This is a genomic window from Arthrobacter sp. B0316-1-20, from assembly GCF_059091865.1.
The window spans coordinates 54,763-112,433 of sequence record NZ_JBNHHC010000001.1 but is presented as its reverse complement, the minus strand read 5'-3'; the positions used below and the strand labels follow the sequence as shown (position 1 = coordinate 112,433).

Here is a 57,671-nt window from a genome sequence, read left to right as displayed (position 1 = left end):
GCTTACAAGGAACCCGGCAAGGTCGAAGTGATCGACATCGACTATCCAAGTTTCACCCTCAAGGATGGCCCGGGGGTCCACCCAGACAACGTGGGCCGGCAGGTATCGCACGGAGTCATCCTGCGCACCGTTGCCACCAACATCTGCGGCTCCGACCAGCACATGGTCCGGGGCCGTACTACTGCCCCGAAAAACCTGGTCCTGGGCCATGAAATCACCGGCGAGGTCGTCGACGTCGGCTCCGACGTGGAATTCATCAAGGTCGGCGACATCGTCTCCGTCCCCTTCAACATCGCGTGCGGACGCTGCCGGAACTGCAAGGAGCGGAAGACCGGCATCTGCCTGAACGTGAATCCCGAGCGCCCGGGCAGCGCCTACGGCTACGTGGACATGGGCGGCTGGGTGGGCGGCCAGGCCGAGTACGTGCTGGTCCCCTACGCCGACTGGAACCTGCTGAAGTTCCCGGACAAGGACCAGGCGCTCGAGAAGATCATGGACCTGACCATGCTCTCCGATATCTTCCCCACCGGCTTCCACGGCGCCGTCACCGCCGGCGTGGGGGTTGGCTCCACCGTGTACATTGCCGGCGCCGGCCCCGTGGGGCTGGCCGCTGCGGCCAGTGCCCAGTTGCTCGGCGCCGCCGTCGTGATTGTCGGGGACATGAACGAGGGCCGCCTCGCCCAGGCGCGCAGCTTCGGCTGCGAGACCGTGGACGTCTCCCAGGGCCATCCCAGGGACCAGATCGAACAGCTTTTGGGCGTCCCCGAGGTGGATTGCGGCGTGGACGCGGTGGGTTTCGAGGCCCGCGGGCACGGCAAGGACGCCCAAGAGGCGCCAGCCACCGTGCTGAACTCGCTGATGGAGGTTACTGCGGCCGGCGGGGCCCTGGGCATCCCGGGGCTGTACGTCACCGGCGACCCGGGCGGAATCGACGAGGCCGCGCAGAAGGGCTCGCTCTCGCTCTCGCTGGGCACGGGCTGGGCCAAGTCGCTCTCCTTCACCACGGGGCAGTGCCCGGTGATGAAGTACCACCGCGGCCTGATGATGGCCATCCTGCACGACAGGGTGCAGATAGCGAAGGCCGTGAACGCCACGGCCATCCCCTTGGAGGACGCGCCGAAGGGCTATGCGGAGTTCGACGCCGGTGCCGCCACAAAGTACGTGCTCAACCCCAACGGTTACATCAGCTAGGCCCCGCGACGGGGCCTTGAACCTAGGAGCAAACATGGACACCGTCACCTTGGAAGACGCCCGCCGGGTCATTGCCGCCGCCGAGGCCAAAGCCGCCGACATCGGCCAGCCGATGAACATCGCCGTCGCCGATGCGGGCGGGAACCTGGTCTCGCACGTGCGGATGGACGGGGCGTGGCTGGGCAGCATCGACATCTCGATCAACAAGGCCTTCACCTCGCGGGCGTTCGACATCCAGACCAAGGACCTGGGCGACAACTCGCAGCCGGGCAATCAGTTCTACGGCATCCATGCCAGCAACCACGGCCGCATCATGATCTTCGCCGGCGGCATCCCGCTCTCCCGCGACGGCCAGGTGGTCGGTTCGATCGGCGTCAGCGGCGGCTCCGGAGAGCAGGACCAGTCGGTGGCGGAGGCTGGAGCGGCGGCACTCTAGTTTTGGCTCCGGAGCCGGTCAACACCTGATTATCGGCACCGGGCCGCGGACCCGGGTCCGGGTCAGCGCCTGATCGTCGGGACCGGGCCGCCGGCCGGGATTCGGCGTCTGCTCGCCGGGTTTGGCCTGCTGCGCCAGCCGGCCTGACCGGTACGCGGCTACATCCGGATGCCTGCCCCCTGCTTGTTGCGTTCATCACGGCAGGCCTTCACCGCGTCCGCAGTCTGCGCCGCCACGATTCACTGCGCACTTCCCCGAGAGCAGCACTGCGAAGGCTTGGTGCGCGCCGGGCCGCCAATGCTAACTGGAGGCTGCCCGGCGGAGGCGTTACTCCCGGGCGGGGGTCCGATAACGGCCGGGGAACGGCGTGTAACCTCCGAACACTCCCGGCGCGGGGCCCGGATAACGGCCCGGGAACGGCGTGTAACCTCCGAACACTCCCCGGCGTGTAACTTCCGCTCACTCCCCGGCGCGGGGGCTCCACTAACGGCCCGGGAACGGCGTGCAACCTCCGATCACTCCCCGGCGCGGGGCTCCGCTAACGGCCAAGCAGCGCCGCGAATCCCAGGCGGATGCACACTCCGCCCAATTAAAGGAATCACCTTAAACGGAGGAACTTCTGGTGACAAGGAACACGGATAACGAATTTGTAACGCCGCGTGTCGCTCCGGTAATTTTGAATTTGTTCCTATCTATCTAGGTAGGCATCCGGTCCGCCCGTCTAACCCTGCCAGCGGACCGCAAGAATCGAGCTTTTCATCGAAGGCAGGGGCGGAGGAACCACTTACGGTGCTTGGGGGCACCTCGGGGTGAAGTCCTCACCGGCACAGTCGCACTCTGAAATCCGACTGCCGGCAGGACCGAGTGAACTCTCGCTCGAATCCGACAGCTAACTTCGCAGGCGCAAGAGAGGAAACCCTGTGAACAACCCTGTGCGCGGTCGTCGCCGTTCCGACACCCCCACGAATGCCCTGTCCAAGATCTCGCGTTCCGCCCTGGCGAAGATCACCCGTTCCAGCGAGGGCTCCCCTGCCCGCCGCGAAGGGGAAGCATCCCCGGCGGCCTACTCCCTCGCCCGCAAGACCGGCCTGGCTGCCGTTGCCGCCGGCATCTTGGCCGCGGCAGTGGTCCCGGTGGCCCAAGCCGGCGGCACTACCGACGTTGGTTCCGACCGCGCCTCCGAGCAAAGCCCCGTGCAGATTCAGGCGGCCCAGGAGGCCGAAATCCGCTTTGACCGGGCCAAGGTAGCCAGCAAGGCTACGCCGGAGGAAGCCCAGGTTGCCGCCGAGGCCGCCGAAAAGAAGAAGGCCGACGAAAAGGCGGCGGCCGCCAAGAAGGCCGAGGCCGAGAAGAAGGCGAAGGCCGAAGCTGCGGCCAAGAAGGCTGCAGCGGAGAAGAAGGCAAAGGCCACGGCCGCAGCCAAGAAGGCCGCCGCAGCCAAGGCGAAGACCGTCGGCTTTGCCACCGGCAAGCTGGCCGCTCCGATCCCGAACATGAACCAGACCTCCGGCTTCGGCTACCGCCAGAACCCGATCACCGGTGCTGCAGGCGAGCTGCACACCGGCATTGACTACGCCATGGCGTGCGGCACCCCTGTCCACGCGGCCGACGGCGGCAAGGTCGTCGAGGCCGGCTGGCAGGTCGGCGGCGGCGGCAACCGCATCGTGGTTCAGCACGGCAGCGGCCTGAAGACAACCTACAACCACCTGCAGTCGATCGGCGTTTCGCTGGGCCAGAAGGTGGCCAAGGGCCAGTCCATCGGCCAGCTGGGCACCACCGGCAACTCCACCGGCTGCCACCTGCACTTCGAGGTTGTCAAGGACGGTCAACTGGTGGATCCGGCCGGCTGGCTCTAACCCACCCTTGACGACGGCGGAGCTTCCGCCACCGACGACGGCGATGCCCACACGGCATCGCCGTCGTCGTTAAGGGCCGGTCAGGCGAAGGGCCTCGACGCCCGGTCCAGGGCGGCAACTTCGTCGGCGGTCAACTCCACGTCCGTGGCGGCCATCAGCTCCGGCAGCTGTTCGGGCGTCCGGGCGCTGGCCAGCGGAGCGGTAATGCCGGGCTTGGTCAGCAGCCAGGCGAGCGCGGTTGTCGTGAGGGAGATGCCGCGCGACTGGGCGACGGTCTCCAACGCGTCGACGACCGCGAAGCCCTCCATCGTGAGGTAATCACGGAGCATGCCGCCGCGCGGGCTGCTGTCGGCGTCATCCGTCGAGTGGTACTTGCCGGACAGGAAACCGGCGGCCAGCGAGTAGTACGGGAACACCGAGAGGTTGTGTTCGCGGGCCAACGGAGCATAGCCCTGTTCGTAGTCTTTGCGGGCCACCAGGTTGTAGTGCGGCTGCAGCGCGACCGGCAGCGCAAAACCGTTCTGCTGGGCGATGTTCATCCACTCGGCGATCCGCTCGGGAGACAGGTTGGACAAACCGATCTGGCGGACCTTGCCCTCCCTCACCAGGGCGTCGAACGCGGCGGCCGCCTCAATCAACGGGGTGCCCTCGTCGTCGTAATGGGCGTAGTACAGGTCGATGTATTCGGTGCCCAGCCGCTGCAGTGAAGCCTCGGCGGCAGCAGCCACGTTCACCGCCGACAGTCCCTGGAGTTCCGGATGACCGCCCACCTTCGTAGCGATGACGACCGATTCGCGGTTTTTCCGTTCGGCCATCCAGCGGCCGATGATCTCCTCGGATTCGCCCCCGCGGTTACCCGGAACCCACGCGGAGTAGCTGTCCGCGGTGTCAATGAAGTTGCCGCCGGCCTCGGTGAAGGCATCCAGCACCTGCTGTGAACCGGACTCGTCCGAGGTCCAGCCGAAGGTGTTGCCGCCCAGAGCGAGCGGGAAGATCTTGATGTCCGAAGTGCCGATCAAGCGCATCGAAGGTCCTTTCAAAGGTAAGGCGCGGCCTTCGCATGCCGCTTACGTTTAACCTAGCAGCGGCGGACGCGTTCCCCGGACGCGGTAACGGCGCCGCCGGGCGGCCGGCGGCCCGCCGGGCAGTACCGTGCTCCCCTAGACTTTAGCTATGGCCGACTCGCTGACCCCGCAGCAGCGCAGCGCCAACATGGCCAAAATCCGCGGCAAGAACACCAAACCCGAGCTGTTGGTCCGGAAACTGCTGCATGCCAAGGGATACCGCTACCGCCTGCATGGCAGCGCAGGCGGCGGGAAGCTGCCGGGCAAACCGGATCTGGTTTTCGCCGGACGGCGGAAAGTGATCTTCGTCAACGGCTGCTTTTGGCATGCCCATGACTGCAGGGTCGGCCGGCATGCGCCGAAGTCCAACGCCGGCTTCTGGGAAGCCAAACGGACGCGTACGGCTGCCCGCGACGAAGCCCAACGGTCGGCGCTGCAGGCGGCCGGCTGGCAGGTCCTCACCGTATGGGAGTGCGAGTTCAAGAGAACCGGCGATCTGGCCGCGCTCGAGGACAAGCTGGTCGCTTTCCTCGCCTGAGCCGGATTACAGGCCCAACAGCCCCTCCGCCCGCGGGGAAAATCCCGGGGTTGAGGGGCTGTTGGCCAGGGGAACGCGGCAATGGGTGGACCCCCTTCGGGGTTGGGTCAGAGGTGCGTGGGGGCGAACATCTTCAGCAGTGTCTCGACGACGACGACGTTCGGTCCCTCGGCGGCAAAGCTCTCCCGGAGTGCGGGGCCGACATCCTCCGGCGCTACCCGGCGTGCCGGCACACCAAAGGCCTGTGCCAGCGCCACGAAGTCCGGCCGCGCCAGTTCCGTTGCCGTCGCCCGTCCGAACGCGCCTTCCATGTATTCGCGCAGGATCCCGTAGCCGCCGTCGTCCACAATCAGCCAGGTGACCGGAAGGTCATGCTGTCGGACGGTGGCCAGCTCGCTGATCGAATACATGGCCGAGCCGTCGCCGGAGACGGCCAGCACGCGCGCGGGCTTTCCCTGGCTGGCCAGGCCGACGCTGCCGCCGATGGCGCCGGGAAAACCGTAGCCCAGGCCGCCGGCGCCCTGCGCCGAGTGGAATTCACCGTCGCGCGAGTCCCAGCAGCTCCAGGCCCAGTACGCGGAGATGGTCATGTCCCAGAAGGTTTGCATGTCGTCCGGCACGGCCTCGCGGATGTCCGCCATGAAGGTCCGCTCCTTGGCCAGGTCCTGGCTGTCCAGGCGGGCCTGAACCTTGGCCAGGGTGTCTTTGACCAGCTGCTCGGGCGTTTGGCCGTGCCAGTCGGGTCCGTTATCCGGATCGTCGGACAGCGCAGCGTCCAGCGCCTGCAGTGCCTGGCCGGCGTCGGCGCGAATGCCCAGGGCCGGGCCGTTGGACTCCAGGACGCGGGGCTCGGCGTCGATCTGAATGATCCGGCCCCGCGGTTCCATGGTGAAATAGTTGCTCGTCACTTCACCGAGCGACGAGCCCACGACCAACAGGACGTCAGCATCTTCGAGGAGGTCGGTGACGTACCGGTCCTCGACCCAGGACTGCAGCGAGAGCTCGTGGTTCCACGGGAACGCGCCGTTGCCGCCCGGCGAACAGACCACCGGGGCACGCAGCTTTTCCGCGATGGAGCGCAGCCACGGTTCTGCCTTGCCCCGGCGGGCGCCGCCGCCGGCGATGATGGCCGGCCGCTTGGCCTCGGAGAGCCAGTGCACGGCTTCCTTGACCAGCTCGGTCCGCGGCGGGTTGTCGAATGCCTCGGCCAGCGCGTCCTCCACCGGCGGCACCATGATCGGGTCCAGCAGCACGTTCTGCGGCACCTCTACCCAGACCGGTCCCTGCGGCGACGAGATCGCCTCGGTCCACGCGTCCTGAATGGCCGACGGGATGCCGGACGCGTGCTGGATCAACCGCTGGCTCTTGGTGACGTTGGCCGCCGATGCCTTCTGGTCGTCGAGCTGGTGCAGCATGCCCTTGCGGCGCGCGCCCAGGCCTTCCAGTGGAATCTGGCTGGCAATGACCACCATCGGCACGCCGGTGGCATAGGCCTCCTGCAGCCCGGCCAACGAGGTCAGGGCGCCGGGGCCGGTGGAGAGGAACAGCACGCCGACCTCCCCGGTGGCACGCGAGAACCCGTCCGCCGCGAAGGCGGAGTTGTTCTCCACCCGGGATGAGACGAAGCGCAACGGCGAACGGGACAACGCGTCGAACAATCCCAAGGCATGCTGCCCCGGGATCCCGAACACGGTCGTCGCGCCCAACGCACTGAGGGTTTCGACGACGAGGTCCCCGCCGTTGCGAACGGTCGGTTCGGCCGGGGCCGTGGAGTCGGCTTTCCCTGCTGCTGTCATTCGAAGGACTCCTGATCCGATCCCTTGGCGCTGCCGACGGTGGCGCCCGCGCGCTTCAGCGCCTGGGCACTGTAGCCGTTGCCGGACCCGCCTGCCGCGGTATCGGCTATCAGCGAGACAAGTTCGTACGCCACGTGGCTGCCGGCAACCCCTGTCATCTCCGCGTGATCATAGGCGGGGGCCACTTCCACCACGTCGGCGCCGACGAGGTTCATGCCGCGGAACCCGCGGATGATTTCCAGCAACTCGCGGCTGGTGATGCCGCCGGCCTCCGGGGTGCCGGTGCCGGGTGCGTGGGCCGGATCCAGCACGTCGATGTCGACCGAAATGTAGAGCGGGGTGTCGCCGATCCGGTCGCGCAGCTTGGCCACCACGTCGCGGACGCCCTCGTAGTAGACGTCCGAGCTGGTGACGATGCCGAAACCGAAACGATGGTCGTCGTCGAGGTCCTTCTTGCCGTAGAGGGGGCCGCGGGTGCCCACGTGGCAAATGGCCTCGGTGTCCAGGATGCCTTCCTCCACAGCCCGGCGGAACGGAGTGCCATGCGTGTACTCGGCACCGAAGTAGGTGTCCCAGGTATCGAGGTGCGCGTCGAAATGCAGCATGGCGACCGGACCGCCGGCCCGCTCGGCCGCCGCGCGGAGCAGCGGCAGGGCGATGGTGTGGTCACCGCCGAGGGTGACCAGCTTGGTGCCGGCGGCGGTCAGGTCGAGGGCGTTCTGCTGAATGGTCTCGATGGCTTCGTTGATGTTGAACGGGTTCACGGCCATGTCGCCGGCGTCGGCCACCTGAACCTCTTCGAACGGGCTCAGGTCCCACGCGGGATTGTACGGCCGCAGCAGCCGCGAAGCCTCGCGGACGTGGTTGGCGCCGAAGCGGGCGCCGGGGCGGTAGGACACGCCGGAATCGAAGGGTACGCCGACGACGGCGATGTCCGCCTGCTGCACCTGGTCCAGGCGGGGCAGCCGGGCGAAGGTGGCGGCTCCGGCGTACCGCGGGATGCGGGACGAATCGATCGGGCCAAGATGGCCGTTGGCTTCCACACGTAGCTCTTCCATGGTTCTCCTCTGAGGGGTGCGGGCGGCGGGCTGGGGGTCGGTCATTCGGAGCCGCGGATGGCTGCGTGCCGTACTGGAACGACCGACTGACGGTTGCCTCATGTGCAACATCTGTTGCCTGTGATGTTATTTGTGGTGGGGGTAACAGTCAAGACCGCGGTCCGGGCGGCAAGGCGGCAGGGCGGCCAACGCGGAACGGCGCGGCGGCTATCGCGGCACGGACGCCACGGCTACACGGCACTGGCGGCTACCGCGGCACGGACGGCAGCGCAACACGGGCACTAGCGCGCGGCCGCCGGGACCAGCGTCCAGGTGACGATGGCCTCTTCGTCGGTCTCGTTTATCCACGTGTGCGGCTCCCGCCCGGAGAAGGAGATGGTGTCACCGGCGTCGAGTTCGTAGCGCTCGGAGGTAAAGACCAGCGTGATTCTGCCGGCGATCACGTGCAGGACATCCACGTCGCAGTCCACGGAGTAGAGATCGGCCTCCCCGCGGCCCCGCGGTTCGATCACGGCACGGATGATTTGCAACCGGCGCTCGTGCCGGGCGGTCAGCAGCTCCTCCTTGATGCCTTCGCCGCCCAGATTGATCCGCGGCCCCTCCCCCGCGCGCGAGACGTGCGTTTCCGGCATGGAGAAGAGGTCACCGATGGAGATGGACAGCACCTGGCACAGGGTGACCAGCGATGCCACCGACGGCGAGGTCAGGTCACGCTCCACCCGGCTGAGGAATCCCTTGGTCAGCCCCGTCGAATCCGCAACCTGTTCGATGGTCATGCGCTGACCCTGCCGTGCGGCGCGGATCCGCGAACCTATGGCCACCGGGTCATTGCTGGGCTCGACTGGCAGTGCCTTCACTAATCATCCTTCTCGGTGCAGAGTTGACGGAGGTGGCATGCAGGGGTGGCCGAACCACCCCTGCGGAACCAGCGGCAGCGTGGCCGAGTTGACCTGTGCCGCGTGCCACATTTAGCTTAACACTCAACACTTGTTGCCCCACAGGCAATCTTCGGCATGTGTTCCGCGCTATTCTCCCCTGGAGTCTCCCTTGGACAATCAAATCGTCAACGTCGTGATCGTGGTGGCCTATCTGGCCGCCATGCTGCTCTTCGGATGGTGGGGCAAAAGCCGCACCAAGAACACCAGCGACTATCTGGTGGCCGGCCGCCGTCTCGGCCCCGTCCTCTACACCGGCACGATGGCCGCCGTCGTTCTGGGCGGAGCCTCCACCGTCGGCGGGGTGGGCCTGGGCTACAAGTGGGGCATCTCCGGGATGTGGCTGGTCGTGGCGATCGGCTCGGGCGTGCTGTTGCTGAGCCTGCTCTTCGCCCCGACCCTGCAGAAGTTGAAGATCTACACCGTGGCACAGATGCTCACGCTGCGGTACGGCGTGCATGCCACCAAGGTGTCGGGCATCGTCATGCTGGCGTACACGCTCATGCTCTGCGCCACGTCCACCGGGGCGTACGCCACCATCATGGTGGTGCTCTTCGGCTGGGAGCGCTGGCTGTCCATCGCCGTCGGCGGCGCCATTGTGCTGATTTACTCCACGGTCGGCGGCATGTGGTCCATCACGCTGGCCGACATGGCACAGTTCATCATCAAGACCGTCGGCGTCTTCCTGCTGATGCTGCCGTTCACCTGGTCGGCCGCCGGCGGACTGGACGGCATCCGCTCGCGCGTCGATGCGGAGTTCTTCTCGCTGACCGGCATCGGCGTCCAGACCATCATCACCTACTTCGTGGTCTACACGCTGGGCCTGCTCATCGGTCAGGACATCTGGCAGCGCGTCTTCACCGCCCGCAACCCGGGGGTCGCCCGCTGGGGCGGCGCGACGGCCGGCATCTACTGCATCCTCTACGGAGCCGCCGGCGCCCTGATCGGCATGGCGGCCTCCGTGGCACTGCCGGCCATCGAAGTCGAGGACGACGTCTACGCGGACGTGGCCATGAACCTGCTGCCCATCGGCATCGGCGGCATTGTGCTGGCCGCGGCCGTGGCCGCGATGATGTCGACGGCGTCCGGCTGCCTGATCGCCGCGGCGACGGTGGCCCGCGCCGACGTGGTGCCGTTCGTAGCCTCCTGGTTCGGCAAGCACGTCCATTACGACCACGAGAACACCGAACACGATGTGGCCGGCAACCGGTGGTGGGTCTTCGGCCTGGGTGCCGTCTCCATCCTGCTGGCCATCGTGGTGCAGGACGTGGTCGCCGCGCTGACCATTGCGTACGACATCCTGGTGGGCGGCCTGCTGGTCGCGATCCTGGGCGGCCTGGTCTGGAAGCGCGGCACCGGCCTGGGCGCCGCGTGGTCCATGGCGGCTGGCACCATCGTCACGCTGACCACCATGATCGTGCTGGAGATCAACGCCGAGGAACAATATGCCGGCGTTTACGCCAACGAGCCGATCTACTACGGCCTGATCGCCTCCGCGCTGGTCTACGTGGGAGTGTCGCTGCTCACGAAGCCCACCGATGCCGCCGTGCGCCAGGCGTGGGACCGCCGGGTGGCGGGGCAGGCAACGGAGGAAGTCCCGGTCGAGGGCCCCGACGAGGTCGCCACGCGCTGACGCGGTGCGCTGCCACATACGTCTGCTGGCGTGGGCTCTGCCCCGAACGGCAGCTGAGGCTGGCGCCTTGCCCGAACGGCTGCTGACGCTGGTGCCTGGGTCCGGCCAGGAGACGGTGACGGCGGGGCGGTCCTCAAGGGACCGCCCCGACCGGCTACAATGGAGGTTGCGAAGGGGAGTAGCTCCACCGCCGCGCGGTTCACGCGCACTGGGCGTGGAGGCCTGTCGACACACTGGCCAGCGTTAGCGGCCCGGCAGTCCACCTGAGCGCAGGGCAGGTACCGCCTGTTCCGCTGCGCCCGGGCGAGCGAGACCTTCGGTCAGTTGATGGTTAACTGACCGGAGATCATCGAACCGTCTCCGGTCCGACTCAGGAGCAGCGTGACAACGAGCCCCGATCCAGCCGGCCCCGACCCTATGGACGCACACACCGATGGCAAGGCATCGCCGACGAAATCCGACATCCGGCTGTGGCGCCGCTATCTTGCCGACGAACGCGCCGAAGCCGCCATCTACCGCGATCTGGCAAGGCGCCGCGAGGGCGAGGAACGCGAGATCCTGCTGGCCCTGGCCGACGCCGAGGGCCGGCACGAAAAACACTGGCGCGATCTGCTGGGCAAGCATGCCGGACAAAGGCTGCGGCCCTCGTTGCGCCGGACCGTGCTGCGGTTCCTGGCCCGCAGCTTCGGCTCGGTGTTCGTGCTGGCCCTGGCGCAACGGGCCGAGAGCCGCTCCCCCTACGGCAGTGAGCCTGCGGCGACCGAGGCCATGGCCGCCGATGAACTGATTCACGAAGAGGTCATCCGCGGCCTGGCCACCCGCGGCCGAGCCCGGCTCTCCGGCAACTTCCGTGCGGCGGTCTTCGGCGCGAACGACGGACTGGTCTCGAACCTTGCCCTGATCATGGGCATCGGTGCCACCGGGGTCTCCAGTGGATTCATCCTGTTCAGCGGCTTCGCCGGCCTCCTCGCCGGCGCACTGTCCATGGGCGCCGGTGAGTACGTGTCCGTGCGCTCCCAGCGCGAGTTGCTCTCCGCCACCCGCCCCACCCAGATCACCCTGCAGGCAGCGCCGGACCTGGACCTGAACGCGAATGAACTCGTGCTCGTGTACCGCGCGCGGGGCATGACCCAAGAAGCAGCCGAACACCGTGCCGCCGAACGGATGGGCTACCTGGACTGCGACTGCGATCCGAGCCTCTCCCTGCAGCCGCCGGAAACGTACATTAACGACTATCAGGAGATCGGCACCGGCTGGAATGCCGCCCTGTCCAGTTTCCTGTTCTTCTCGAGCGGGGCGCTGATTCCGATCCTGCCCTACATCTTCGGCATGCAGGGTACCGCGGCCGTGGTAGTCGCGCTCGTGCTGGTCGGCGTGGCACTGCTTGTCACCGGCGGAATCGTGGGGCTGCTGTCCGGGGCCTCGCCGCTCAAGCGGGCCCTGCGGCAGCTGGCGATCGGCTTCGGTGCGGCGCTGGCCACCTACCTGCTGGGTTCCTTGTTCGGCACCACAGCGCTCTGACCCCGCCGGCCGCCCGTCCTGTTCACCCGCGGGCCACCGGACAGACCCCTACCGTTTGTCTCACGGCTTGGTTACCCTGAGGCAAGCGGGGCAACGATGCACCGCCGTCCGCCATGCCGAGGGGGACCATGAATTGGCCGCCGACCGAGGGCCCGGGCCATGCGCCGGGCGGGGCCCGGCCTGTGCCGGAAGCCGGGACGGGGCAGGGCCCCCAGCGGGTCGCCACCGACGCCGCCGAGCCCCGGAAGCCGCAGCCCGACCAGGGGCAGGTCTGGATCAACCCGACGGCGCGGCCGGCGCGCGCTCCCGTGCAGATGCCCACACTGACACGGGTCCCGCAGGCCCCGGCCGCCCGGAGAGAACCGGACCACCGGGGCCCGTCACCGTTCGGCAAATTCATCCTGCTGGCCGCCGCTGCGTCACTGGCGGCGTGGGCCTTCATCTGGATGGCCCAACCGGGGCCCGCCCCGGCTGTGCAACCCGGCGGGGCCGCCGCCCTGAATGGGGTACCGTTCGATGCCGGCTCCACTGTCAAGGGTCCGGGCCATGGCGGCTTTCCGCCGTCGGGAGTCGACGCCGCGGACGAACCGCTGGGAGTGCCCGCACCCCTCAATGAGGAGAGCAGTTCCTACCGATTCCTGCCCTCGCCGTCCAAGCAGGACTACCTCGCCTACGACCCGTGCCGCCCGATCCGGTATGTGGTCCGCACTGCCGACTCCCCCGCGGGCAACATCGAGCTGGTCCATGAGGCGGTGGACCACGTCTCGGAGGCCACCGGCCTGCAGTTCATTTACGAAGGAACCACGACCGAACGGCCCGCCGAGCGGCGCCGGTCCTACCAGCCAGAACGCTACGGCGAGCGCTGGGCGCCGGTGCTGATCGCCTGGTCGGACCCGGAGCAGAGCCCCTCCTTGGCCGGTCCGACCATCGGCTTGGGCGGCAGCGGCTGGGCATCGCGGGGCGGGGTTTCCGCTTACGTATCGGGTCAGATCGAACTGGACACCCCGCAGTTCCGCCAGCTGCTGGGTGCCCCCGATGGCAAAGGCGCCGCCCGGGCGATCATCATGCACGAGCTGGGCCACCTGATCGGCCTGGACCACGTTGAGGATCCCAGCCAGCTGATGTACGCGCAGGCCTCGCACGACATCCTCGCCTTTGCCGACGGCGACCTCACCGGCCTGGCGTTGCTGGGCCAGGGCGAGTGCGTGCCCGAGCTATAGAACCTCGAGGGCCTGTTCCACGGTGTCCACGAGGTGCACGGAGCCTTCCATGGACCGCCCGCGCGCCAGCGCCTGCAGCAACGGCCAGGCCGGCATTTCCTCGGTCCAGTACGTGCGCCCGACCAGCACCATCGGCGAGAGCGCTTCCGGGGTGGCGTAGTAGTTTTCGCAGGCGTCCTGGAAAATTTCCTGCACCGTGCCGCCGGCGCCGGGCAGGAACACGATTCCGCCGTCGCAGCGCTGCAGCAGCACGGCCTCGCGCAGGGCGTTGCCGAAGTACTTGGCGATGTGGGTGGCAAATAGGTTCGGCGGCTCGTGCCCGTAGTGCCAGGTGGGGATGCCCAGATTCGCGACGCCGGGTCCGGCTTCGGCGAGCACGTCGGCCGCCGCGCGGGCCCAGTCGGTGACGGACGGCCGGAAGCCGGGGACCCCGGCCAGCCGGTCCAGCGCGTCGGCAAACTCGTCGTCGCCGGACGCGGAGAGTCGCGCGCCCAGGTTGGCGGCCTCCATCGCGCCCGGGCCGCCGCCGGTCGCCACGGCATACCCCTCCCTGGCGAGCAGCCTGCCCAGCCGGGCGGCGCCGTCGTAAAGGGTGCTGCCCCGCTCGGCAGCGTGCCCGCCCATCACCCCCACCATCCTCCGGCCGGCGAACACGGTGGAGAACAGCGCCTCCATGGCGTCGCCGATGGCATGGTCGTGCAGGCTTGCCGCGAGGGTGGAGTCCAGGTCATGGCGGGTGGCGGACCGCGACGACCAGGCGTAGACCTGCGCGTCCAGCGTCCCTTCGTAGGGTCCGGTGTCCAGCCCGCTGTAGAGCTCGGCGGCGGTGTAAACCTGGCCGCGGTACGGGGCGAACGGGACGCCGGGCAGCGTGGGGAAGATCAGCGCGCCGTTGCGGTGCAGCCAGTCCTCCGTGGCGGCCTCGAACGTGCACCCAAGGAACACCGAGCCGGCCGGGTCCATGCTGAGCAGGGCCTCCGTGCGGCCGCTGAGATCCACCGATTGGAAGTGCCAGCCGTTCATCGACGGCGGCCCGCCGTCCGTCGCCGACCGCCGCTCGGGCCGCGGCCGGCGGTCTGGCCTCAGGCCGTCCGGTCCCCCGCCTGGCTGTGGTCCGCCGGAAGGCCTCGCATGGCTGGCGGGCCGGCGTCCGCCGTCGCCCGCTGCCCCGGCTCGAGGAGCCTGGGCGATGAGCCGGTCGAAGTGCTCGAGCGACTCAATCTCGACGACGCGCGGTTCCTTGTGCAGTGCCGCTGACGCTCCCATGCAGCCAGCATAACCGTCGACTCGAAGCTGCCCGCGGCGGTCGCGGCGCTACCTGTTGCTGGCTTCGGTTTGGCGCAGGTCCGTGTGCGCCGGCGGGTTGCCCTCGGTCGCGGAGGTGATCGCGAGATTCCCCTCCGAGGCCGCCTCGGCCAGGACGTCCGGCTCCAGCGAGGTGGCCAACGGCTTTTCCACCACGAACATGCACAGCACGGTGGCGGCAATGGCCATCGGCACCATGAACAGGAACAGCGGCATCAGGGCTTCGTTGTAGGACTCGACGATAACGTCGTGTACCGGTGCGGGCAGGCCGGCGACCATGTCCGGCGTCAGCGAGTTCCCGCCTCCGGTGGCCGCGACGGCGGCTGCCGGCAGGCGGTCATTGAGGAGGTCGACCAGGCGGTGGGCGAACAGGCTTCCCACGACGGCCGAGCCGAGCGTGGCGCCGATCTGGCGGAAGAAGTTGTTGGCCGCCGTCGCCGTGCCCACCTGCCGCAGCGGGAAGGAGTTCTGCACGATCAGCACCAGGATCTGCATGTTCAGGCCCAGGCCAAGGCCCAGCAGGCCCAGATAAACGCAGAGCACCCAGACGGGCGTGTCCGCGCGCACGAAGTACATCAGCAGCAGGGCCACGGCCATCACCGCCGAACCGGCCACCGGCATCCACTTGTAACGGCCGGTCCTTGAGACCAGGATTCCGGAGGTCATGGACGACGCGAGCAGCGCGGCCATCATGGGAATCATCAGCATCCCGGCCGCCGTCGCCGACACGCCGGCAGCCATCTGGAAGTAGGTGGGCATGTAGCCGAGGGCCCCGAACATGGCCACGGAGATCAGCAGGCCCGCGATGGTGGTCATGATGAAGTTGCGGTCACGGAACATGGACATGGGAATGATGGGTTCGGCGGTCTTGCGCTCCACCAGCACGAACCCGACGGCGGCCAGCACGGTGCCTGCAATGAGGGCGATGAGCACCGGGTCGGACCAGGCGAAGGTGCTGCCGCCCCAGCTGCTCACCAGGACCAGGCCGGTGGTCGCGGCCGCCATCAGCAGCATGCCCCAGAGGTCGAGCTTCGGCCGCACCTTGACGGGACGGGACTTCAGGAAGAACAGCGCGCCAATCAAGGCCAAGACGCCCACGGGAAGGTTGAACCAGAAGGCCCAGCGCCAGCCCGGTCCCTCGGTGAACCAGCCGCCCAGCAGCGGTCCGACCACGGAGGAGAACGCAAAGACTCCGCCCATGGCGCCCATGTACTTGCCGCGTTCGCGGGCGGGAACCACATCGGCAATGATGGCCTGCGACAGGATCATCAGTCCGCCGCCGCCCAGCCCCTGCACCACACGGGAAGCAATGAGCCAGCCCATGTCCGGCGCCAAGGCGCCGATGACCGAGCCGATCAGGAACATAATGATCGCCGCGACCAGCAGGTATTTGCGGCCGATCTGGTCGCCCAGCTTGCCGTAGATGGGCATCATGACCGTGGCGGCCAGGATGTAGGCGGTGATCACCCAGAGCATCAGGTTGGCGCCGTTGAGCTCGCCCACGATGGTGGGCAGTGCGGTGGCCAGGATGGTCTGGTTCAGGGCGGCCAGCAACATGGCCATCATCAGCGCAACGAAAACCAGCAGCAGGTTGCCATGGCTGTGGCCATGGTGCTCCGGCCGGGACGTCGCGGATGCCGGTGGGCGCTGTAGCGCCTGTCGGCTTTCGTTGTTCATTCGGATTCCTTCAGAACTGCGCGCAGCAAGGCCAGGCTGTGTTCCAGGGCCTCGGTCTGCGATTCCAGGGTGGGTTGGGACATGGTTTTTTGCATGGCAAAGCGGATTGCTGCGCCTGCCGTCATGACCAGCATGCGGGCGGCGTCTTCGGCGGTGTACTGCCCGCCGACGGGATGGGCGGCCAGGATTCGTTCAGCGTCCGCGAGCCGGTCGGAGCCGGCGAGCAGTTCGGTGACTGCGGTGGTGACCAATTGCTCCACCTTGACGATGTACTGGACGCGGCGGTGCAGCAGGTGCGGGTGCTTGCGCAGGATCAGGTGGCGGGTGGCATCGTCTCCGCCGTGGATGGAGCGGGTGACCGCCAGCATCAACTTGCCGACTTCGTCCAGCAGATTGGCGTGGACGTCGAATTCGGCCAGCATGGCATCGTCAAGCACCGGCTCGCGGAGGCCCAGCACCGCGTCTTCTTTGCACGTGAAGTAGTTGAAGAAGGTGCGCGGGGAAACTCCGGCGGAGACCGCCACCGCATCTACGGTGACGGCCTCGATTCCGTCTTCCAGAGCCGCTTCCGCCGCGGCGTCATGCAGGGCGGCCCAGCACTCGGCCCGCTTCCGCTCACGCAGGGAATTTAGTTGACTCACCGAACCAGTGTGCCAGCGCTCCCGCTCTTTGCACAAGTGCAAACATTCATTCCTGCAAGAATTTGAGCAACGTCACACCGGCAAACGAAGGAGAGGATCGGTGGCATCGGTGGCAGCTCAGCGGTAAGAAACCAACCAACCGCGCGCTCCTACCGCAGGACCACGGTGCGGTTGCCGTGCAGGATGACCCGGCCCTCGCAGTGCCACTTGACCGCGTTGGTCAGGGCCTTGCACTCGGTGTCGCGGCCGGCGGCGACCAGGTCCTCCGGCCCGAAGGTGTGGTCGACTTCCACCGTCTGCTGGGCGATGATCGGGCCTTCGTCGAGTTCGGCGTTGACGTAGTGCGCGGTGGCCCCCACGGTTTTCACTCCTTTTTCGTAGGCCTGGTGATAGGGCTTGGCCCCCTTGAAGCTGGGCAGGAAGGAGTGATGGATGTTGATGGTGCGCCCGGTCAGCTCGCGGCTCAGGTGGTCGCTGAGGACCTGCATGTAGCGGGCCAGCACTACCAGCTCCACGCTGTGGGCATCGATCAGTTGCAGCAGCTCGGCCTCGGCGGCGGGTTTCGTGTCCGGCGTGACCGGCACGTGGTAATACGGGACCTCATGCCATTCCACCAGCCCCTTGTGGTCCAGATGGTTGGACACGACGGCGACAATCTCCACCGGCAGCTCCCCCATCCGGGAGCGAAAGAGCAGGTCGTTCAGGCAGTGCCCGAACTTTGACACCATCACCAGCACCCGCCGCCTGCGGCCCTTGGGCTCCAGCTGCCACGCCATGCCGTACTGCTCGGCCAACGGCGCAAACGCCTCGCGCAGCCGCTCCGTGGAGTTGGTTCCGCCGTTCTCCCCGGCGAAGTCGGTGCGCATGAAGAAATGCCCGGCCCGCCGGTCGTCGAACTGCTTGAGCTCCTGGATGCTCTGGCGGTGCTCGACCAGGAAACCCGAGACCGCGTGGACGATCCCGAGCCGCTCCGGGCAGTCGAGGGTCAGGATGTGCTCGTGGTGGATCGGCATGGTTGCTCCCCCGTTTCGGTCTGGCTTTTCGCGCGGCGGTCTCGTCGGGACTGCCGTGCGACTTACGGTTCAGCGCTGGCTGTTCAGTGCTGGCTGTTCAGCGCTGGCTGTTCAGCATTCGACGACGTTGACGGCCAGGCCGCCGCGCGACGTCTCCTTGTACTTGGACATCATGTCCGCCCCGGTCTCCCGCATGGTCTTGATCGCCATGTCCAGGGACACCCGGTGGTCGCCGTCGCCGGCCAGTGCCAGCCGGGCGGCGTTGATCGCCTTGACGCTGGCAATGGCGTTGCGTTCGATGCACGGAATCTGCACCAGGCCGCCCACCGGATCACAGGTCAGGCCCAAATTGTGCTCGATTCCGACCTCGGCGGCGTTTTCCACCTGCTCCGGTGTCCCGCCTAGCACCGCGCACAGTGCACCGGCCGCCATCGAGCAGGCTGACCCGACCTCGCCCTGGCAGCCGACCTCGGCCCCGGAAATCGAGGCGTTGGTCTTGAACAGGATGCCGATGGCCGCCGCGGTGAGCAGAAAATCCACCACCGCGTCGTCGTCCGCGCCGGGCACGAACCTCGTGTAGTAGTGCAGCACGGCGGGCAGGATCCCGGCCGCCCCGTTGGTGGGGGCCGTGACGATCCGCCCGCCGGAGGCGTTTTCCTCGTTGACCGCCAGCGCATACAGGTTGACCCATTCCATCGCCCAGAGCGGGTCGGCGTTGGGCGTGCCGTCCGCTGCCCGTGCCTCCTCGGCGGCACGCAGCCTTCGCCGCAGCCCCGGGGCACGCCGGCGGACCAGCAGCGACCCGGGCAGGGTCTCCTCGGTGCGGGTACAGCCGTTTTCCACACACTCCTGCATCACCGCCCAGATGCGCAGGAGGTCCGCCCGCAGTTCGGCTTCGCTGCGCCAGGTGAGTTCGTTGGCCAGCATCACGCCGGCTATCGACGTTCCGGCCTCGCGGCAACGGGCGAGCAGTTCCGCGGCACTGGAGAACGGGTACGGGAGCCGTTCCCCCTCCCCGGCAGAGCTCGCCGCACCGGCGTCGCGCGCGGTGGCGCCGCCGTCGCGCTCCCCCGCCCCGGCGTCGCGCGCAGCCTCTTCCGCCGCACGTTCGGCCTCCTCGGCGGTGACGACGAACCCGCCGCCCACCGAGTAATAGGAGGACGCACGCAGCGGTGAGCCGCCGGCGTCGTACGCCGTGAAGGTCATCCCGTTCGGGTGCGCCGGCAGCGAGCGGCGGCGGTGCAGCACCACGTCGGAAGCAGGGTCGAACTCCACCGGGTGCGTGCCGGCGAGGCTCAGCTTCCGCGCGGCCGCCGCCTCCTGCACCTGCGCGTCCGCGGCATCCGGATCAACGGTTTCCGGGTCCTCGCCCTGCAGGCCCAGGATCACGGCCTTGTCCGACCCATGGCCGGCCCCGGTGGCACCGAGCGAGCCGAACAGCTCCGACTTCACCCGGGCCACCGACTCCAGCAGCCCATCGCCGGCCAGCGACGCGGCAAACTGCCGGGCGGCCCGCATGGGGCCCACCGTGTGAGACGACGACGGCCCGATACCGATCGAGAACAGGTCCAGCGCGCTCAGTGCCATCTCAGTCCACCTCGGGCGAGGCAAACTCCGTCATGGCGTCCAGCAGCCAGCGCGCGGTGTAGTCCGCGAACGAGGCCCGCGGCATGATCCGGTAGACCTGGCCGCCGTCCTGCTCCGCGGTCTGCCACAGCAGCACCGGCACCGGGCCCAGCTGGGTGGTGATCGCCGTGCCCGGACCGAACACCCGCGGGTGCAGGTCCGCGTGGCAGCCCTTCTCCAGCACCAGCCGGGCCGAGGGCCCGGACAGTTCCAGCGTGGTGCGGTTGGCGGACAGATCGACGACGGCGCCCGGCTCACCGCCGAGCGCGGCGGTCAGGTCCGCCGTGGCGTCCGTGCCTTCGGGCCGGACCAGCAGGAACTCGTCCGGCCCCAGCCACAGGATGGCGGTCGAGTCCGCGCCGCCGGAAACCTGGCCGTGGCCGGCCGGCAACGGCAGCCCTGCGGCGGCCTCCAGCGCCTTGGCGCCGGCCGATCCGGGCTCGGCCCGCAGTGCGACCATGTTCAGGAACGGGATTTCACGCAGGCTGACGCCGCGTTCGCCGGCCACGGCGCCCTGGCTGATTGCCTCGGTCAGGTGCGCCAGCGGGCTGCGGCGCAGTGCTGAGATGTTGGTCAAGACCTGTTCAGCCATCACGACGGCTCCCTTCGGGGTCGTAGAGTACGGGTTCTGCGATGACGACGTCCACCAGCTGCCCGTTGACGGGTGCCTGCAGCGTCTCGCCGATGCGGTTGCGGCCGTTTTTGATCAGGGCCAGGCCGAAGCTGCGGCCCAGCGCGGCGCTGTGGTAACTGGAGGTCACGTGCCCCTCCATCGGCACCGGGGCCTCGGCCGGAGCGATCCGGGTGCCCTGGTTGACCAGCTGCGCGCCCTCCGGCAGCCGGAACGACTTGTCCGTTGGCAGCACCCCGACCAGCTGCTTGCGGTCCTCGCGCAGGTTGTCGGCGCGGGTGTAGGAGCGCTTGCCCACGAAGTCCTTGGCCTTGGAGACCACCCAGTCCATCCCAGCGTCCTGCGGGGTGACCGTGCCGTCCGTGTCCTGGCCAACGATGATGAAGCCCTTCTCGGCGCGCAGCACGTGCATGGTCTCGGTGCCGTACGGGGTGATGGAGAACTCCGCGCCGGCCTCGGCCACGTCTTCCCAGACCTTCAGGCCGTACCAGGAGGACACGTTGATCTCGAACGCCAGCTCGCCGGAGAAAGAGATCCGGCAAATGCGGGCCGGGATGCCGGAGGCCAGCGTGGTCTCCCGGAACGCCATGAAGGGGAAGGCGTCGTTGTCCAGGTCCAGCTCGGGCGCCATCTTGGCGATGACCGCGCGTGACTTCGGGCCCACGACGGCGACGGTGGTGTACTGCTCGGTGACCGAGTTGCACACGACGTCCAGCTCCGGCCATTCGGTCTGCAGCCACTCCTCCAGCCAGTCCAGCACCTTGGCGGCGCCGCCGGTGGTGGTCGTCATGAAGTAGCGGTCCTCGTCCAGGCGCAGTGTCACGCCGTCGTCGAAGATCATCCCGTCCGGGGTGCACATCAGCCCGTAGCGGCCCAGGCCGGGCTTCAGTTTCTTGAACGCGTTGGTGTACATCCGGTTCAGGAATTCGCCGGCGTCCTTGCCGCGGATCTCGATCTTGCCCAGGGTGGTCGCGTCCATGAAGCCGACGGATTCGCGGACGGCGGCGCATTCGCGCAGCACCGCGGCGTCCATGTCCTCGCCCGGCTGCGGGAAGTACCAGGGGCGCTTCCACTGCCCGACGTCCTCGAAGAGCGCGCCGTGGGCGACGTGCCAGGGGTGGATCGAGGTCAGCCGCGCCGGGTCGAAAAGCTCCCCGCGCTGCCGGCCCGCCAGTGCGGCGAATGCCACCGGCGTATAGGGGGCGCGGTAGGCGGTGGTGCCGATGCTGCCGACGTCCGGGTTGTTCAGCGCCGCGGCGATGACGCCGATGGCGTTGACGCCGGAGGTCTTGCCCTGGTCGTTGGCGGTGCTGATCGACGTGTACCGCTTCACATGCTCCACGCTGCGCATTCCGGCCCCGGTCGAACGCAGCACGTCGGCGACCGTCTGGTCGCGTTGGAAGTCCACGAAGTGGTTCTTCCAGCCGGCGGCCTCGCCGTCGAGGGCGGGAACCAGCCACAGCGGCCGGATCGGGGAGACGGTTTCGGCCGCGGCCGCGGGGACCTGCGGGTCCACGCCGAAGCCGGCGCGGGTGGCCGCTTCAGCGCCGGCGGCGGCGCCTTCCCGCAGGCTGCCGGCCAGATCCAGGGTTCCGTTGCAGGCGCCGGCGGTCTGCTGGTCCTTGACCGCGTGGCCGGGCACGAAGGCCGCCAGCTCGTCGTTCCAGGACAGGCGGCGTTCGCGCTGGCTGTGCAGGTGCACCACCGGGCTCCAGCCGCCGGAGACGGCCAGCAGGTCCGTCTCGATGGTCTCCGGTTCCCCGGTCAGCTGCCCCTCGTCATCCAGACCGCTGACGACGACGGCGCTGATCGGTCCGCCGTCGTTCCGGCCTTCGGTGTCCACCACGGCACTGCCCGTGATCAGGCGGGTGCCGGCCGCGCGGACCGTCTCGGCCGCGTCGCCGCCGATCTCGGTGCGAGCCTCCACCACGGCGGCGACGGTGATGCCGGCCGCGGACAGGTCGGCGACCAGCTGGTACGCCGAGTCGTTGTTGGTGGCGACGACCACCTGGTTGCCGGCGGCCACCGCGTACCGGTTGAGGTAGCTGCGGACGGCGGAGGCCAGCATGATGCCGGGGCGGTCGTTGTTCGCGAAGACGATGGGACGTTCGTGCGCACCGGTGGCGAGCACCACCTGCTTGGCGCGGACGTGCCAGATGCGCTCGCGGGAGACGCCGGCTCCCAGCTCGCCGGCCAAATGGTCGGTGCGGCGCTGGACGGCGACGATGAAGTTGCTGTCGTAGCTGCCGAATGCCGTGGTGCGGGCCAGGTAGGTGAGCTCTTCGGCAGCTGACAACTCGGCGGCGGTCCGGTCCACCCACTCCTGCGCGGGCAGGCCGTCGATGGTCTCGCCGCGGCCCGACAGCAGGGAGCCGCCGGCCTCCAGCTGCTCGTCCATCAGGATCACGCGCGCACCGCTCCTGGCTGCCTCTCGCGCCGCGGCCAGGCCGGCCGGGCCGGCGCCGACCACCAGCACATCGGTATGCACGTACTTGCGGTCGTAGACGGCCTCGTCCGTGCGCGGATCCAGCTGGCCCAGGCCGCTCAGCAGCCTGGCGTCCATGCCGTCCGTCAGCTCCAGGGCCGTCGCCGGCAGCATGGACTCGTCAACGTGCCCGGCGTAGCGGGCACTGACCTTGACCAGTGCGTTGGGCTCTTCCACGCCGGCCGACATGATGCCGCGCGGCCGGCCGAGATAGAGCGAGTCGCCCACCGTGACCTTCCCGGCCGCGAGCAGCGCGGAGGCCAGCGTGTCCCCGGCGTAGCCGGTGTAGGTGTCGCCGTCGAGCGTGAAGTTCAGCGGCTTGTTTCGGTCGATCCGGGCAGCGGCGGGGGCGGCAAGCCGCTGGGACTGGTTGGCGATGTTGCCGGTGGCGGTCATTTCGCTCCTCCTTCGGCCGGCTGGGCCTTGGCACCCGCGAGGCTGCCGAGTTCGATCGGTGGTTTCTCGCCGGGCTTGTACACGGCTTTGAATTCGTAGCTGACGGTGTCGCGCACCGCGTTGAACCAGCGCCTGCAGCCGGTGCTGTGCACCCAGCGTTCGGCGAACAGGCCCTTGGGGTTGGCGCGGTAGAAGAGGAACTTCGCCCATTCCGCGTCGCTCAGCTGGTTCGGGTCCGCCGGGTAGGCGACGTGGGCCTGGCCGCCGTAGTGGTATTCGGTCTCGTCGCGCGGCCCGCACCAGGGGCATTCGATCAGAAGCATCTCGGTCTTCCTTCCTAGTGGGCCACGGCGGCGGCGCCGTGTTCGTCGATGAGGTGTCCGGTCTCGAACCGGTCCAGGGCAAACGGGGCGTTCAGCGGGTGCGGTTCGTCCGTGGCGATGGTGTGAGCGAAGGTGTAGCCGGCGCCGGGCGTTCCCTTGAACCCGCCGGTGCCCCAGCCGCAGTTCACGTAGAGCTGGTCGATCGGCGTCTTGGACACGATCGGCGAGGCGTCCATCGTGGTGTCGACGATGCCGCCCCAGGTCCGCAGCACGTGGGCGCGGGCGAAGATCGGGAAGAGCTCGACGGCGGCCGCCATCTGTTCCTCGATGACGTGGAAGGCGCCGCGCTGGCCGTAGCCGTTGTAGGTGTCGATGCCCGCGCCCATGACCAGTTCGCCCTTGTGTGCCTGGGAGACGTAGACGTGGACGTGGTTGGACATGACCACCGTGGGGTGGACCGGCTCGTGCAGCTCGGAGACCAGCGCCTGCAGCGGGTGCGACTGGATGGGCAGCTCGAAGCCGGCCAGTTCGGCGAGCACCGAGCTGTGTCCCGCGCCGGCCAGGCCGACCTTGCCGGCGTTGATCCGGCCGCGGCTGGTTTCGACGCCGACAACCCGGTCGCCGTCCTTGAGGAATCCGGTGACCTCGCAGTTTTGGATGATGTCCACGCCCATCTCGTCGCACTTGCGGGCGAAGGCCCAGGCCACGTGGTCGTGCTTGGCGATGCCGGCGCGGGGCTGGTAGGTCGCCCCCATCACCGGGTAGCGAATGTCGTCCCCGGTGTTGATGATGGGGCACAGTTCCCTGATCTGGTCCGGGGTGATCCACTCGGCGTCCACGCCGTTGAGCTGGTTGGCGTTCACCCGGCGGATGCTCTCGCGCACGTCCTGCAGGGTGTGGGCCAGGTTCATCACGCCGCGCTGGGAGAAGAGGAAATCGTATTCGAGTTCCTCCGGCAGCTGCTCCCAGAGTTTGAGCGAGTGCTCGTAGATTCCCGCGCTCTCGTCCCAGAGGTAGTTGGAGCGGATGATCGTGGTGTTGCGGGCCATGTTGCCGCCGGCCAGCCAGCCGCGTTCCAGCACCGCGATGTTGGTCATGCCGTGGTTTTTGGCCAGGTAGTAGGCGGTGGCCAGGCCGTGGCCGCCGCCGCCGACGATCACGGCGTCGTATGAGGATTTCGGCTCCGGATTCCGCCAGAGGAAGTCCGGGTGCTCGGGCAGCAGATCGGCCATTATTTGGCTCCGTTCGGCTCGGCGTTCAGGTTGGGGTAGAGCGGGAACTTCTCCGCCAGCAGGGCCACGCGGCCGCGGAGCTCGGTGAGCAGCTCCTCGTCCGGTGCACGGGTCAGCGCGGCGGCAATGATGTCTGCCACCTCGGTGAATTCGGCGGCGCCGAAGCCGCGGGTGGCCAAGGCAGGGGTGCCGATCCGCAGGCCGGAGGAGACCATCGGCGGGCGCGGATCGAACGGGACCGCGTTGCGGTTGACGGTGATGCCGATGGAGTGCAGCCGGTCCTCGGCCTGCTGGCCGTCCAGTTCCGAGTTGCGCAGGTCCACCAGGACCAGGTGCACGTCGGTGCCGCCGCTGACCAGGCTGATGCCGGCGGCCGCCACGTCGTCGGCCAGCAGCCGCTGGGCCAGCAGCCGCGAGCCCTCGAGGGTCCGCTGCTGGCGGTCCGCGAACTCGTCGGAGGCGGCAAACTTAAAGGCCACCGCCTTGGCGGCCACCACGTGTTCGAGCGGGCCGCCCTGCTGGCCGGGGAACACCGCGGAGTTGATCTTTTTGGCAAGCTCCTGCCTGGACAGGATCACGCCACCGCGCGGGCCGCCCAGCGTCTTGTGCGTGGTGGTGGTGACGACGTCGGCGTACGGCACCGGGTTCGGGTGCAGTCCGGCGGCCACCAGGCCGGCGAAGTGCGCCATGTCCACCATCAGGTACGCGCCGACCTTGTCGGCGATGCGGCGGAACTCCGCGAAGTCCAGCTGGCGGGTGTAGGCGGACCAGCCGGCCACGATCAGCTTGGGCTTGTGCTCGACGGCGAGGCGCTCCACCTCTGCCATGTCGATCCGGTGGTCGGACTCCGAGACCCCGTAGGGCACGACGTTGTAGAGCTTGCCGGAGAAGTTGATCTTCATGCCGTGGGTCAGGTGCCCGCCGTGTGCCAGGTTCAGGCCAAGGATGGTGTCACCCGGGGTCAGCAGCGCGAACATGGCCGCGGCGTTGGCCTGGGCACCCGAGTGGGGCTGGACGTTGGCGGCTTCCGCGCCGAACAGTGCCTTGACCCGGTCGATGGCCAGCTGCTCGATCACGTCCACGTGCTCGCAGCCGCCGTAGTAGCGCCGGCCCGGGTAGCCCTCGGCGTACTTGTTCGTCAGCACCGACCCCTGGGCCTCCATCACCGCGGTGGGGGCGAAGTTTTCCGACGCGATCATCTCCAGCGTGGACTGCTGGCGTTCCAGCTCCCGCGCAATGGCACCGGCCACCTCGGGATCGGCCGCAGCCAATCCGGTTGTCAGCGTGTTCACCATCCGACTTCTCCTTCGAAGAACGTGATCAATCACAACTAATGTGTGACTGATATATCAGAACTGATTGCAATAGTATGGGGGAGATCACACCCCGTCAAGAGGTTCCTTCCGGCATCTGATTTTCGGCCGGCAGGACCCCGACCAGGTCAGCGGACCATTAGGAGCATCATGAGCATCACCGCGGAAACCGATGCCGGGACCGAGCACCTGTCACTGGCCGAGCAGGCCTACCGGGCGCTGCGGGACAAGCTGATCATGTTGGATATCCGTCCCGGCGCGCCCATCAATGACGGGCAACTGGCGACGGAACTCGGCTTCGGCCGGACCCCGGTGCGCGAGGCCCTGAAGAAACTGGAGATCGATCACCTGGTCATCTCCTATCCGCGCCGCGGGACCTTCGCGACCATCGTGGACATCACCGAGCTGGCCGCCGTGTCGGAACTGCGCCGCGTGCTGGAACCCCTGGCGGCCCGCAAGGCAGCGGAGTCGGCCGGGGAGGCCATGCGCGCAGAACTGTCGCAGCTGGCGCGGGACATCGGAAAGCTCGACGACGCCCGGCCCGCCAAACACGACCTGATGCGTTACGACCTCAGCGTGCACCGCGCCATCTATCGCGCCGCGGGCAATCCCTACCTCGAGGACACCCTGATCAGGCTGGACAACCTGGCCACCCGCATCTGGTGCCTCGTGCTGGATAAGGTGCCGTCCGTCGCCGGCCACATCACCGAGCACGTGGAACTGCTGGACTCGATTGTCGACGGCGACGCGGACCACGCTGCCGGCCTGGCCCTCGAGCACATCACCGGCTTCGAAAAGGCCATCCGCGCGGTGTTGTAACGCGGGGAAGGTGTCTTTGGCGGAACCGTTCAGCCGCCGATTTCGGCGGGCGAGGGGTTCTTGGCCAGGCGGACCGCCAGGTTGAGCCCGGACATCTTGGGCGTGCCCCGGGGGTCTTCGCCGATGAGGTCGAAAATCTTGCGCAGCCGCTTATGCAGCGTTTGGCGTTCCACGAACAGGATCCGCGCAGTCTCTGCGGAATTGCAGCCGCTCATGAGCCAGGCGTCGAGGGTGTCCAGCAGCCGCGTCCCCCGCTTCCGGTCGTAGTCCAACAGCTCGCCGAGCAGTTCCTGGGTGATTCGTCCGGCGACCGGTCCGGAGAGCTCGCGGGCCGCCAGCCGCTCCAGGACAAAGTCCTCGCAGTCGCGGATGTTGCTTTCCAGGTCGTCCGGGGGCCCCACCGCTTGGGTCAGCCTGGCCTCGACCAGGGACGAGTGGGCGTGCAACGGCGTGGCAACCGTCGGCCCGATCGCACCCGCCACCGCCAGGCCGCGGAAGTCCTCACGCAATCCGGCCAGGATTTCCCGCCGCTCCTGGCGCGTGCCGCTGATGCTGAGCTGGACCAGGGCGCACAGGCTCTCGCCGTCCAGATAGGTCCGGGCGTCGGGACACCGGTTTTTGAGGATCCTTTCCGCCACTCCGCGTACGCTGGTCAGCCCGATCCGGCGAAACACCATGACGAAGGCCGGTTGTACGGTCGAGAGGCCCGCGGCGGTGCACAACTCGTGGATGTGGGAGGCGCCGGCGCCGCTGATGACGGCCCGCATCAGGGCGGTGTGGGCAATCTGCTGCGCCGTCGGCCTGTGCTGCTGCGACACGGCGAGCGCCAGAATGCCGCCGATCCGCTCTCCCACCGTCTTCAGCAGCTCCGGGGCAACATCCCGGCGGCTTTGTAGCCGCAGGCGCGCCGACACCAGGCTGCCAACGAAAATGTCCGATTCCACATTCACGGAGGTGGGATCGGGCGGGAAGCCGCCGGCGAACTCCAAGACGGTCCCGCTGGGGTCCAGCAGCGCCGCCTCGATCCGCAGCGACTGCGAGACAATCTCGATCAGGGGGCTCAGTGCCGGACCGGAAGAAGCCAGGTGTTCCGCCAAGCGCTGCGAGATGGAATCGGCGGTTTGCAGGGCCGTGACATGTTCAGACACGACTTTCCGGTTGACTTCTTCCGCGATCTCCACGAACGGGACCACGCGCCGCAGCTCGATCAGCGGCAGCCCAACCTCTTCGGCTGCCTCCACAAGCTCGGCCGAGAGGGAGCGGCCGGAGCCCGCGGTTTGGATCGCCAAGGCCGTCACATGCCGGGCCGCCAGGCTGCGGATGTACTCGTGTTGTGCGGCGGGCCGGAGGTTTAACAAGGCGTCCCCGCCGCTCAGCAGCAGCTCCTGGCCGCGCAGCAGCGGCGCTATCTCCAAAACTTCGCTCGAATGCACCCATCTGACCTTGCCGCCGGGAATCTGGCTTTTGCCGGCCCGAACCAACGGACTGGCGCGCTGCATCAGTTCAAGCCCAAGCACATCCGACAACATCACGACCATGGATAATCCCGCCTCTGAGCAGCCCGACCGGTGTAGGGGGGACAGTCCGTCACCCTCCGTGCATCTAAGTGGTTACGGTCCGACTATACGCTGTGAGCTGCATCACCTCCTAGTCTGGGTGAAGTCCTGCTCCGCCTCGCGTTGCAAATCGTCAGGAGACCCGCCATGAGCCAGAGATCCGCCACGAAATCCGAACAGGCCACCCAACACGTAGAAGACATCCTGCAGCCGGTTCCCGAATCGGCCCGTACCACCAAGCTGTCCGGCCAGTTCTGGATCTGGGCAGGCGCAAACGTCGCCCCGATCAACTGGATCCTGGGTGCCCTGGGCATCCACCTCGGATTGAGCCTTGCCGATACCCTCACCGTGCTCATTGCCGGCAACGTCATCGGCATGCTTGGCTTCGGCTTCTTCGTAATCCTCGGGCAGCGCACCGGAGCTACCGGCATGTTGCTGGCCCGCGGAGCGTTCGGCCGCAGGGGCGCCTACCTACCCGCAGCCATCCAGGCCGTGATCGCCATCGGATGGTCCGCCGTCAACACGTGGGTCATCCTGGACCTGATCATGGCGCTGTTCGGAATGATCGGCTGGGTTGATCCTGCGGCCACCAACTTGGGGTGGCGCATCGGCACGGCTGCCGTCATCATGTCGATCCAGGTGGCCATTTGCTACCGCGGCTACCGCGCCATTTCCCGCTTCGAGCGGATCACCATGCCGCCCACCGTCCTGGTCCTCATTGCCATGTCGATCGTGGCCTGGACGCAGCTGGACATCGACTGGAGCTACCAGGGACCCGTGGGCGAGGTTCTCACTGGCATGCCGCGGATAGCTGCCATGTCCTCGATCATGACCGCCATCGGCATCGGCTGGGGCATCGGCTGGTTCACCTACGCTCCCGACTACTCCCGCTTCGTGAGCAAGAAGATCCGGCCCGCAAAGCTCTATGTGGTCAGCGTCCTCGGGCAGTTCCTCCCGGTGGTCTGGCTCGGCGTCCTGGGCGCCAGCCTGGCGACAAAGAACGGCACGGCCGATCCCGGCCAGCTGATCGTGGAAAGCTACGGAGCGTTCGCCATTCCGGTGATCCTGCTGGTCATCCACGGACCCATCGCAACCAACATCATCAATATGTACACGTTCGGTGTCGCCACGCAGGCCCTGGACATCCAAATCTCCCGCAAGAAGCTGTCCATCGTCGTCGGCGGCCTGGCAATGGCGGCGGTCATCGGTTTCATGTTCGCGACCGACTTTGCCCACATGCTGCACAACTGGATCATCGCGATCGCAGCGTGGGTCGCGACCTGGGGCGGGATCATGGCCGTTCATTACTTCGTCTTTGAGCGCCACCATAAGAACTTCAGCTACCTCTTCCGCTCGCCGTCCGACACCCAGCTCAAGGCCTTCAACCCGGCGGCTTTCATCGCCTTCTTCGCCGGCATTTTCATGACCTGGATGTGCATGTACGGCTCGGTTCCGGTCCTCCAGGGACCCATCGCGACCGCTGTCGGAGGCATCGATTTCTCCTGGCTGGGCGGGACCATCACCTCGGCCACGGTGTACTTCCTGCTCGGATACTCCCGGTTCCGTTCTCGGATTGCCGCCGGCATTCCGCTCGGCTTGAAGCAGGACAGCTCCGACGAGGAATTCCTGAAGGACCACGGCGACTGCGAAACAGCGTTGGTCGAGGCCGACCATCCCGCAGGCTCCGTTGCCGCGCTGGCACCGGAGGCCCCCGATGCCCCGGAGGACCGCACCCCCGCACCCACGGCCTAGCCGGCGGACCGACGCATCAACATGCGTGGCCGCACCAACCTCAAAGCCACCTTTCCCGCACACAGAAACACCACGAAGGAGATCCAATGACCATCGCCCCCGCCTCCCCCTCCGCCAACAGCGTGTCCGAGCTCGAGCGCCTGAAGGTCCTGCACAACGGTGAGAAGCAGCAGCTGACCTTCTCCGATGCGGAATTCGAACGCCGCCTGGCCGGGCTGCGGCAGATTATGGCCGCCAAGGAGCTCGACGCGGTCATCCTGACCAGCTACCACGGCATCAAGTACTATTCGGACTTCCTGTACACGACGTTTGGCCGCAACTACGCCCTGGTCGTCACCGCAGACGACTCGGTCACGGTCACCGCCAACATCGACGCCGGAATGCCATGGCGCACCAGCTACGGCGAGAACATCGTCTATACGGACTGGAAGCGCGACAACTTCTACTTCGGACTCCAGGAAGCCCTGCGCCAGCGCGGCGTCAGCGCACGCCGCCTCGGTGTCGAAGACGATGCCCTGCCGCTGATGACCCGCCAGCGTATCCAGGCCGCCTTCGACGGCGCCGAACTGCTCGACGTCTCGCAGGACGCGATGCGCCAGCGGATGATTAAGTCGGCCGAGGAAATCGAGGTCATCAAGCACGGTGCACGGATCGGCGACCTGGGCGGCGAGGCCATCAAGGCGGCCATCCGGGAAGGCATCAGCGAGTACGAAGTGGCACTGATCGGCACCGAGGCCATGGTCCACGAGATTGCCCGCACCTTCCCGCACCGCGAAGTCCGTGACACCTGGGTCTGGTTCCAGTCCGGCATCAACACCGACGGTGCGCACAACTGGGCCACCACCCGCAAGCTGCAGCGCGGGGACATCCTGTCCCTGAACTGCTTCCCGATGACCTCCGGTTACTACACCGCGCTGGAACGGACCCTGTTCCTGGGCGAGCCGGACGAACGCTCGCTCGAGCTGTGGAACATCAACGTAGAGGTGCACCGCCGCGGGCTGGAACTGATCAAGCCCGGCGCCGTCTGCAAGGACATCGCCGCCGAGCTGAACGAGATCTACATCGGCCACGGGCTGCTGGCGAACCGCACGTTCGGGTACGGCCACTCGTTCGGCGTCCTCTCGCATTACTACGGACGCGAGGCAGGCCTGGAACTGCGCGAGGACATCGACACCGTCCTGGAACCGGGCATGGTCGTTTCCATGGAGCCGATGATCACCGTCGCCGACGGCGAACCCGGTGCCGGCGGCTACCGCGAACACGACATCCTCGTCATCGGCGAAGACAGCGTGGAAAACATCACTAAGTTCGGTTTCGGCCCCGAGAACAACATCATCCAGGCCTGACCCGACCTGCCGGGGCGGGGCCGTTTGGTCCCGCCCCGGCAGCACCACCTGCAATCCACCGCCCATCGCGAATGAGCCGCACAACGATCGTTTGGAGCAAGCATGCCTGCCAGCGTGTACATGGAAGAACTCGACGCCTTTACCTATCGGGAACGCATCGCCGACGACAACGCCGTCGTGCTGATCCCGGTCGGCTCCATTGAGCAGCACGGGCCGCATATGCCGCTCAACGTGGATGTTCTCCTGTCTACGGCGTTGGCCGGTGCGACGGCGTCATCCATCGGTGGTGTTGTCGCCGCTCCCGTCGTCTACGGGTACAAGTCCCAGCAACGCTCCGGGGGCGGCAACCACCTCCCCGGCACCACCAGCCTCGACGCCGCGACGGTCATTTCCATCGCCAAGACGCTCACCCTGGAATTTGCCCGGCACGGTGCCCGGAACATTGCCTTCATCAACGGCCATTTCGAGAACTACCAGTTCCTGTACGAAGGCGTCGACCTGGCGCTCCGCGAACTGCACCAAAGCGGCGTCCAGGACGTCAAGGTAGTGCTGCTCTCCTACTGGGACTTCGTTGACGAGCGGACCATCACCGAGCTGTACCCGGATGGCTTCACCGGCTGGGACCTGGAGCATGGCGGCGTGCTGGAAACCTCGCTCATGCTGCACCTCTACCCGGAGCGCGTCCGCATGGACAAGGTCGTCGACGCTCCCCCCGCCGTCCTGCCGAACTACGATGTCCTGCCCGTCAACCCCGAACTGACACCGGCCTCCGGCTGCCTTTCCTCCGCGGCCGAGGCGACCGCCGGCAAGGGCAAAATCCTCCTCGAGCGGGCATCGGCCGGCATGGCTGCCGCCCTGTCCCGCGAATTCTCCCCTACCGTGGCGCAGGCACGCGCCGCCGACCCTGAATCCGTCGCGGCACTGTAGGACCAGCTTCGCCGTGCGGGCCCACCGCGCCCTGCCGCAATGAGATTATGGTCCTATGGCCGATCCTGAAGAGTTCGACGACGAGGCGTCGCCTGAGAACCTGAACCGCGGTGTGCAGTCTGTGGACCGCGCCATCACCGTGCTCGAGATCCTGGCGCGCCGTGGCGCCGCCGGCGTCAGCGACATCGCCGAGGAAATGGGCGTGCACAAGTCCACCGCGTCGCGGCTGCTGGCGTCCTTGGACCAGCGCGGCATGGTGCAGCAGAACAGCGAGCGCGGCAAATACCAGCTCGGCTTTAGCATCCTGCGGCTCGCGAACTCGATCCCGGGGAACCTGAGCCTGGTGCGCGAGGCACGGCCCGTGCTGGAACGACTGGCGGAACAGTACAAGGAGACCGTGAACCTGGCAGTCCTGCGTTCCAACTATGCCGTCAACGTGGACCAGGCGCGGGGCACCTCCACTCTGGCGATGTCCGACTGGATCGGCAGTCTGACGCCCCTCCACGCCACGTCCAGCGGTAAGGTCCTGCTGGCGGGGCTCACCTCCGAAGACCGGCTCAAGATCGTGAAGCAAACCCGGTTGCCGGCGCAGACCGCGAACACGATCACCTCCCGGCAGAAACTGGAAAAGGAGCTGCTCCAGGTCTCCGCCCAGGGCTACGCCGTCGTCAAGGAAGAATTCGAGATCGGCCTGAATTCCATTGCTGTTCCGGTATGGGACCACCTGGGAACCGTTATCGGATCCGTCAGCATTTCGGGCCCGGCCTTCCGGTTCAAGCCCGAGCAGATTGACGGGCTGGTCGAGGACATCAAGCAGGCCGGGCAGGACATCAGCGCCCGGATGGGCTACTCCCGGGACAGCTGACCGCCGCCGGCTACCCAATGACGACGCCGGCGCCCGGCTGTCATTTGACGACGGCGGCGGCGGGCTCTCCGGCCAGTCGGGCCGTGACCCACTCGTGGAACGCGCTGATGTGGTGTTCGCTGGGAACCAGCACGCCGCCGTTGGCGTAGATCTTGGAGCCCATCGCCGGCTGGCAGCGTTCGCACGCGTCGAAGTCCTGCTGGTTCACCCGGTGAAAGAGCTCGACGGAGGCCGTGAGGTCCTTTCCGGCTTCCACCACGCCGGGCATGTACAGCCAGTCGCACTCCACCACTGTCCGGTCCGCGGCCAACGGAAACATCCGGTGGATGATCACGTGGTCCGGCACCAGGTTCAGGAAGACCGTGGGTCTGATCGTGACGGCGTAATAGCGCCGGTCTTGGTCGTCGGCGATGCCCGGAATCCGTTCCAGGCCTTCCGACCCGTCCACCGTGAAGCCCTTGACGTCCTCGCCGAATTCGGCGCCGTGGCCCACAAAATACTGCGCGGCCAGTCCATCGGCGAACTCCGGCAGCACTTCCGTCAGCTCCGGATGGATGGTCGCGCAGTGATAGCACTCCATGAAGTTCTCGATAATCAGCTTCCAGTTGGCCTTCACGTCGTACCTGATCCGCCGGCCCAGGCTGAGGTTGGCGATGTCGTAGCCGTCGATCGCGCCGGCGTCGCCCAGGCGCTCTTCGATCGCCCCCACCACGTCGTCGTCGAACGACGGCGGTTCCTCCGCGAGGCACAACCACACGTAACCCAGGTATTCGCGCACCGGAACATCCACCAACCCGTACTTTTGCCGGTCGATATCGGGCATCTTGGTGAGATTGGGCGCCGCGATGAGCTTGCCATCGAAGTCGTATGTCCAGGCGTGGTAGGGACATTGGAACGAACGTCCCGCCTCACCGCTCTCTTCCATGCAAAGTTTGACGCCGCGGTGCCGGCAGATGTTGTAGTACGCACGGACGGTGCCTTTGCGGTTGCGGGTCACGATGACCGATTCGCGGCCAACCTGCACCGTCCGATAGGCGCCGGCTTTGTCAAGGTCGGCGGACCTGACCGCACAGAACCACATCTGCTCGAAGATGCGTTCCTGCTCGGCCCGAAAGACGTCGTCGTCAACATAGGTATGGCCGGGCAGGGTGGCGATCAGGCTATCCGAAACCATTTCGGCGGTCATGCGAACTCCTTTGAACAGAACTGGCAGCGGGAGAATGGGTGCGTTGCTCAGGATGCGGCGGCGAATTCGGCTGAAAGTACGCCCAGGTGCCGTTCGGCTTCCCGGTTGAGGAATTTGCGCCACCTGGTGAACTGGCGGACCTGGTTGACACCCAGCACGGCAACGGGGTCGGCTCCGGCATAGTAGACGGCGAGGAAGCTGTTGTCTTCGAGGCAGCCGTGTTCAATTTCAACCCGGTCGTGGCCGTGCACGTGGCCGGCAAACTGAATGCGCGAGCCGTATTGGTCGGACCAGAAATAGGGCGGATTGACCGGCGGCAGGGTCGCGGTGTCCTGCAACAGCGCTGCCACTGCAACGGCAGGTTGCTCCAAGGCCCCGGTCCAGTGCTCAACCCGCTGGTGCGCCCCTGCCCGCGGGTCCCACCAGGCCGCGCAGTCCCCGACGGCCACCACCGAGGAGACGCTGGTGCGGCCCGCCGAGTCGCAGAGCACGCCGTTGCCCAACTCTATTCCGGAGCCGAGCATCCAGTCGGTGTTCGGTTGCCCGCCGATGCCCACCAAGACGATGTCGGCGGGAAGTTCCCGCCCGTCGTCGAGCACCACGTGGCTGACGTTTCCGCCGCTGGTACGGAAGGACCGGACAGATGTGCCGCACAGCATCTCCACCCCGCCGGCCAAGTGCAGCCCGGCGACGGCCGCACCCATCTCGACGCCCAGGGCGCCGGACAGTGGGGCAGGAGACCGCTCCACCACGGTGACGTCGAGGCCCGCGTCACGGGCGGTCGAAGCGGTCTCGGCGCCGATGAAGCCTGCCCCGATCACCACCATTTTCCGGCCGGGAAGCAGATGACCGCGGAGCGCACGGGCATCGTCCAACGTGCGGAGGGTGAAAACGTTCGCGCAGCCATCGACTTCGGGGAGTACCCGGGCGGAGGACCCGGTGGCCAGGACCAGTCCGTCCGCGGCGAGGCTCCGTCCGTCGCTGAGCGACACGGTCATCGACTCCGGGTCGAGGCCTATGGCCGTCACACCCAAAATCCATTCCGCGGCCAACTCGTCGTCCCCGTCGACTAATGCCAGGTCCGCCTCCGAGACCCGGCCCGCCAGGAAGTCCTTGGACAGCGGCGGACGGTCGTAGGGCGGATGCACTTCCGCTCCAACGACGATCAGGCGGCCGGCAAAACCTTGGTTCCGTGCCGCCCGGGCCGCAGAAAGCCCGGACAGCGAAGCTCCGATGACAACAAGGGTCTGCATGGATAGGGCCTTTCACAGCATGAGGGTCCACGTTTTCCGAAAAAGCAGCGCCTGACGCAACACGACGCGCTATGTGAAACAGCGTGAAGACGGATTCCGCGTGTGTCAAGGGGTAAGGACCCGCAGAAAAGAATTTCTCCAAACCCTTGACAACGGAATGTGACCCGGCACACTGTTGCCTATCGTGAACGCCGTTGTTCACGACGGAACTTGGCACGCTGTGTCGTTGCGAAAGAAGGCGCCCCCATGCATCAGGCCTGCCCCTTAAGCCAGCTAACCCCCGGCGACGCCATCCGGCTTGACACTTCGCCTCCCATCGCCGTCTTCCACACGGAAGAGGGCGAGCTCTTTGCCATTGACGACACGTGCACCCACCAGGACGCCTCGCTGGCGGACGGCTGGGTAGAGGGCTGCGAAGTCGAGTGCCCACTGCACGCGTCGAAGTTCAATCTGCGTACCGGCGTCGTTGACGCGCCGCCGGCAAAACTCCCGGTCCGCGTCCACGGTGTCTCCGTCGTGGACGGCATCATCATGGTCCAGGAATCAGAAGAGGCCCCGAATCTCCCGCCCGGCCTGCAGGTCGACGGGTTCGTGTAGCCGGGCCTTCGTCATCCACCAAAGGAACCAGATGTCAGTGAACAACGATCTTGCAGTTGATGATGGCCCACCCGACCACGAGGTGCAGCGGGTGCTGGCCCAGGAGCCCTCCGACAGACCGGCCAATGCGCCGCCGGATCAAGCGGGCACCGAGGAGGACGCCCGGATCCTGGCCGAGCTTCGGGAGAGCGAGAACGAGCAGGCGCTGGCGGGCCGCCAGCGGACGAGCGGAGGCTTGGACAAGACAGTCTTCGCCGTGGCCGGCGCCCTCGCCGTCGCTTTCGTGGCCTGGGGTTTCCTGGCCACCGAGCATCTCGGCACCACCTCGGTCACCGTACTGAACTGGGTGATGGAGAATACCGGTTGGCTCTTCATCCTGCTGGCCTCGCTCTTCGTGGTTTTCGTGCTGTGGCTGGCGATCGGCCGGTTCGGCAACATCCCGCTGTCCAAGGACGGCGAAAAGCCGGAGTTCCGCACCATCTCCTGGATCTCCATGATGTTCGCCGCCGGCATGGGCATCGGCCTGATGTTCTACGGCGTGGCAGAACCGATGTACCACTACATCGCCCCGCCGCCCGGCACCGTGGACGGGCAGACGCCGGAGGCAATCCAGACGGCGATGGCAACCTCGCTGTTCCACTGGACGCTGCACCCGTGGGCGATGTACGCCGTCGTCGGCATCGCCATGGCCTACGGCACCTACCGGCTGGGCCGCAAACAGCTGATCTCGGCAATCTTCACCTCCCTATTCGGCAGCAAGACGGTGGAGGGACCGGCCGGGAAGTTCATCAACATCCTGGCCATCTTCGCCACCCTCTTCGGCACGGCCGCGTCGCTCGGCCTCGGCGCCCTGCAAATCGGCAGCGGCTTGGCGTTCAACGGGTGGGTGGGCGAGCTGGCCACCGGCGTGCTCGTGGTCATCATCGCCGTGCTCACGGCCTGCTTCATCGCCTCGGCCGTCTCCGGAATCCGCCGCGGCATTCAGTGGCTGGCCAACATCAACATGGTGCTGGCCGTTCTTCTGGCGCTGATCGTGTTCCTTGCCGGCCCCACGCTGTTCATCCTGAACCTGGTGCCGGCCGCCGTCGGGGATTACGCCCGCGACCTGGCCGAGATGGCCTCCCGCACCGAAGCGGTGGGCGACGAGGCGCTGCGCAGCTGGATGTCCGGCTGGACGGTCTTCTACTGGGCCTGGTGGGTGTCCTGGACACCGTTCGTCGGCATGTTCATTGCCCGGATCAGCCGCGGCCGCACCATCCGCCAGTTCGTCACCGGCGTGCTGCTGGTGCCAAGCATTGTGAGCGTCGCCTGGTTCGCGATCTTCGGCGGTGCCAGCTTCGGCGTGCAGGCCGCGGCAGACGCCACACCGGGTACCGGCGACGGGCTGGTCGACATGGTCGACGGCGAAGCGACCATCTCCTTCGACGGCGCCCTCTTCGATCTGCTGCAAAACCTGCCGTTGCCGAACATCCTGGCCGGCGCGGTGGCGATCCTGGCGATGGTGCTGGTGGGGATCTTCTTCGTCACGGGCGCCGATTCGGCCTCGCTGGTGATGGCTTCCCTCAGTTCCAACGGGGCCGAAGAGCCCTCCCGCGGCGTCGTGATCTTCTGGGGCGCGCTGACCGGCGGAGTCGCCGCGGTGATGCTGCTGGCCGGCGGGGACCAGCCGGCCGAGGCCCTGAACGGGCTCAAGAACATCACCATCGTGGTCGCGCTGCCGTTCGTCCTGGTGATGCTGCTGATGTGCATTGCGCTGGCCAAGGACCTGCGCCGTGATCCGCTGGCGCTGCGCCGCCGGCTGGCCGACTCCGTCGTGGAACGTGCCATCCGATCCGGGGTGGGCCAGCACGGCGGCAGCAGGTTCGACCTGGTCACCAAACACGAATGCGACGACACCTGTCCCGAAGGGAAGTGCCCGGCAGCTGCTCCACCGCCAGCCTAGGCCGCCCAGCGGCGGGCGGCCCGGGCAACCGGCCGCCCGCCCAACCCCAAACTCACCGCCCCACAACGCATGGCCCCACATTTATAACGCATGGCCCCGCATCTCTTGCCCCGCCCTGCTACCTGAAGGAGCATTACCGCATGAGCACTTCCCCGCGCATCGTCATCATCGGAGCAGGGATCGTCGGAGCCAATCTCGCGGACGAACTGGCCGCCCGCGGCCGGACGAACGTGACCGTCCTGGAGCAGGGCCCGCTGCATCTGGCCGGCGGGTCGAGTTCGCACGCGCCCGGGCTGGTGTTCCAAACCAATCCGTCCAAGACCATGACCGAATTCGCCCGTTACACCGTGGGCAAGATGCGCTCGCTCACGGCCGACGGCAGCTCCTGCTTCAACCAGGTGGGCGGGCTGGAGGTGGCCACCACGCCCGCGCGGTTCGAAGAGCTCAAGCGCAGGGCCGGCTTCGCCGCCTCCTGGGGCGTGGAGGCCCGGCTGATCGATCCGGATGAATGCGAAAAGCACCATCCGCTGCTGCCGGCCGGCAACGTGCTGGGCGGCCTGCACATTCCCTCCGACGGGCTGGCCCTCGCGGCCCGCGCCGTCCGGCTGCTGATCGCCCGCGCCTCCGCCGCCGGCGTCGAGTTCCGCGGTTCCACCACCGTGACGGGCATTGAGCACGACGGCGGGCGGGTCACCGCGGTGGAGACCGACACCGGGAGGGTGCCCGCCGACGTCGTGGTCTGCTGTGCCGGGTTCTGGGGGCCGAAGATCGGCGCCATGGTCGGCATGACGGTGCCGCTGCTTCCGCTGGCGCACCAGTACGTCAAGACCTCGGCGCTGCCGGTGCTGGCCGGCCGGAACGAACTGCCCAACGGCGCCCGGTTGCCGATCCTGCGTCACCAGGACGCGGACCTGTACTTCCGCGAGCACGGCGACCGGCTGGGCATCGGTTCCTACGCGCACCGGCCCATGCCGGTGGACCTGGACGGGCTGCCGGCTATCGCGCCGGCGGACGTCTCCGACGACCGCATGCCCTCGCGACTGGGCTTCACGCCGGCGGACTTCGAACCGTCCTGGCGGGAAAGCCAGCGGCTGCTGCCGGCCCTCCGCGGCGCGGGCATCACCGACGGCTTCAACGGCGTTTTTTCCTTCACCCCCGACGGCGCCCCGGTGATCGGGGAGTCGCCGGACGTCGCCGGCTTCTATCTGGCCGAAGCCGTGTGGGTCACCCATTCGGCGGGAGTGGCCAAGGCGGTTGCAGAGCTGCTGGTGGACGGGCGGTCGCAGACGGACCTGCACGAAGGCGATGTGCGCCGGTTCGAAGACGTGCAGCTGGCCCCGGAATACATCAGCGAGACGTCGCAGCAGAACTTCGTGGAGATCTACGACGTGCTGCACCCGCTGCAACCGCGCGAATCCCCGCGGAACCTGCGCACCAGCCCCTTCTTCGGCCGCCAGCAAGAGCTCGGCGCGGTCTTCCTGGAATCCGGCGGCTGGGAGCGCCCGCACTGGTACGAGGCCAACGCGGCCCTGCTGGCGGCGCTGCCGCAGGACTGGCGGGAACCGGAGCGCGAGGCCTGGGCCGCCCGCTACCACTCCCCCATCACCGCGGCCGAAGCGTGGAAGACGCGCACCGCCGTCGCCATGTACGACATGACGCCGCTGAAGCGGGTGGAGGTGTCCGGGCCGGGCGCCCTGGCCCTGCTGCAGCGGCTGGGCACCGGGCAGCTCAACAAGAAACCCGGGGCGGTGACTTACTGCCTGTTGCTGGATTCGGGTGGCGGCATCCGCAGCGACATCACGGTGGCCCGGCTGGCGCCGGAGCGGTTCCAGGCCGGAATCAACAACAACGCCGACTACGAGTACCTGCGCGGCGAGGCGGCCGCGCAATCGCAGGCCGACCCGGCCCAGTGGGTCCGGGTCGAGGACATCACCGCCGGCACCTGCTGCATCGGGCTCTGGGGGCCCTTTGCGCGCGGCGTGATGGCCAAGGTCAGCAGCGACGACTTCAGCAACGACTCGCTCAAGTACTTCCGCACGGCCCGGGTGCGCATTGCCGGCCTCTCCGTCACCGCGATGCGGCTCTCCTATGTGGGCGAGCTGGGCTGGGAGCTGTACACCACGGCCGACCAGGGGCTCAGGCTCTGGGACGCGCTGTTCGACGCCGGGCAGGAGTACGGGATCGTCGCCGCCGGCCGGGCCGCGTTCAACAGCCTGCGGCTGGAAAAGGGCTACCGGCTCTGGGGCACCGACATGACCACCGAGCACACGCCGGAGGAGGCGGGCCTCGGGTTCGCGGTCAAGGCGGACAAGGGCGAATTCGTCGGCGATGCCGCACTGGCCGCCGCGGGCGCGGCGGCCCGCCGGCTGCGCTGCCTGACCATCGACGACGGCCGCTCGGTCGTGCTGGGCAAGGAGCCCGTGTATGTGGACGACGTCCCGTCCGGCTACGTGACCAGCGCGGCCTTCGGCTACACGGTGGGACGGCCGGTGGCGTACGCGTGGCTCCCTGCGGACATCGGGGAGGGAGACGGCGTCGAGATCGAATACTTCGGCCGCCGCATCCCGGCCACCGTCGCCGCCGAGCCGCTGCTCGACCCCGGCATGGAACGCCTGCGCGGCTAGGCCCGCGCTGGCGGGAAGCCCGGCCGCGGTTAGGGCCGCAGCATCACCTTGATCGCGCGGCGTTCGTCCATGGCCCGGTAGGCTTCCGCGGCGTCGTCGAGGGGCATGACCGCGTCGAACACCTTGCCGGGGTTGATCTTCCCGGACGAGACGTCCTCGAGGAGTTCGGGAAGGTATTGGCGGGTGGGCGCGGCGCCGCCGGCTACGGCAATATTCTTCGAGAACAGCACGCCGATGGGCAGTTCGGCGCCGCCGGCGGGGACCCCCACGAAACCGACGGAACCGCCGGGCCTGGTGCAGCGCAACGCCTGGTCCATCGACTCCGCCGTGCCCACGCACTCGAGCACGGAGTCGGCCAGCACGCCGCCGAGCAGCTCCTTGACCTTTTCGGCGGCGGCCTTCCCGCGTTCCGCCACCACGTCGGTTGCCCCGAATTCGCGCGCCAGTGCCGCCCGGTCGTCGTAGCGGGACATCGCGATGATCCGCTCGGCGCCCAGCCGCCGGGCTGCCAGCACTCCGCACAGCCCGACGGCGCCGTCCCCCACGACGACGACGGTGCGCCCCGGGCCGACCTTGGCGCTGATGGCCGCGTGGTGTCCGGTCCCCATCACGTCGGAGAGCGTGAGCAGGCTCTTCGCCAGTTCCTCTCCCGGTTCGGTCACGCCGGGCACCGCAACCAGAGTGGCGTCGGCGTGGGGCACCCGCACCGCTTCGCCCTGCCCGCCGTCGACCGGCAGGCCGTGCTCGTCCCGGCCTCCCCAGCTGGCCCGGCGTTCGCAGGAGGTTTGCACGCCGTTGCGGCAGGGCGGACACGCGCCGCAGCTGATGGCCCACGGGGCAATGACGAAGTCGCCGGCGGACAGCGCCTGCACGGCGTCGCCGGTGGCCTCGACCACGCCGATGAGTTCGTGGCCGATGGGATGCGGCCTGCCCGGCTCGCGGATGCCGCGGTAGGGCCACAGATCGGAGCCGCAGACGCAGGTGGCGCTCACGCGCACGATCGCGTCGGTGGGGGCAAGGATTTCCGGGTCGGGTCGTTCCTCGACCCGGATGTCGCCCGGTCCGTGGATGATGGCAGCGCGCATGAAGCCTCCTGTGCAGTGGTGGTGCTTTCCAGCCTAACCGCGTCGCGGCGGCGGCCGGGAACGGGCGAAGCCCGCCACCTTGTGCAGGTGGCGGGCCTCGATGCCGTAGGCGGAGGGCCTAGAGGCTGGACGGTGCCTCGTGGTCCGGGTAGACCTCGCGCAGCAGGTGCGCGGTCTCGGACGGAGTCTTGCCGACCTTCACGCCCGCGGCCTCGAGGGCCTCCTTCTTGGCCTGGGCCGTGCCGGAGGAGCCGGAGACGATGGCGCCGGCGTGGCCCATGGTCTTGCCCTCGGGCGCGGTGAAGCCGGCCACGTAGCCGACGACCGGCTTGGTGACGTTGGCCTTGATATACTCGGCGGCGCGCTCCTCGGCGTCGCCGCCGATTTCGCCGATCATCACGATCGCCTTGGTTTCCGGATCGGCCTCGAACGCGGCCAGGGCGTCGATGTGGGTGGTGCCGATAACCGGGTCGCCGCCGATGCCGATGGCGGTGGAGAAGCCGAGGTCGCGCAGTTCGTACATCATCTGGTAGGTCAGCGTGCCGGACTTGGAGACCAGGCCCACGCCGCCCTTGCCGGTGATGTTCGCCGGGGTGATGCCCACCAGCGACTCGCCGGGCGTGATGATGCCCGGGCAGTTCGGGCCGATGATGCGGGTGATCTGGTTGCCGTCGGAGTCCTTCTTGGACTGTGCCAGCGCCCAGAACTCGGCGGAGTCCTGCACCGGCACGCCCTCGGTGATCACCACGACGAGGCCGATTTCGGCCTCGATGGCCTCGACCACGGCGTCCTTGGTGAAGGCCGGCGGGACGAAGACGATGGAGACGTCGGCGCCGGTCTCGGTGACGGCTTCCTTGACGGTGCCGAAGACCGGCAGGGTCTTCTCGCCGTGGGTGACGGTGGTGCCGGCCTTGCGCGCGTTCACGCCGCCAACGATGTTGGTGCCGGCGTGCAGCATGCGCGCCGTGTGCTTGGAGCCTTCGCCACCGGTGATGCCCTGGACGATGACCTTCGAGTCCTTGTTGATGAAGATAGACATGTTTTAGTTCCTCGGTCCTTAGGCGTTGGCCAGCTCGGCGGCCTTGTCGGCGCCCTGGTCCATGGTCAGGGCCAGGGTGACCAGCGGGTGGTTGGCGTTGAGCAGGATCTGCCGGCCTTCGTCGACATTGTTGCCGTCGAGGCGGACAACCAGCGGCTTGCTGGCCTTCTCGCCCAGGATTTCCAGGGCCTTGACGATGCCGTTTGCCACGGCGTCGCAGGCGGTGATGCCGCCGAAGACGTTCACGAACACGCTCTTGACCTGCTCGTCGTTAAGGATGACGTCCAGGCCGGCGGCCATGACCTCGGCCGAGGCGCCGCCGCCGATGTCCAGGAAGTTGGCGGGCTTGACGTTGCCGTGCTTCTCGCCGGCGTAGGCGACGACATCCAGGGTGGACATGACCAGGCCCGCGCCGTTGCCGATGATGCCGACCTGTCCGTCGAGCTTGACGTAGTTCAGGTCCAGTTCCTTGGCCTTGGCCTCGAGCGGATCCGCGGCGTCCTTGTCCTCGAGCTCCTCGTGTCCGGGCTGACGGAAGGAGGCGTTCTCGTCCAGCGAGACCTTGCCGTCCAGGGCGACGATGTCGCCGGCGCCGGTCTTGACCAGCGGGTTGACCTCCACCAGGGTGGCGTCTTCCTTGATGAACACGTCCCAGAGCTTGACGATGACCTCGGCGACCTTGGGGCGAAGGTCTTCGGCGAAGCCGGCCTCGGCAACGATTTCGTCGGCCTTGGCCTGGTCGATGCCCACTGCCGGGTCGATGGCAACCTTGGCCAGGGCGTCCGGGCGCTCCACGGCCAGCTGCTCGATCTCCATGCCGCCCTCCACCGAGCACATGGCCAGGTAGTTGCGGTTGGCGCGGTCCAGCAGCACGGAGAAGTAGTACTCCTCGGCGATGTCGGCGCCCTGCGCGATCATGACCTTCTTGACCGTGTGGCCCTTGATGTCCATGCCGAGGATGTTGGAGGCGTATTCGAATGCCTCGTCCGGGGTCTTGGCGACCTTGACGCCACCGGCCTTGCCGCGGCCTCCGACCTTCACCTGAGCCTTGACGACAACTACGCCGCCAATTTTCTCAGCAGCTGCCTTGGCTTCTTCTGGGGTGTACGCAACGATTCCAGCCAGCACGGGTACTCCGTGTGCCTCGAAGAGATCGCGCGCCTGGTATTCATACAGGTCCACGGGTTGTGTCCTTCTACGTCGAAGTCGTTTCTGACTCGGAGCGGCGTCCGCGGTGGCCGTGGCGGTGACCACGGACGGTGAGCGGATGCCTGCAGTGCTCCATGGGGAACTCTAGCCCCTTTGGCCTCGGGCGCCGGTCCCAGAGTACCGCTTTAGTGGCCAAGGGCACACTTCTACGACTTGTAGAAGTGTCCGGCTTTGAGGTATCGGCGCCGTGAACCTAATTCTTGCCGCCGGCTCCCGTCTGATCCACGACGGCGGTGTTCCCGCCTTGGGCGGCGGCCCCGCCCTGCGCGGTGCTTCCCCCGCCCTGCGCGGCAGCGTCCCCGTCCTGCGCGGTGGTTCCCCCGCCCTGCGCTGCGGCCGCTGCCGGTGCACTGCCCCTGATCACGGTCTGGTTCAGCAGCGGAATGCGCAGGCCTTCCTCGGCCAACGCTTCCTTGAGGCGGGCCCGCATCTTGCGCGCGATTGCCCACTGTTCCAACGGCTTCGTGCGGATGGCCAAACGGATCACCACGGATTCGCCGGTCAGTGCCTCCACACCCCAGACCTCCGGATCGTCCAAAATCAGCCTGCGGTTGTCCTCGTCCATGCGCAGCTCCATGGCGGTCTTGAGGATCAACTCGGAGACCTTCTCCACATCGGAGTCGTACGGCACCGGGATGTCCAGCACCGCCCGCGCCCAGCCCTGCGAGGAGTTACCCACCCGCAGGATCTCCCCGTTGCGAACGTGCCACAGCGTGCCGTCCACGGCGCGCACCTGCGTGACCCGCAGACCGACCGACTCCACGGTCCCGGAGGCCTCGCCCAAGTCGACCACGTCACCGATGCCGTACTGGTCTTCGGCCACCATGAACAGCCCGGACAGGTAGTCCTTGACCAGGGTCTGGGCGCCAAAACCAATGGCGACGCCGGCAATACCGGCACTGGCCAGTACCGGGCCAAGATTGAATTCCAGCTCCGTGAGCACCATCAACGCGGTGACGCTGGCCAGCACGATGGTGGTGATCGAACGCAGCACCGATCCGATCGTCTTCGAGCGCTGGGCCCGGCGAACCGCGGCGATCGGCGAGTCCTGAATCAGCCAGTAGCGCGGGTCCTTCGTGTTCTTGGGCGCTGCCGGGTCGAATTTGTCCAGCTTGGCGGTCTCGCCGTCGGCGATCTTTCCGGTGACGCGTTTGATCACCATCCGCAGCACAATGTTCAGCAGGAATCCACCCAGCAGGATCAGCGAAACGCGCAGCGGCTTGTCAAGCCAAAAATCGGGGGTTGCCAGCCGTTCCAAAGTCCTGATGTCCACGTGGTCCATGGATAAGAACGGTAAGCGCCCCGTCATGCCGCTGCCAAATGCGCCGCCGCAAACGTGGCGCATCTCCCAGCGGGGTCAGCCCATCTTGGTCAGCGGCGCATAGCGCAGCAGCAGCCGCTTCTCGCCGGCGTCGAATTTGACCTTGGCCACCGTCTTGTCGCCGGCTCCTTCGAGGCCCAGGACGGTCCCGTTGCCGAAGCTCGCGTGGTTGACCTTGTCGCCGATGGACAGCGCGATGACTTCCTTCTGCGGCTGCACCCGTCCGGCCCGGGTCTTGGCGCTGGTGATCGACGGCGCCGATCCCCGCATGTTGCTGATGTCCTGGCTGCCCGAGGTCCCGGCACCCCAGTGCGATCCCGAGTAGCGGCTGGACCCGAAGCTGCCCGCGGAAGCAAAGGTCGGGCGGGCCGTGCCTTCGCGTTTCCAGTCGATGAGTTCGGCCGGGACCTCTTCGATGAACTGGCTGGCCGGGTTGAACTGGCTCTGGCCCCACATGCTGCGGGACTCGGACCGGGTCAGGTACAGCCGCTGGCGGGCGCGGGTCAGGCCCACGTAGGCCAACCGGCGCTCTTCGGCCAGCTCCGTCGGGTCGGTCATGGAGCGCTGGTGCGGGAAGATTCCGTGTTCCATGCCGGTGAGGAAGACCACCGGAAACTCTAGTCCCTTGGCGGTATGCAGCGTCATCAGCGTCACCACGCCCTGGTCCTGGGCCAGCCGCGCCGCCTCGCTGTCCGGGGCGTCGGGCACCTGGTCCGCGTCGGCCACCAGCGCCACCTGTTCCAGGAACTCGGACAGCGACCCATCCGGGTTGTCCCGTTCGTACTCACGCACCACGGCCACGAGTTCGGCCAGGTTTTCCACGCGGGATTCGTCCTGCGGGTCGTTGCTCTGGCGCAGCATCGCCAGGTAGCCGGTCTGCTCCAGCACGGCCTCCAGCGCGGCTGCCGCACCGGACCCGGCGGCCACCTCGGCCAGGTCATCGATGAGCTTCACGAAGCCGGCGACCGCGTTCACCGACCGGGTGGCCATGCCGGGTGCCTCCTCCGCCCGGCGCAGCGCCTCCATGAACGAGATCCGGTCCCGTTCCGCCAACGCCGCGACGGCGTACTCGGCCCGGTCGCCGATCCCGCGCTTCGGTTCGTTGAGGATGCGGCGCAGGTTGACGACGTCGTCCGGGTTGGCCAGGACCCGCAGGTAGGCCAGCGCGTCCTTGATTTCCTTGCGCTCGTAGAAGCGGGTGCCGCCGACTACCTTGTAGGGCAGCCCCACCCGGACCAGCAAGTCCTCGATGGAACGGGACTGGGCGTTGGTCCGGTAGAAAATGGCGATGTCGCCGGGGCGGATGCCCTCGGAGTCCTGCAGCCGGTCGATCTCCCCGGTGATGAAGCGGGCCTCGTCGTGCTCGTTCTCGCCCACGTAGCCGATGATCTTCTCGCCGTCGCCCTCGGCGGTCCAGAGCCGCTTGGCCGGGCGGTCCGGATTCCGGGAGATCACCGAGTTGGCCGCGGTGAGGATGGTCTGGGTCGACCGGTAGTTCTGTTCCAGCAGGATGGTGCGCGCGCTGGCGTAGTCCTTCTCGAAATCGACGATGTTGCGCACGTCGGCCCCGCGGAAGGCGTAGATGGACTGGTCCGAGTCGCCCACCACGGTTAGTTCGCCGGCGGGAACCGACCCGTCCTCGGACTCCCGGGTCAGCTCGCGCACCAGCCGGTACTGGGCATGGTTGGTGTCCTGGTATTCGTCCACCAGCACGTGGCGGAACCGCCGGCGGTAAGAGTCCGCAATCGCCGGGAACGCCTGGAAAATGAAGACAACCTGCGCGATCAGGTCGTCGAAGTCCATGGCGTTGGCCTGGCGCATCCGCTGGGTGTACCCGGTGTAGACCGAGGCCACCGCCTGCTCGAACGGGTCCGAATAGTTGGCGGTGGAGGCGAAGGACTCGTCGTCGATCAGTTCATTCTTCAGCGCCGAGATCTTGTGCTGGATGGACTTGGGCGGGAAGCGCTTCGGGTCCAGGTCCAGCCCCTTGGCCACCTGGCTGACCATCCGCAGCGTGTCCGCCGAGTCGTAGATGGAGAAATTGGAGTTCAACCCCACGTGCTTGGCTTCGCGGCGCAAGATCTTCACGCAGGATGAGTGGAACGTGGAAATCCACATCCGCTTGGCCGAGTCCCCCACCAGCGACTCGATCCGCTCCCGCATCTCCGCGGCGGCCTTGTTCGTGAAGGTGATGGCGAGGATCTCTCCCGGCCGTGCGCGGCGGGTGGCGAGCAGGTACGCGATGCGGTGGCTGAGCACCCGGGTCTTGCCGGATCCGGCGCCGGCGACGATCAGCAGCGGGGAGCCGGCATGCTTGACCGCCTCTTCCTGCTGCGGGTTCAGCCCCGAGAGCAGCTCTTCGGCGCCGGGCAAATGCGGAGCGGGCGGAGAGGCAACATGCGGGTCAAACGCCGGGTCGGTGAGGAAATCCATGGTTCCCTAAGTCTATTAGCCACCACCGACACTGCGGGACGCCGGCGGCGACTTCCGCCAACGGCCGACGCAGAGCGCCCCGGCATAATGGTTGTATGTCCAAAACCCCAGCACAGCGCGCGAAGAAACACGGTGCGGCGGCGGCCCCAGCCCCCGGCAGCAGCGCCGCCGCGAGGCCTGCCGTTCCCGGCAGCAGCGCCGCCGCGAGGCCTGCCGTTCCCGGCAGCACCCGGTCGCCCCAGCGCGCTGCCGGCAACGCGAACCTGATCGTTATCGCCGGGGCCGCGGCCTCGGCCTTTCTGTTCGGCTACTCGTTCCTGCTGGTGATGCCGCAGTTCTCCCAGCTGACCGGGGGGCTGGCCATGCCGGACACGCTCATCGGCGGATACTCCACCGAGTACGTCCAGCAGGTGCGCACCGCGTTCGGCGAAGACGGTGCCGGGCAATACAACTACTGGCACAAGACAGCCGACACCCTCTTCCCGCTGCTGTTCGGCTTCACGTGGCTGATCCTCCTGGGGCAGCAGATCCGCCGCCCCGGCTGGCGCTGGCTCGCCTGGTCCGTCGTCGTGCTTTACGTGGCAGCGGATCTGGGGGAAAATCTCGCCGTCGACGCCATGCTGGCCACGGACCCGGTCGGCGACGCGTCACTGGCGAGCTTCCTCACCGTCGCCAAGTCCGTCCTGTTCGGGCTGAGCCTGGTCGCCGCCGTCGTCGCGGTTTTCACCCGTAAACCCCGGCCTGCCGGAGGCCCGGCCGCCGCACCGGCGGGCGGCGCCGTTTAAGCTAAGCTTTTGGCGTTGCCCCCGTAGCTCAGGGGATAGAGCACCGCTCTCCTAAAGCGGGTGTCGGCAGTTCGAATCTGCCCGGGGGCACTTCACCGCCGGCCCTGCCGGCGAAATGCTGGGCCGCGCCCGGCCCGTTAACCAGGGCAGCCGACCGCCGCCTGTGCAACCCCCCACGGAAGCACAGACGGTAGCCGGCTGTAGTGCCTTCCACCAAAGCGGCTAGGAATTCCCGTCAGCTGGGACCGCTGGTTCCGGTTCTTCCCGTTCGCCGGAGCCAGCAGTATCTTCCCGCCGCCTGTTGGCCGACGGCCGAGCCGTTCCCCTGAAGCACGTGAGCCGCTGAAGGGACCGTTCATTTTCCCAAAGCGTGAGCACTCCAGGCACTGCCGTCACCATATATCTAAATCGATTGGATTTAATAAAGCAACTCCTGAACCAGTCAGGGCGGCGGCCCGGTCCGATGACGCCGACGTCGCTGTGTGAACCGCGCTCCTGCCCGCGTCCCGGCTAGCCGCCCAGGATCAGCCCGCTGGCCTTGGGCGAGAGCGCGTCATCCAGCACCAAGCAGGCGCCGCCGATGGCCCCCACCTCGAAGCCCAGCGGGGACGACACCACGTCAACCTCGTGGATCGCCCGCGACACAAACCGTTTGTTGATTTCCTCCCGCAGGATGGGCAGCGCGAGCTCGTCCAAGCCGTCCCACAGCGGGCCGCCAAAGATGACCCGGTCCACGTCCAGGATGTTGGCCACCTGCCCCACGGTTCCGCCCAGCAACCCGGCGGCCCGGCCGATGATCGCCGCGGCCGCCGGCTCTCCCTCGCTGGCCATGCGGCAGAGCGTGACGATCCTTTCGGTGGCCTGATGGCGGTCCCCCAGCTCGGCGCCGGCCGGGAAGATGCCGGCCTCCACGGCCTGCCGGAACAGGGTGCCGAAGTTCAGCGCCATGCCCACGCAGGTGCGTTTCCCGCAGTCACACAGCGGGACCTCCGCCTCCACCGGAAAATGGCCGATCTCCCCGATATTGCTGGAGGCGCCGCGCAGCACTTGTCCGTCGAGCACGATGCCGGCGCCCAGGCCCGTGCCCAGGTAAACGAACACGAAGTTCTCGGGCTCCCGCCGTCCGCTGGCCCACAGTTCCGCCACCGCCGCGGCCGTCGTGTCCTTGTCCATCAGCACCGGCAGGCCCGTCAGGTCGCGCAGGGGTTCGCGCAGCGGCACCGAAGTCCACTCGCGCATCATCGGCGGATCCACCACCATCCCTTCGACCGCGTCGATCGGCCCGGGCGCGGCCAGCCCGATGCCCAGGATGCGGTGGCGTTCGATTCCGGAAGCGGCGATGAGCGCCTCCGTGGCCGCGGCCATCGCGGCGGCCATCCCGTCCGGCTGCCCGGCGGCGGGAACATCGTGCCGGGCACGCGCAACCACCTCGCCGTCGAGGTTCAGCATGACCAGGGTCATGACCACGGGGTCGAGGTGGATGCCGATGGCGAGCCGGCTGGAAAGTTCCAGCTGCAGGACCGTGCGCGGTTTGCCGGGCCCGCTGACCGTCTTGCGGTCCTCGCGCACCAGGCCCTCGTCCACCAGCCGGCGCACCACGTTGGAGATGGTCTGCGGGGACAGCCCGGTGCTCTCCACCAGTTCCACCCGGGCGATTCCCCCGCGGGCACGTCGGATGGCGTTAAGGATCACGGCCTGGTTGTAGCCGCCCAGGCGGCCCAGGTTGGTTCCGCGCTGCATTGCACCCGCTTTCCACTTCTTCGACGTGTGGGACCAGAGCAACTCTAGTCATTGAGCGGGCGGACCACACCCGCCACGCGGCCACCCTCTGGGCGCGGGCCGGTCCGCCGCACTCAGGCTAAACCGGCCACCCGGGTATCGCTGAGGAACTGGGTCCGGTACAGCTCGGCGTAGCGGCCCTCCAAGGCCAGCAGTTCAGCGTGCGTGCCCTGCTCCGCAATCCGGCCGCCCTCAATGACCAGGATCCGGTCGGCGGAGCGCACGGTGGACAGCCGGTGGGCAATGACGACGGCGGTGCGACCCTCGAGTGCCTCGCTGAGCGCGGCCTGCACGGCGGCTTCGTTGGTGGAGTCCAAGGCCGCCGTCGCCTCGTCCAGGATCACCACCCGCGGATGGCCCAGCAGCAGCCGGGCGATGGTCATCCGCTGCCGTTCGCCGCCGGAGAGGCGGTAGCCGCGCTCCCCCACCATGGTGTCCAGGCCGTCCGGCAGGGAACGGATCAGGTCCTGCAGCCGGGCGCGGCGCAGCACGTCCCAAATCTCGTCGTCGCTGGCCTCCGGCCGGGCCAGCAACAGGTTGGAGCGGATGGTCTCGTGGAACAGGTGCCCGTCCTGGGTCACCATGCCGATGGTTCCGCGCAGCGCCTCGAAGCTCAGGTCACGGACATCGGTGCCGGATAGCTCGACAGAACCGGAGTCCACGTCGTACAGGCGGGCCAACAACTGGGCCATGGTGGACTTTCCGGCCCCCGAGGAGCCCACCAGCGCCGCCGTCTGGCCCGGCTCCACCCGAAAGCTGATCCCGTGCAGCACCTCCTCGCCGCCGCGGGCGTCGAGGGTCGCGACCTCCTCCAGCGAGGCCAGCGACACCTTGTCGGCGGACGGGTAGGCGAACCGCACGTCCTTGAACTCGACGGACACCGGGCCCGGCGGCACGGCAGCGGCGTCGTCCTTTTCGGTAATCAGGGGCTTCAGGTCCAGCACCTCGAAGACGCGCTCGAAGCTGACCAGCGCGCTGGAGATCTCCACCCGGGCGTTCGCCAGGGCCGTCAGCGGCGCGTACAGGCGGGTGAGCAGGAGAGCCAGCGTCACCACCTCGCCCGGATCCAGCTGGCCGATGATGGCGTAGAAACCGCCGAGCCCGTAGACCAGGGCCAGGGCCAGCGCGGACACCAGGGTGAGCGCCGTGACGAACACCCACTGCATCACCGCGGTCTTGATGCCGATGTCGCGCACCCGCTGGGCCCGGAGCTTGAACTCGCGGGATTCGTCGGCGGGCCGGCCGAACAGCTTGACCAGCGTGGCCCCGGGCGCGGAGAACCGTTCGGTCATCTGCGTGCTCATGGCGGCGTTGTGGTCGGCGGTCTCCCGGCGCAGTTCGGCGAGCCGGCTGCCCATCCGGCGGGCCGGCAGCAGGAACACCGGCAGCAACAGGAGCGCCAGCAGGGTCACCTGCCAGGAGGTGTTCAGCATGACGACCAGCGTGAGGATCAGCGCCACGAGGTTGCTCACCACGCCGGAAAGCGTTCCGGCAAAGGCCCGCTGCGCCCCGATGACGTCGTTGTTCAGCCGGCTGACCAGCGCGCCGGTGCGGGTGCGCATGAAGAAGGCGATCGGCATCTTCTGGACGTGGTCGAACACGGCGGTGCGCAGGTCCAGGATGATGTCCTCGCCCAGCCCGGAGGAAATCCACCGGGTCACCATGCTGAGCCCGGCGTCGGCGATGGCCACCAGGGCGATGACGACGGCGAGCCAGATCACTACCTCGACGCCGGTTTTGGCCACGATCGCGTCCACCACCCGGCCGGCGAGAACCGGCGTGGCGACGGCCAGCGTGGCGGTCACGACGGAGAGCAGCACAAAGACAGCAATCTTGCCCTTGTAGGGCGCGGCGAACGCAAAGGTCCGGCGGACTGTCTCCCGCGAGAAGGACTTCTGTTCCTTCGAGTGCGAGAGCCGGTACAGCGAACTCCAGGCTGCCCCTTCCATGGACATGATGGCTCCTAACGGCTGATGGTGCTACTGCCACCCTAGAACCAATCCGCACGCCCTGGTGTTCCTGCCCGCGGCCATGCGGCCGGAAGCTGTCCGGAATTGCGGGCGGGCAGGCAAAGCCGCCGGCTTGACGGGTGCAGGACCGGCGCCGCCCCCGGCCCGCCCGGCCACGCCCGGCGTCAGCTCAGCTGCTTCTCCTCGTGCGGGACGAAGCGGACCGTCATCGCCTTGAAACCCGGCGTGTTGGACTCCCGGGCCACCAGGTCCCGGTGGACCAGCGCGTTGGCTTCCGGGAAGTAGGCTGCCGCACAGCCCCGCGCCGTCGGGTAGGACACCAGGCGGAACTCGTCCGCGCGGCGCTCGGTGCCCTTGAACGTGCTGATCACGTCCACCAGGTCGCGGTCGGCGAAGCCCAGTTCGGCCAGGTCGTCGGGGTGCACCAGGATGACCCGCCGCCCGTTGGAGATGCCCCGGTAGCGGTCGTCCAGGCCGTAGAACGTGGTGTTGTACTGGTCGTGGCTGCGGATGGTCTGCAGGATCAGGTGTCCCTCGGGCGCCTCCAGGTACTCCAGCGGGCTGACCGTGAACCGCGCCTTGCCGATGTCGGTGGCGAAGGAGCGCGTGTCGCGCGGCGGGTTCGGCAGCACAAAGCCGCTCTTGTTCCGGATCCGCGTGTTGAAGTCCTCGAACCCCGGCAGCACGCGGGAGATGCGGTCGCGGATCACGTCGTAGTCCTCGGCCATCGCCCGCCAGTCCACTGGGTGGTCGTCACCGAAGGTGGCCTGGGCCATCCGCGCGATGATCACCGGTTCGGCCAGCAGGTGCTCGCTGACCGGCTCCAGCCGGCCCTGCGTGGACCGGACGACGGACATGGAGTCTTCCACCGAGAGGAACTGCGCGCCCTTCGGGTGCTTGTCGTCCCGGTCGGTACGGCCCAGCGTCGGCAGGATCAGCGACGTCTTCCCGTGCACCACGTGGGAGCGGTTGGGTTTGGTGGAGACATGCACGGTCAGGCCGGCCTTCTTCATCCCGCTCTCGAGCAGCTCGGTCTCGGAGTTCGCCAGCGCGAAGTTGCCGCCCATGGAGACGAAGACGTCGACCTTGTCCTCGTGGAAGCGGTCGATCGCCTCGGTGGAATCGACGCCGTGCTCGCGCGGCGAGGTGATGCCGAACTCCTTGTCCAGCGCCGCCAGCAGCCACTCCTTGGGCTTCTCCCAGATGCCCATGGTGCGGTCGCCCTGGACGTTGGAGTGGCCGCGGACCGGGCAGGCACCGGCGCCGGGCTTGCCGAAGTTGCCCTGGAGCAGCAGCAGGTTCACGATTTCGCGCAGGGTATCGACCGAGTGCGGCTGCTGGGTCAGGCCCAGCGCCCAGCAGATGATGGTGGCCTTGGACTTGGCCAGCAGCCCGGCGACCTTGGCGATCTCCAGCCGCGACAGCCCGGTGGCCTTCTCGGTTTCGGTCCAGTCGACGTGCCGGCGGGCTTCGACGTACTCCTCGAAGCCTTCGGTGTTCGCGTCGATGAACGCCTTGTCCACGACGGTGCCCGGGGCGCGGCCTTCCTCTTCGAGCAGCAGGTGTCCCAGCGCCTGGAAGAGGGCGAGGTCCCCGCCCACCTTGATCTGCAGGAATTCGTCGGCCAGCGCGGTGCCGCCGCGCAGCAGCCCGTCCACCGACTGCGGGTCCTTGAACGCCATCAGCCCGGTTTCGGGCAGCGGGTTCACCGCCACGATGGTGCCGCCGTTGTCCTTGCACTCCTTGAGCGCGGAGAGCATGCGCGGGTGGTTGGTCCCGGGGTTCTGGCCCACCACGAAGATCAGCTCGGAGTGGTGGATGTCCTCCAGCGACACGGTGCCCTTGCCGATGCCGATGGTCGGGTTCAGGGCGCTGCCGGAGGACTCGTGGCACATGTTGGAGCAGTCCGGCAGGTTGTTGGTGCCCAGCGAGCGTGCGAACAGCTGGTACATGAACGCGGTCTCGTTGGCGGTCCGGCCCGAGGTGTAGAACACGCAGCGGTCCGGCGTCGTGGCCCTGATGCGTTCGCCAATCAGGCTGAACGCGTCCGCCCACGAGATCGGCGAATAGTGCGTCTCCCCCTCGCGGATGATGACCGGCTCGGTTATCCGGCCTTGCTGGCCCAGCCAGTATTCGGTCTTCGTGGAGAGCTCTTCGATGGAGTGGCGCGCCCAGAACTCGGGCGTGACGGTGCGCTTCGTGTTCTCCTCCGCCACGGCCTTGGCGCCGTTTTCGCAGAACTCGGCCGGCTTGCGCGGACCGGTGATGGATTCGGGCCAGGCGCACCCCGGGCAGTCGAAACCGCCGCGCTGGTTGATCCGCAGCAGCGACCGGGCGGTGCGGGAGACGCCGGCCTGTTCGATGCCGCGCTCCAACGCAACCTTCACCGCCGGAATACCGGCGGCGACCTTCTTCGGTTCCTTGACCTTCAGGGTGCTTTCATCAATGTCATTCACGGGTGCCGGACGAGTCATGCCCCTAATGTATCCCGGCTCACACCGGTTCCCCGACTCACCCGGCGCGTCTCACACGAAATTCCCGACGGCGGCGGCCACCCGCCCCGGGTGGGCGTACACGTTAATGCTGCGGCCGCGGCTGAAGCCGGCCAGTGTCAGTCCCACCTTTTCCGCCAGCTCGACGGCGAGCGAGGACGGCGCGCTCACGGCCGACAGGACGGGGATCCCCGCGAGATAGGCCTTCTGGACCAATTCGAACGAGGCGCGCCCGGAGACCTGCAGCACCGTGTTGCGCAGCGGCAGCCGCCCCTCGCGCAGCGCCCAACCCACCACCTTGTCCACCGCGTTGTGCCGGCCCACGTCTTCGCGCAGGCAGAGCAGTTCGCCCGCGACGCTGAACAGCCCGGCGGCGTGGACGCCGCCGGTGCGCTCGAACACCTGCTGCCGTTCGCGCAGCCGGTCCGGCAACTGCAGCAGGATGTCCAGCGGCACTTCGCCGCCGGCACCGGTGCCGTCCGCGCCCGGGGAGGCTCCGCCGTCGTCATGGTGCAGCGGGAAGCGCGAGCGCTTCGTCACGGCGTCGATCGAGGCGGTGCCGCAGATGCCGCACGCGCTGCTGGTGACCACCTGCCGGTCAAGCCGCGGATCCGGCAGCGCCACCCCCGGCGCCAACTGGGCCTCCACCACGTTGAAGGTCTGCCGCCCGTCCTCGTCCTCGCCGGCACAGAAGCGCATCGAGACGAGGTGTTCGGGCGACCAGATGACGCCCTCGGAGACCAGGAAGCCGGCCACCAGGTCGAAGTCGTCGCCCGGGGTGCGCATGGTGATGGAGAACGCGCGGCCGGCCAGCCGGATCTCCAGCGGCTCTTCCACCGCCATCACGTCCTCGCGGCGGCGCGGCGGCGCATCGAGACTGAGTTTGAGCACCTTGCGGCGCTGCGTTAAGCGGCCCATGAAGTTCTCCTCTACTGCCTGTAACAAGGGTAAGGCAGCCACGCGGCTGCGCGCGGCGGGCGCAGCGGCGGGGCCGGCTGCGGGCTGGGAGCGCCGTTTACCAGGGCAGCTCGAGGGCCGGCAACTGCTCGCCGGGTTCGGCGCCGGCGGCCGGCACCACCATCACCCCGTCGGCGGCCGCCAGTCCCCTCATCATCGCCGAGCCGATGCGGTCCGCGGGGACGGCACCGCCATCCGGCGACCGACCGTAGGGCACCAGCCGGTCCTGGTCGTGCAGCGGTGGCATGGCTGTTCCGGCGGGCACGGTGGGCAGCGGGGCCAGCGGCCGGCCGGTCATCCCGGCCAGCAGCGGAGCCGCCAGGGTCAGCAGCGCCATCATGGCGGCCAGCGGATTGCCCGGCAGGCCCACCAGCAGCCGCCCGTCGGCCAGCCGGGCCAGCAGCGCCGGATGCCCCGGACGCATCCGGACGGACGGAATCAGGATCGTGGCCGCGTCCGCGTCCAGCACCCGGCGCAGATGATCAGCCGAGGAGTGGCCCGTTCCGCCGGTGGTGACCACGACGTCGCCGCCGCAGCCGGCGATGGCTTCCGCGGTGGCCGCGAAGTCGTCGGGCAGCCGCCGGCTGTCCATCACCTGGCCGCCGAGCCGGGCGATGATGGCCGGCAGCGTGGGCCCGAACATGTCCCGGACCCGCCCGGGAGCGGGAATGCCCGAGGTAACCACCTCGTCGCCGGTGAGCAGCAGGGCTACCTGCGGCACGGGGGCAACGGGGAGCGCGTCGTGGCCGCACACCGCCGCGACGGCCAGATGCGCCGGGGTCAGCACGGTGCCGGCGGAGACCACGACGGCGCCGGCGGCGGTCTCCTCGCCGGCCGGGCGGATGTGCCGCCCGGGGGCCAGTTCCCGCGCGTCGGTACCCGCGCACAGCTGCAGCCGGCCAGTCGCCGCGGTGCCGCATTCGCTGCGCAGCACGCTGTCCGTGCCGTCGGGGATCAGCCCGCCGGTGACGACCGGGGCGGCCAGCCCGGGCCGCAGGGCGCTGCCGGCCGGCACCAACTGCCACGGCCCCGGGCCGGCGACCGCCCAGCCGTCCATGGCGGAGGAAGCGTAGTGCGGGACCGGCACCAGCGCCGTCAGGTCGCGGGCCAGCGTGCGGCCGGCACAGGCGGCCAGCTCTACGTTTGCGGGATCGGGCCGTCCCGCCTCCCGGCCCGCGGCGTAGGCGGCTCTGCGGGCGTCGTCCCAGCGCAGTCCGGAGCCACTCACTCCTGCACTGCGCCGTGTCGGCGCGCCACTTCGTCGGCCACGCGGGAGGCGGCGCGCATGGCCACCTCGGGTGTTGCCTGTCCGGTGGCGGCGGCCAGGCCGGCCGCGTAGCCCACCACGAAGGTGGTCAGCGGCGCCGCCGGGCGGATCACGCTGTGCGCCGCGACGCCGGCGAGCCCCAGCACGGCGTCGATATCAACGGGCGTGTCTTCGATTTCCAGCGCCTGGAGCAGTTCGCTGACGAAGGGGGAGAGCTTTTCGGCCGCTCCGGACACAATGGCCTCCGATCCGCCCGGTGCGGGCAAGTACAACGTTTGTTTCAGGCTACGGCGCGGGCCGAACAATGCCAAAGCGGCCCGCGTCCTGCCACGTGTCGACGTCGGAGGTGTGGCCCCCTGACGGGCCCTCGAGCGTGATCTCGGCGGCGGGCAGCCCGCCGAGCAGCCGCCTGACCGGCTGGCCGGCCAACCCGGCCGCACCCCCGGCGTTCCGCACCGCGTCCTCCAGCGCCGCGCTGTGCGCGCAGCAAGCCAGCGGCTGCTGTTTGCCGTCGGCGTCGACCGGAATCCAGAGCCTGGCCTCCGGCCGGCCGACGGCGTGGCGCAGCAGCAATTCC

45 protein-coding genes, 1 tRNA gene and 1 riboswitch (2 of these 47 only partly in view) are annotated in these 57,671 nt (G+C 67.9%); of the genes, 17 read left to right on the top strand and 29 right to left on the bottom strand.

Features of this window, described 5'->3' with window-relative positions; genetic code table 11:
• From fdhA to AC5RW2_RS00500, 3 genes are all read left to right on the top strand, one after another.
• Nucleotides 1-1,191: the 3' portion of a formaldehyde dehydrogenase, glutathione-independent gene (gene fdhA, locus AC5RW2_RS00510; protein ID WP_494001723.1), read on the top strand. The gene continues 21 nt to the left of window position 1, outside the view; 1,191 of the gene's 1,212 nt are visible here — the last part of the coding sequence; its start codon lies off the left edge, out of view; the stop codon is at nt 1,189-1,191.
• Between the two features lie 34 nt (nt 1,192-1,225).
• Entirely contained in the window at nt 1,226-1,627 is a 402-nt protein-coding gene (locus AC5RW2_RS00505; RefSeq protein ID WP_493979553.1) for a GlcG/HbpS family heme-binding protein, read from the top strand.
• 740 nt (nt 1,628-2,367) lie between these two features.
• Nucleotides 2,368-2,544, top strand: a riboswitch (cyclic di-AMP (ydaO/yuaA leader).
• A gap of 3 nt (nt 2,545-2,547) precedes the next feature.
• Entirely contained in the window at nt 2,548-3,483 is a 936-nt protein-coding gene (locus tag AC5RW2_RS00500) for a M23 family metallopeptidase (protein ID WP_494073402.1), read from the top strand.
• A gap of 80 nt (nt 3,484-3,563) precedes the next feature.
• Here the strand turns inward: AC5RW2_RS00500 and AC5RW2_RS00495 are convergent, their stop codons facing one another.
• Nucleotides 3,564-4,508: an aldo/keto reductase gene (locus tag AC5RW2_RS00495; RefSeq protein WP_494026265.1), complete on the bottom strand. Its 945-nt coding sequence runs from the start codon at nt 4,506-4,508 to the stop codon at nt 3,564-3,566.
• Between the two features lie 148 nt (nt 4,509-4,656).
• Here AC5RW2_RS00495 and AC5RW2_RS00490 point away from each other — a divergent pair, with 148 nt between their 5' ends.
• Nucleotides 4,657-5,085 carry a very short patch repair endonuclease gene (locus AC5RW2_RS00490; RefSeq protein WP_494001726.1) on the top strand — a complete coding sequence of 143 codons (429 nt, stop codon included), beginning with the start codon at nt 4,657-4,659 and terminating at the stop codon, nt 5,083-5,085.
• Between the two features lie 107 nt (nt 5,086-5,192).
• Here AC5RW2_RS00490 and AC5RW2_RS00485 read toward each other — a convergent pair whose 3' ends face one another.
• From AC5RW2_RS00485 to AC5RW2_RS00475, 3 genes are all read right to left on the bottom strand, one after another.
• Nucleotides 5,193-6,881, bottom strand: coding sequence for a thiamine pyrophosphate-binding protein (locus tag AC5RW2_RS00485; RefSeq protein ID WP_494073401.1), 1,689 nt, complete (start codon nt 6,879-6,881; stop codon nt 5,193-5,195).
• The gene (gene speB, locus AC5RW2_RS00480; RefSeq protein ID WP_494073400.1) at nt 6,878-7,939 is read right to left on the bottom strand and encodes an agmatinase; all 1,062 of its coding nucleotides are present in this window, start codon (nt 7,937-7,939) and stop codon (nt 6,878-6,880) included. Before speB ends, AC5RW2_RS00485 begins: the two co-directional genes overlap by 4 nt.
• Before the next feature lie 281 nt (nt 7,940-8,220).
• Nucleotides 8,221-8,796 carry a helix-turn-helix domain-containing protein gene (locus tag AC5RW2_RS00475; RefSeq protein ID WP_494001729.1) on the bottom strand — a complete coding sequence of 192 codons (576 nt, stop codon included), beginning with the start codon at nt 8,794-8,796 and terminating at the stop codon, nt 8,221-8,223.
• A 241-nt stretch (nt 8,797-9,037) separates the two neighbouring features.
• On the opposite strand from AC5RW2_RS00475, the gene AC5RW2_RS00470 reads away from it, so the two are divergent.
• From AC5RW2_RS00470 to AC5RW2_RS00460, 3 genes are all read left to right on the top strand, one after another.
• A complete protein-coding gene (locus tag AC5RW2_RS00470; RefSeq protein ID WP_494001882.1) occupies nt 9,038-10,507 on the top strand; it encodes a sodium:solute symporter family protein in 1,470 nt (489 codons plus the stop codon).
• A gap of 417 nt (nt 10,508-10,924) precedes the next feature.
• Complete coding sequence (locus tag AC5RW2_RS00465) at nt 10,925-12,028, top strand: VIT1/CCC1 transporter family protein (protein ID WP_494014719.1); 1,104 nt, start codon at nt 10,925-10,927, stop codon at nt 12,026-12,028.
• A 128-nt stretch (nt 12,029-12,156) separates the two neighbouring features.
• Nucleotides 12,157-13,248, top strand: coding sequence for a matrixin family metalloprotease (locus AC5RW2_RS00460; protein ID WP_494023428.1), 1,092 nt, complete (start codon nt 12,157-12,159; stop codon nt 13,246-13,248).
• On the opposite strand, the gene AC5RW2_RS00455 is transcribed toward AC5RW2_RS00460, so the two are convergent.
• The 10 genes from AC5RW2_RS00455 to glyA form a co-directional block, all read right to left on the bottom strand.
• A complete protein-coding gene (locus AC5RW2_RS00455) occupies nt 13,243-14,514 on the bottom strand; it encodes an LOG family protein (RefSeq protein ID WP_494073399.1) in 1,272 nt (423 codons plus the stop codon). The genes AC5RW2_RS00460 and AC5RW2_RS00455 overlap by 6 nt on opposite strands.
• A 48-nt stretch (nt 14,515-14,562) precedes the next feature.
• Nucleotides 14,563-16,230 carry an MDR family MFS transporter gene (locus AC5RW2_RS00450; protein WP_494073398.1) on the bottom strand — a complete coding sequence of 556 codons (1,668 nt, stop codon included), beginning with the start codon at nt 16,228-16,230 and terminating at the stop codon, nt 14,563-14,565.
• Complete coding sequence (locus AC5RW2_RS00445; protein WP_494073397.1) at nt 16,227-16,871, bottom strand: TetR/AcrR family transcriptional regulator; 645 nt, start codon at nt 16,869-16,871, stop codon at nt 16,227-16,229. The genes AC5RW2_RS00450 and AC5RW2_RS00445 overlap by 4 nt, the downstream gene beginning before the upstream one ends.
• Nucleotides 16,872-17,020: 149 nt before the next feature.
• Complete coding sequence (purU, locus tag AC5RW2_RS00440) at nt 17,021-17,884, bottom strand: formyltetrahydrofolate deformylase (protein ID WP_494073396.1); 864 nt, start codon at nt 17,882-17,884, stop codon at nt 17,021-17,023.
• Between the two features lie 111 nt (nt 17,885-17,995).
• Nucleotides 17,996-19,471: an L-serine ammonia-lyase gene (locus AC5RW2_RS00435; RefSeq protein ID WP_494073395.1), complete on the bottom strand. Its 1,476-nt coding sequence runs from the start codon at nt 19,469-19,471 to the stop codon at nt 17,996-17,998.
• A 1-nt stretch (nt 19,472) separates the two neighbouring features.
• Nucleotides 19,473-20,102, bottom strand: a complete 630-nt coding sequence (locus AC5RW2_RS00430; RefSeq protein ID WP_494073394.1) for a sarcosine oxidase subunit gamma — start codon at nt 20,100-20,102, stop codon at nt 19,473-19,475.
• Nucleotides 20,095-23,004, bottom strand: coding sequence for a sarcosine oxidase subunit alpha family protein (locus AC5RW2_RS00425; protein WP_494073680.1), 2,910 nt, complete (start codon nt 23,002-23,004; stop codon nt 20,095-20,097). Before AC5RW2_RS00425 ends, AC5RW2_RS00430 begins: the two co-directional genes overlap by 8 nt.
• Nucleotides 23,005-23,018: 14 nt before the next feature.
• Nucleotides 23,019-23,345, bottom strand: coding sequence for a sarcosine oxidase subunit delta (locus tag AC5RW2_RS00420; protein ID WP_494001737.1), 327 nt, complete (start codon nt 23,343-23,345; stop codon nt 23,019-23,021).
• Nucleotides 23,346-23,359: 14 nt separating this feature from the next.
• Nucleotides 23,360-24,577, bottom strand: a complete 1,218-nt coding sequence (locus tag AC5RW2_RS00415; protein ID WP_494073393.1) for a sarcosine oxidase subunit beta family protein — start codon at nt 24,575-24,577, stop codon at nt 23,360-23,362.
• Entirely contained in the window at nt 24,577-25,872 is a 1,296-nt protein-coding gene (gene glyA / locus AC5RW2_RS00410; protein WP_494073392.1) for a serine hydroxymethyltransferase, read from the bottom strand. Before glyA ends, AC5RW2_RS00415 begins: the two co-directional genes overlap by 1 nt.
• A 168-nt stretch (nt 25,873-26,040) precedes the next feature.
• On the opposite strand from glyA, the gene AC5RW2_RS00405 reads away from it, so the two are divergent.
• On the top strand, nt 26,041-26,709 hold the full coding sequence (locus AC5RW2_RS00405) for a GntR family transcriptional regulator (protein WP_494026275.1): 669 nt from the start codon (nt 26,041-26,043) through the stop codon (nt 26,707-26,709).
• Nucleotides 26,710-26,738: 29 nt separating this feature from the next.
• Here the strand turns inward: AC5RW2_RS00405 and AC5RW2_RS00400 are convergent, their stop codons facing one another.
• On the bottom strand, nt 26,739-28,247 hold the full coding sequence (locus AC5RW2_RS00400; protein WP_494023420.1) for a PucR family transcriptional regulator: 1,509 nt from the start codon (nt 28,245-28,247) through the stop codon (nt 26,739-26,741).
• A 165-nt stretch (nt 28,248-28,412) separates the two neighbouring features.
• Here AC5RW2_RS00400 and AC5RW2_RS00395 point away from each other — a divergent pair, with 165 nt between their 5' ends.
• From AC5RW2_RS00395 to AC5RW2_RS00380, 4 genes are all read left to right on the top strand, one after another.
• The gene (locus AC5RW2_RS00395; protein WP_494001742.1) at nt 28,413-30,017 is read left to right on the top strand and encodes a purine-cytosine permease family protein; all 1,605 of its coding nucleotides are present in this window, start codon (nt 28,413-28,415) and stop codon (nt 30,015-30,017) included.
• A gap of 86 nt (nt 30,018-30,103) precedes the next feature.
• Nucleotides 30,104-31,363, top strand: a complete 1,260-nt coding sequence (locus tag AC5RW2_RS00390) for a M24 family metallopeptidase (RefSeq protein ID WP_494001743.1) — start codon at nt 30,104-30,106, stop codon at nt 31,361-31,363.
• Between the two features lie 102 nt (nt 31,364-31,465).
• The gene (locus AC5RW2_RS00385; protein ID WP_494014658.1) at nt 31,466-32,290 is read left to right on the top strand and encodes a creatininase; all 825 of its coding nucleotides are present in this window, start codon (nt 31,466-31,468) and stop codon (nt 32,288-32,290) included.
• Nucleotides 32,291-32,345: 55 nt separating this feature from the next.
• On the top strand, nt 32,346-33,155 hold the full coding sequence (locus AC5RW2_RS00380; RefSeq protein WP_494014659.1) for an IclR family transcriptional regulator: 810 nt from the start codon (nt 32,346-32,348) through the stop codon (nt 33,153-33,155).
• Nucleotides 33,156-33,195: 40 nt separating this feature from the next.
• Here AC5RW2_RS00380 and AC5RW2_RS00375 read toward each other — a convergent pair whose 3' ends face one another.
• Together AC5RW2_RS00375 and AC5RW2_RS00370 are read right to left on the bottom strand one after the other, a co-directional pair.
• A complete protein-coding gene (locus tag AC5RW2_RS00375; RefSeq protein ID WP_494014660.1) occupies nt 33,196-34,341 on the bottom strand; it encodes an aromatic ring-hydroxylating oxygenase subunit alpha in 1,146 nt (381 codons plus the stop codon).
• A gap of 47 nt (nt 34,342-34,388) precedes the next feature.
• On the bottom strand, nt 34,389-35,594 hold the full coding sequence (locus AC5RW2_RS00370; RefSeq protein WP_494073391.1) for an NAD(P)/FAD-dependent oxidoreductase: 1,206 nt from the start codon (nt 35,592-35,594) through the stop codon (nt 34,389-34,391).
• Nucleotides 35,595-35,840: 246 nt separating this feature from the next.
• Here AC5RW2_RS00370 and AC5RW2_RS00365 point away from each other — a divergent pair, with 246 nt between their 5' ends.
• The 3 genes from AC5RW2_RS00365 to AC5RW2_RS00355 all read left to right on the top strand — a co-directional run bounded on the left by AC5RW2_RS00365 (nt 35,841) and on the right by AC5RW2_RS00355 (nt 40,757).
• On the top strand, nt 35,841-36,191 hold the full coding sequence (locus AC5RW2_RS00365; protein WP_494001748.1) for a bifunctional 3-phenylpropionate/cinnamic acid dioxygenase ferredoxin subunit: 351 nt from the start codon (nt 35,841-35,843) through the stop codon (nt 36,189-36,191).
• Between the two features lie 31 nt (nt 36,192-36,222).
• Nucleotides 36,223-38,133: a BCCT family transporter gene (locus AC5RW2_RS00360; protein ID WP_494073390.1), complete on the top strand. Its 1,911-nt coding sequence runs from the start codon at nt 36,223-36,225 to the stop codon at nt 38,131-38,133.
• 140 nt (nt 38,134-38,273) lie between these two features.
• Nucleotides 38,274-40,757 carry a GcvT family protein gene (locus tag AC5RW2_RS00355; RefSeq protein ID WP_494073389.1) on the top strand — a complete coding sequence of 828 codons (2,484 nt, stop codon included), beginning with the start codon at nt 38,274-38,276 and terminating at the stop codon, nt 40,755-40,757.
• 29 nt (nt 40,758-40,786) lie between these two features.
• Here AC5RW2_RS00355 and AC5RW2_RS00350 read toward each other — a convergent pair whose 3' ends face one another.
• The 5 genes from AC5RW2_RS00350 to pcrA form a co-directional block, all read right to left on the bottom strand.
• A complete protein-coding gene (locus AC5RW2_RS00350) occupies nt 40,787-41,842 on the bottom strand; it encodes a zinc-dependent alcohol dehydrogenase family protein (RefSeq protein WP_494073388.1) in 1,056 nt (351 codons plus the stop codon).
• Nucleotides 41,843-41,960: 118 nt separating this feature from the next.
• Nucleotides 41,961-42,881, bottom strand: a complete 921-nt coding sequence (gene sucD, locus AC5RW2_RS00345; RefSeq protein ID WP_494001752.1) for a succinate--CoA ligase subunit alpha — start codon at nt 42,879-42,881, stop codon at nt 41,961-41,963.
• An 18-nt stretch (nt 42,882-42,899) separates the two neighbouring features.
• Nucleotides 42,900-44,063: an ADP-forming succinate--CoA ligase subunit beta gene (gene sucC, locus AC5RW2_RS00340; RefSeq protein WP_494073387.1), complete on the bottom strand. Its 1,164-nt coding sequence runs from the start codon at nt 44,061-44,063 to the stop codon at nt 42,900-42,902.
• Nucleotides 44,064-44,283: 220 nt separating this feature from the next.
• Nucleotides 44,284-45,372, bottom strand: a complete 1,089-nt coding sequence (locus tag AC5RW2_RS00335; protein WP_494073386.1) for a mechanosensitive ion channel family protein — start codon at nt 45,370-45,372, stop codon at nt 44,284-44,286.
• A 75-nt stretch (nt 45,373-45,447) separates the two neighbouring features.
• Complete coding sequence (gene pcrA, locus AC5RW2_RS00330; RefSeq protein WP_494073385.1) at nt 45,448-47,844, bottom strand: DNA helicase PcrA; 2,397 nt, start codon at nt 47,842-47,844, stop codon at nt 45,448-45,450.
• A 95-nt stretch (nt 47,845-47,939) separates the two neighbouring features.
• Between pcrA and AC5RW2_RS00325 the strand changes: the two genes are divergently transcribed.
• On the top strand, nt 47,940-48,629 hold the full coding sequence (locus AC5RW2_RS00325) for a hypothetical protein (protein ID WP_494073384.1): 690 nt from the start codon (nt 47,940-47,942) through the stop codon (nt 48,627-48,629).
• Nucleotides 48,630-48,646: 17 nt separating this feature from the next.
• Nucleotides 48,647-48,719, top strand: a tRNA-Arg gene (locus AC5RW2_RS00320).
• A 420-nt stretch (nt 48,720-49,139) separates the two neighbouring features.
• On the opposite strand, the gene AC5RW2_RS00315 is transcribed toward AC5RW2_RS00320, so the two are convergent.
• The 7 genes from AC5RW2_RS00315 to mobA form a co-directional block, all read right to left on the bottom strand.
• Nucleotides 49,140-50,369 (bottom strand): ROK family transcriptional regulator, encoded by a 1,230-nt coding sequence (locus AC5RW2_RS00315; RefSeq protein WP_494073383.1) that lies wholly within the window; start codon nt 50,367-50,369, stop codon nt 49,140-49,142.
• A 113-nt stretch (nt 50,370-50,482) separates the two neighbouring features.
• Nucleotides 50,483-52,363, bottom strand: coding sequence for an ABC transporter ATP-binding protein (locus AC5RW2_RS00310; RefSeq protein WP_494073382.1), 1,881 nt, complete (start codon nt 52,361-52,363; stop codon nt 50,483-50,485).
• A 179-nt stretch (nt 52,364-52,542) separates the two neighbouring features.
• Nucleotides 52,543-54,852: an FdhF/YdeP family oxidoreductase gene (locus tag AC5RW2_RS00305; RefSeq protein ID WP_494073381.1), complete on the bottom strand. Its 2,310-nt coding sequence runs from the start codon at nt 54,850-54,852 to the stop codon at nt 52,543-52,545.
• Nucleotides 54,853-54,903: 51 nt separating this feature from the next.
• Nucleotides 54,904-55,788 carry a formate dehydrogenase accessory sulfurtransferase FdhD gene (gene fdhD / locus AC5RW2_RS00300; RefSeq protein ID WP_494073380.1) on the bottom strand — a complete coding sequence of 295 codons (885 nt, stop codon included), beginning with the start codon at nt 55,786-55,788 and terminating at the stop codon, nt 54,904-54,906.
• Between the two features lie 97 nt (nt 55,789-55,885).
• Nucleotides 55,886-57,055 (bottom strand): molybdopterin molybdotransferase MoeA, encoded by a 1,170-nt coding sequence (locus AC5RW2_RS00295; protein ID WP_494073379.1) that lies wholly within the window; start codon nt 57,053-57,055, stop codon nt 55,886-55,888.
• Nucleotides 57,052-57,330, bottom strand: a complete 279-nt coding sequence (locus AC5RW2_RS00290; protein WP_494014674.1) for a DUF6457 domain-containing protein — start codon at nt 57,328-57,330, stop codon at nt 57,052-57,054. Before AC5RW2_RS00290 ends, AC5RW2_RS00295 begins: the two co-directional genes overlap by 4 nt.
• Nucleotides 57,331-57,379: 49 nt before the next feature.
• Nucleotides 57,380-57,671: the final stretch of a molybdenum cofactor guanylyltransferase gene (gene mobA, locus AC5RW2_RS00285; RefSeq protein WP_494073378.1), read on the bottom strand. It continues 449 nt past the right edge of the window; 292 of the gene's 741 nt are visible here — the last part of the coding sequence; its start codon lies beyond the right edge, outside the window — the gene reads right to left on this strand; it ends in the stop codon at nt 57,380-57,382.

Bases quoted from the DNA above. Each gene is read 5' to 3' on its own strand.
- AC5RW2_RS00505 (WP_493979553.1), top strand. From the start codon at position 1,226: ATGGACACCGTCACCTTGGAAGACGCCCGCCGGGTCATTGCCGCCGCC.
- AC5RW2_RS00495 (WP_494026265.1), bottom strand. From the start codon at position 4,508: ATGCGCTTGATCGGCACTTCGGACATCAAGATCTTCCCGCTCGCTCTG.
- AC5RW2_RS00490 (WP_494001726.1), top strand. From the start codon at position 4,657: ATGGCCGACTCGCTGACCCCGCAGCAGCGCAGCGCCAACATGGCCAAA.
- AC5RW2_RS00485 (WP_494073401.1), bottom strand. From the start codon at position 6,881: ATGACAGCAGCAGGGAAAGCCGACTCCACGGCCCCGGCCGAACCGACC.
- speB (WP_494073400.1), bottom strand. From the start codon at position 7,939: ATGGAAGAGCTACGTGTGGAAGCCAACGGCCATCTTGGCCCGATCGAT.
- AC5RW2_RS00470 (WP_494001882.1), top strand. From the start codon at position 9,038: ATGCTGCTCTTCGGATGGTGGGGCAAAAGCCGCACCAAGAACACCAGC.
- AC5RW2_RS00465 (WP_494014719.1), top strand. From the start codon at position 10,925: ATGGACGCACACACCGATGGCAAGGCATCGCCGACGAAATCCGACATC.
- AC5RW2_RS00460 (WP_494023428.1), top strand. From the start codon at position 12,157: ATGAATTGGCCGCCGACCGAGGGCCCGGGCCATGCGCCGGGCGGGGCC.
- AC5RW2_RS00455 (WP_494073399.1), bottom strand. From the start codon at position 14,514: ATGGGAGCGTCAGCGGCACTGCACAAGGAACCGCGCGTCGTCGAGATT.
- AC5RW2_RS00450 (WP_494073398.1), bottom strand. From the start codon at position 16,230: ATGAACAACGAAAGCCGACAGGCGCTACAGCGCCCACCGGCATCCGCG.
- purU (WP_494073396.1), bottom strand. From the start codon at position 17,884: ATGCCGATCCACCACGAGCACATCCTGACCCTCGACTGCCCGGAGCGG.
- AC5RW2_RS00435 (WP_494073395.1), bottom strand. From the start codon at position 19,471: ATGGCACTGAGCGCGCTGGACCTGTTCTCGATCGGTATCGGGCCGTCG.
- AC5RW2_RS00430 (WP_494073394.1), bottom strand. From the start codon at position 20,102: ATGGCTGAACAGGTCTTGACCAACATCTCAGCACTGCGCCGCAGCCCG.
- AC5RW2_RS00420 (WP_494001737.1), bottom strand. From the start codon at position 23,345: ATGCTTCTGATCGAATGCCCCTGGTGCGGGCCGCGCGACGAGACCGAA.
- AC5RW2_RS00415 (WP_494073393.1), bottom strand. From the start codon at position 24,577: ATGGCCGATCTGCTGCCCGAGCACCCGGACTTCCTCTGGCGGAATCCG.
- glyA (WP_494073392.1), bottom strand. From the start codon at position 25,872: ATGGTGAACACGCTGACAACCGGATTGGCTGCGGCCGATCCCGAGGTG.
- AC5RW2_RS00405 (WP_494026275.1), top strand. From the start codon at position 26,041: ATGAGCATCACCGCGGAAACCGATGCCGGGACCGAGCACCTGTCACTG.
- AC5RW2_RS00400 (WP_494023420.1), bottom strand. From the start codon at position 28,247: ATGGTCGTGATGTTGTCGGATGTGCTTGGGCTTGAACTGATGCAGCGC.
- AC5RW2_RS00395 (WP_494001742.1), top strand. From the start codon at position 28,413: ATGAGCCAGAGATCCGCCACGAAATCCGAACAGGCCACCCAACACGTA.
- AC5RW2_RS00390 (WP_494001743.1), top strand. From the start codon at position 30,104: ATGACCATCGCCCCCGCCTCCCCCTCCGCCAACAGCGTGTCCGAGCTC.
- AC5RW2_RS00385 (WP_494014658.1), top strand. From the start codon at position 31,466: ATGCCTGCCAGCGTGTACATGGAAGAACTCGACGCCTTTACCTATCGG.
- AC5RW2_RS00380 (WP_494014659.1), top strand. From the start codon at position 32,346: ATGGCCGATCCTGAAGAGTTCGACGACGAGGCGTCGCCTGAGAACCTG.
- AC5RW2_RS00375 (WP_494014660.1), bottom strand. From the start codon at position 34,341: ATGACCGCCGAAATGGTTTCGGATAGCCTGATCGCCACCCTGCCCGGC.
- AC5RW2_RS00370 (WP_494073391.1), bottom strand. From the start codon at position 35,594: ATGCAGACCCTTGTTGTCATCGGAGCTTCGCTGTCCGGGCTTTCTGCG.
- AC5RW2_RS00365 (WP_494001748.1), top strand. From the start codon at position 35,841: ATGCATCAGGCCTGCCCCTTAAGCCAGCTAACCCCCGGCGACGCCATC.
- AC5RW2_RS00360 (WP_494073390.1), top strand. From the start codon at position 36,223: ATGTCAGTGAACAACGATCTTGCAGTTGATGATGGCCCACCCGACCAC.
- AC5RW2_RS00355 (WP_494073389.1), top strand. From the start codon at position 38,274: ATGAGCACTTCCCCGCGCATCGTCATCATCGGAGCAGGGATCGTCGGA.
- AC5RW2_RS00350 (WP_494073388.1), bottom strand. From the start codon at position 41,842: ATGCGCGCTGCCATCATCCACGGACCGGGCGACATCCGGGTCGAGGAA.
- sucD (WP_494001752.1), bottom strand. From the start codon at position 42,881: ATGTCTATCTTCATCAACAAGGACTCGAAGGTCATCGTCCAGGGCATC.
- AC5RW2_RS00335 (WP_494073386.1), bottom strand. From the start codon at position 45,372: ATGGACCACGTGGACATCAGGACTTTGGAACGGCTGGCAACCCCCGAT.
- pcrA (WP_494073385.1), bottom strand. From the start codon at position 47,844: ATGGATTTCCTCACCGACCCGGCGTTTGACCCGCATGTTGCCTCTCCG.
- AC5RW2_RS00325 (WP_494073384.1), top strand. From the start codon at position 47,940: ATGTCCAAAACCCCAGCACAGCGCGCGAAGAAACACGGTGCGGCGGCG.
- AC5RW2_RS00315 (WP_494073383.1), bottom strand. From the start codon at position 50,369: ATGCAGCGCGGAACCAACCTGGGCCGCCTGGGCGGCTACAACCAGGCC.
- AC5RW2_RS00310 (WP_494073382.1), bottom strand. From the start codon at position 52,363: ATGTCCATGGAAGGGGCAGCCTGGAGTTCGCTGTACCGGCTCTCGCAC.
- AC5RW2_RS00305 (WP_494073381.1), bottom strand. From the start codon at position 54,852: ATGACTCGTCCGGCACCCGTGAATGACATTGATGAAAGCACCCTGAAG.
- fdhD (WP_494073380.1), bottom strand. From the start codon at position 55,788: ATGGGCCGCTTAACGCAGCGCCGCAAGGTGCTCAAACTCAGTCTCGAT.